Here is a 54,384-nt window from a genome sequence, read left to right as displayed (position 1 = left end):
CATCGACGGCGCCGGCACCTTGTACTTGACGCGGGCCCACCCCGCCATCACGCCGGTCCAGAAGTAGACGCCGAGGATGGCCAGCGTGGCCCAGGCGGTGAGTTGCATGTATTTTCCAATCGATGACGTTCGGGCGCGGATGCGCCAGTGATTCAACCCTGCTCGCGCTTGCGCCGCGCCAGGTCCCAGGTCGCCGCCGCCAGCGCTTCGTACAAGTCCCCGGTCGGCCCGTCCCAGGCGCCGACGGCCGCCTGCTGGCGCGCGACGGTCGCCGCGTCGCCCCGGGCGATCGGACCGGACAGCGCCGTCTCCGGCCCCAGCCGGAACACGTTCGCCAGCGATTCGCCCGCCAGCGGACGCGCCAGTTCCAATGCCACCTCGCGCGGTATGCCGGCCGCCTGGTAGGCGCGCAGCGCGGCATCCAGCACCGTCACCAGGTAGTTCGACGCGAACACGGAGGCCGCATGGTAGACGGTCTTGGCGGCCGCATCGATGCGCACCGGACGCGCGCCGATCGCCTCGAAGGCCGGCAGCAGCAGCGCCAGCGCCGCCGCGTCCCCTTCGACGCCGCAGAAGGTGCCGTCGAAGTGCGCGGCCACGGCGGCCGGGTCGGCGAAGCTGCGCACCGGGTGCACGCTGGCGACATGGGCGCCGGCCGCGCGCAGCGCGTCCAGCTCGCCCGACGCCTTGGCGCCGCTGCAGTGGAACACGACGGCGCCCCGCATCGGCACGCTGGCCGCCAGCAGGGCGGCCACGTCGCCGATGCGGTCGTCCGACACGGCCAGCATCCAGACGGCGGCCGGCCGCAGCGCGCCGACGGCGCCGACCGCCTGGCCGGCGCCGATGAAGGCGGTGGCGGCGCGCGCGCTGTCCATGCTGCGGGTGAGCACGTCCTGCACGGCGAACACGGCGCGCGCCGCGAACAGGCGTCCCAGCGCGCGGCCCACGTGGCCGGCGCCGACGATATTCAGCAGCGCCGCCATCAGAACCGCGACCCCGGCTGGCGCAGGAATGCCTCCTCTTCCGGCGTCGACGGCCGTCCGAGGATGGCATTGCGGTGCGGGAAGCGGCCGAAGCGCGCGATCACGCCGCGGTGGCGGTGCGCGTAGTCGAGCGTCTCGTCGAAGCCCGGATGTTCGGCGGCCAGCACCGAGAACAGCTCGACGGCGCGCTCCTGCATGTAGGGATCTTCGGCATGCTCGAACGGCATGTAGACGAAGGAGCGCTGCCACGGCCCCAATGCCTTGTCGCGGCCGGCATCGACGAGTTGCTGCGCGGCGGCCAGCGCCAGCGCATCGCCCGCGAACGCACGGGGCGTGTTGCGCCAGGCGTTGCGGGTGAACTGGTCGAGCACGAGGATCCTTGCCAGCACGCCCTGCGGTCCCTGTTCGTCCCATGCGCGCAGCCCGCCGGCCAGCGCCTCGTCGATGACGGCGCCGAAGCGTTCGCGCACGGTGGCGTCGAACGCGTCCTTCTTGACGAACCATTCACGGCGCGGCTGGCCGTAGGTGGCGCTGCCGGGTGCGCCGAACCAGAAGTCGAGTACGTCCTGGGCATTCATCGTCGTTCCCTTGTCAGTTACGCGCGTGCGACAGCTCGAAGCCGTCCACGCCCTCCAAGTCCGACAGTTCGCCGGCCAGCGTGGACAACGGCGCGCCGCCCGCCCCCGCCAGCGCGACGAAGCGCCACTCCTGCACGTTGCCGCTGCTGCCGATGGTGAGCGAGGAGCCCGCAATCTCGTAGCCGCGTTCCACCGCGGCGCGGCGCAGCTCGTCCTCGCTGGGCCGCACGCCCGGCTTGAAGCGCAGCGTGACGGCCACTGCATGGCGCGACGGCAGCTTGCTGACGGCGCGGTTCAGGTAGATCATGATCATGGTGGCGAAGAACGCCAGGCCCATCGCCGCCATGTAGAACCCGACGCCGACCATGATGCCGATGACGGACGACGCCCAGATCGAGGCCGCCGTCGTCAAGCCGCTGATGGTGAAGCCGGAGCGCATGATGACGCCGGCGCCGAGGAAGCCGATGCCCGTCACCACGCCCTGGATCACCCGGGTCGGGTCGATCAGCGCCGCCGCCGCCCCATGGCCGCCGTACCAGGAGCCCGGATAGCCCGAGATCACGGTCAGCGCGCACGAGGCCATGCACACGAGGCCATAGGTGCGCATGCCGGCCGCGCGGCCGTGGTAGGAGCGCTCGTAGCCGACCATCAGGCCGAGCAGCAGCGCGCCCACCAGGTGCAGCAGGACCAGGCCGTTGGTGACCAGCTCCGGCTGCGACCAGTAGGTGTCGAACAGTTCCGCCCAGGTCGGCACCACCGCGCGTGGGTTCAAGTCTTTTTCCTGACCAGCTGCTTCTCGAACGCGATGTCGTTCTTGGTCATGCGCTTTTCCGGCTGCGGTCCGAGGCCGTCGACGAAGGTCACGAAGTCGTCCAGTTCGAGCGGCGCGCACAGCGGCGGCGCGCCCGGCTTCTCGGACAGGAAGAAGTGGCCGGCGCCGGTGCGCGCCATTGAATACGTGGCGATGCCGGTACGCCGCTTGAGCCGCTCGACGGCGGCACTGGCCCGGGTGGAACGTGCGCCCGCCATGTCAGATCTCCCTGGTGCGCAGTTCGAGCCAGTCGCGCGCGGCCCCGTCGACCAGCGGCAGCAGGCGCGCGCGCACCTCGCGGTGGTAGGCGTTCAGCCACGCGACCTCGTCGCCGCGCATCAGCGACAGGTCGATGCAGCGGGTGTCGATCGGGCACAGCGTCAGCGTCTCGAAGCCGAGGAATTCGCCGAACTCGGTGGTGTCGACGACCTGCGCCAGGACCAGGTTCTCGATGCGGATACCCCAGTGGCCAGGACGGTAGATGCCCGGCTCGTTCGACGTGATCATGCCCGGCTCGATGGCCGTGTGCGGGTCCGGCGGCGCCACCGGAGAAATCACCTGCGGGCCTTCGTGCACGTTGAGGAAGTAGCCGACGCCGTGGCCCGTGCCGTGGCCGTAGTCGATGCCGGCGGCCCAGATCGGCGCGCGCGCCAGCGCGTCCAGCATCGGTCCCTTGGTACCGCGCGGGAAGCGCGCCACCGACAGGTTGATCATGCCCTTCAATACCAGCGTGAAGTCGCGCTTGTGCGCGGCGGTCGGCTCGCCCACCGGCACCACGCGCGTGATGTCGGTGGTGCCGCCCAGGTACTGGCCGCCGGAGTCGATCAGCAGCAGGCCGTCGCCGTCGATGACGGCGTGGGCTTCCTCGGTGGCGCGATAGTGCATGATGGCGCCGTTGGCGTTGAAGCCGGCGATGGTGCCGAAGCTGGGCGACACGAAATGCGGCCGGCGCGCGCGCGCCGCCGTGATGTGGGTGTCGATGTCGACCTCGGTCAGCGGCGTGCGGCGCGCGTCCTGCAGGCGCGGCTCCAGCCACGAGAAGAATTCGCACAGCGCGGCGCCGTCCTGTTCCATCGTGGCGCGCACGTGGTCCATCTCGGCATCGAGCTTGCGCGACTTGGCGAAGGTGGTCGGATTGATCGCCTCGACCACGCGCACGCCGTCCGGCACGGCGGCGCGCATGCCGGCGGTGACGCGGCGCGGATCGAGCAGCAGCGAACTGCCGGCCGGCAGCGCGGCCAGCGCGGACGCGGCCTGGTCGTAGGCGGCGACGCGCACGCCATCCTGCTCGAGGCGGGTGCGCAGCGCGGCATCGACCTTGCCGTCGGCGACGAACAGCGTGGCACGGCCCGATTCGACCAGCGCGTGCGACACGAACACGGGGTTGTAGCTGACGTCGGCGCCGCGCAGGTTGAACAGGTAGGCGATGTCGTCCAGCGTCGAGATGAAGTGGCGTTCGGCGCCCAGTTTCGCCATCGCGTTGCGGGTGGCGTGCAGCTTGTCGGCGCGGGTGGCGACGGCGAACGGCGCCGCGTGCTCGTACACGGGGTCCGCCGGCAGGCCGGGACGGTCGCTCCAGACCTCGTCGAGCAGGTCGATGTCCGTGCGCAGCGTAATGCCGCGCGCCTGCAGCGCGTCGCCCAGCAGGCGCGCCACGGCCAGGCCCAGCACGCGCGCATCGATGGCGACGGTCTGGCCGGCTTGCAGCGTGTTGGCCAGCCAGTCGATGTGCAGCAGGCTGGCGGCGGCCGGGATCTTCATCAGCTGGATTTCGGTGCCGTCCAGTTCCTGCTCGGCCTGGGTATAGTAGCGGCCATCGGTCCAGACGCCGGCGAAGTCTTTCGTCGCGACGAAGGTGCCGACCGAACCGGTGAAGCCCGACAGCCACTCGCGGCCTTTCCAGCGGCCGGGCAGGTATTCGGACAGGTGCGGATCGGCGGACGGCACGATGAAGGCGTCGACCTGGTGGCGCGCCATCGCGGCGCGCAGACTGGCGAGGCGTTCGGCGCGCAGGCCGGTGGTGTCAAGTGCTGGCATGGTACGGGCTCGGCTCGTTCGTTTCTCAAGCCCCTATCATACTCCGCGCCGATAGCCCGTGCCCCGGGCGCGGCCGCAGCCGTGATACGCCCGGCGGCATTCTGGCGGATAATCGCGCCAGGGACTGTTTCGACCCAGCATTTTTTCGACCAAGTTTTTTACCTAGATCGCCATGCAAGACTTTCACTACACCCGCGCCCGCGAACTGATGAGCCACGCCGAGGAAATCGTCAGCGCCGGGCAGGTCCAGGCCGCCGTCACCGAGGTCGCCGCGGTGCTCAACGCGCGCTTCGACAACGACGAGACCGGCGCATTCCCCCTCGTGCTGGGCGTGATGGGCGGCGCCGTCGTCTTCACCGGCAGCCTGCTGCCGCAACTGACCTTCCCGCTCGAATTCGACTACATCCACGTGACCCGCTACGGCAACCTCGACAAGGGCGGCGAAGTGGTCTGGAAAGTGGTGCCGCGCCAGAGCGTCGAAGGCCGCATCATCATCGTCGTCGACGACATCCTCGACGAAGGCGAGACGCTGGCCCACGTGAAACAGCGCCTGCTCGACATGGGCGCCGCCGAAGTGATCCTGGCCGTGTTCGCGGACAAGGACCTGGGCAAGGAAAAACCGGTCAAGGCGGACATCGTCGGGCTGACGATCCCGAACCAGTTCGTGGTGGGATTCGGCATGGATGCGCATGGGTACTGGCGCAATTTGCCGGGCTTGTGGGTGATCCGGGACGAGGACAAGCAGGTGGAAGCGGAAAAAACCGCGCCTTGAAACGACGTACGCACTAAAACGACGTCATCCCCGCGCAGGCGGGGATCCGATTTTCGCGCTGGCCACGGCGCGTCGAAATCGGGTTCCTGCCTGCGCAGGGACGACGGTTTACAGCGCCAGCCGCTTGCGCGCCGCCTCGTACTGTTCCTTCAGGCGCTCCACCATCTCCGCCACCGTCGGCACGTCGTCCATCAGCCCCACGCCCTGGCCCGCGCCCCAGATGTCGCGCCAGGCCTTGGCGCTGCCGGAACCGAAGCTCATCTTGCTCTTGTCCGACACGGGCAGGTTGTCCGGATCGAGCCCTGCCGCCACGATCGATTTCTTCAGGTAGTTGCCGTGCACGCCCGTGAACAGGTTCGTGTACACGACGTCGGCCGCCGTCGATTCGACGATGGCGTCGCGGTAGGCGTCGCTGACGTTCGCCTCCTTCGTGGCCAGCCAGCGCGAGCCGATGTAGGCGAAGTCGGCGCCCATCGCCTGCGCGGCCAGGATGGCGTCGCCCGTCGCGATCGAGCCGGACAGCGCGATGGGACCGTCGAAGAACTTGCGCACTTCTCCCACCAGCGCGAACGGCGACAGCGCGCCCGCATGGCCGCCGGCGCCGGCCGCCACCAGGATCAGGCCGTCGACACCCGCCTCCAGCGCCTTTTCGGCGTGGCGGATCGAGACCACGTCGTGCAGCACGATGCCGCCGTAGGCGTGCACGGCATCGAGCATTTCCTGCGGCGGCGCGCGCAGCGAGGAGATGATGATGGGCACCTGGTGCTTCACGCACACCTCGACGTCGTGCGCGAGGCGGTCGTTCGACTGGTGCACGATCTGGTTGACGGCGATCGGTCCCACCCGCTTGCCCGGATTGGCCTGCTGGAAGTCCTTCAGCTCGGCCTGCAGGTCGGTCAGCCAGGTGTCGAGCAGCTCGGCCGGACGCGCATTGAGCGCTGGGAACGAGCCGACGATGCCGGCCTTGCACTGCGCGGCCACCAGCGCGGGACCGCTGGCGATGAACATCGGCGAGGCGATGACGGGTAAGGAGAGGTCTTGCAGGACGGTGGGCAGCGCCATGGGTATGCTCGCGGGTTGGTTGGTCGGATGGTAGCCAATCGATTATGGCGCAAAAAAGCACGACCGTGCTAGATACCGTGCTCTAAATTCTTGCCGTTCGGGTAAGCTTGCCGGCTAACCACACGGAGACATGTCATGAGCGACGACCAGCAAGGCAGCGTCAAGCTGCCGCAACGCCTTCTGCCCATTCCGGCATCCATCAGCCCGCAAGCGCAGGCCGCCCTGCGGCGCATGGTGAACGGGGACGGCGTCCCCGTGAACGCCCTGCACGCGATGCCCGCCCCGGATGAGCGCGAAGGCTGGCAGCGTGTAAAAGCCGGCGCCGACGCCTGGTATGCGGCCAACCTGGGCGACGGCCTGGCGGCCGTGCGCGCCGGCGTGGAGACGATCGCGGCCGGCAGCGCCACCATCCACGTCGCCAGGCCGGCACGGCCGATCGCCGCCGATTGCGCGCTGATCGACCTGCACGGCGGCGCCCTCGTGTTCGGCGGCGGCGATGCCTGCCGCGCATCGACGCGGCTGCAGGCCGACCAGTACGGCCTGACGTGCTACGGCGTCGACTACCGCATGCCGCCCGAGCACCCGTATCCGGCCGCGCTGGACGATTGCCTGGCCGCCTACCGCCACGTGCTGGAACGCCATGCGCCCGCGCGCATCGCCATCGCCGGCCGCTCCGCCGGCGGCAACCTGGCCGCGGCCCTGCTGCTGCGCGCCCGCGACGAAGGCTTGCCGCTGCCGGCGGCCGTGGTACTGCTCTCGCCGGAAGCGGACCTGACGGAATCGGGCGACAGCTTCGCGCTGAACCAGCTGGCCGACGTCGTGCTGCCCGGTTCGCTGATGGCGAACAACCTGCTGTACGCGGACGGCGCCGACCTCGCCCACCGGTATCTGTCGCCGCTGTTCGGCGATTTCGCGCCGGGCTTCCCGCCCGCCTTTTTGCAGTCCGGCACGCGCGACCTGTTCCTGTCGAATACCGTGCGCATGCACCGGGCGCTGCGCGGCGCCGGGATCGATGCCGAACTGCACGTGTTCGAAGCGATGCCGCACGGCGGCTTCATGGGCGCGCCCGAAGACGAGGAGCTTGTGCGCGAGGTCGCGCTCTTCCTGCGCGCGCGCCTCGGGATTCAGTCGAACCCGAGCTGATCCTCGCGGCGGCGGATGGCGGCCCAGACGGCGCGCTTGGCGTCGTCGTCGGCCGTGCTCCAGGCGCAGATTTCGTCAATGGTGCGCAGGCAACCTTCGCACAGGCCCGTCTCGGGCGACATCTTGCACAGGCTGATGCAGGGAGAGGGGACCGGGGTTTGCTGTTCCGGGGGCAGGTGTGGGTCACTCATGGCGGGCAGCTTACCCTAGACGGACGGCAAGCGCGCGTTTCGCTTTACATCAAGGTAGACTACGCTCTGGCAATTCGAAACCTTGATCCGTAAGGTTGACGCAAGCTTGGCAACCAAGACTGGGATGCATTCGATGTCCCGGCCTCGCCGAAAAGGAGTCTCGATGAGCATCAGCAGCAAATTCCTCGCGCAGATGCGTGCCGCGACCCGATCGATGATGCGCCGCGGCCCGTCGGTGGCGCGCAGCGTCATCCGCGAATCGGTCAAGAACGCTACCGCCATGCAGGCCGCGACCGCCAGGACGAAGCCACCCGCTCCGGAACCGGAACCGCCGCCCGCACCGCTGCCCGTGCCCACGTCGGCGCCGGCATCGAACCAGCCCGCCTACGATCCCGTCTCCGACATGCTGGCCGCGCTGAGCCGCTTCGGCCAGCCGGGCGGCAATCCGTTCAGCGTGCCGCCGCTGACCAGCGGGGCGGCCGCGATCGGCCTGCCCGGCCAGTTCATCGACGCCAGCTACGGCAACGAGGCGGGCACGCGCGAGTACAAGCTGTACGTGCCCAGCACCTATGCGGGACAGGCAACGGAACACGCCGCGGGCCGGGCCGCGCCCCTGCTCGTGATGCTGCACGGCTGCAAGCAGAATCCCGACGATTTCGCGCTCGGCACCGGCATGAACCTGATCGCCGAGGAGCAGGGCTGCCTGGTCGCCTATCCGGCGCAGTCGCAGCACGCCAATCCCTCGCGCTGCTGGAACTGGTTCAATGCCGTCGACCAGCAGCGCGGCCAGGGAGAGCCGGCGCTGATCGCCGGCATCACGCGCGACATCATGGCCCGCTACGCCGTCGACCCGGCCCAGGTGTACGTGGCGGGCCTGTCGGCCGGCGGCGCGATGGCGGCCATCATGGGCACGCTGTATCCGGACCTGTACGCGGCCGTCGGCGTACATTCCGGCCTGCCGTTCGCCGCCGCCCACGACCTGCCGACGGCGGTGGCGGCGATGAAGGGCGATTTCCGCACGCGCCACACGGAAGGCAAGGCGCTGCCGATCATCGTGTTCCACGGCGACCGCGACACCACCGTGCACCCGGCCAACGGCGACGCGTTGATCGCGGCGCGGCGGCGCGATCCGGCCGACATCGTCGTGGTGGAGCCTGGCACGATGCCGGACGGCCATGCCTTCACGCGCACCGTGCACCGCCTGCCGGACGGCGCCGTCCACGCCGAACACTGGGTCGTGCACGGCTCGGGCCACGCCTGGTCGGGCGGCGATGCGCGCGGCAGCTACACGGACGGCAAGGGACCCGATGCGAGCCGCGAAATGATGCGCTTTTTCCGCACCGCGCGCTGACACCCTATTCCGCCGCGGGCGTCCGAGGCGCCGCCCGGTCCTGAAGCGCGATATGCTGTTCGAGACAGGCCGGGCACCAGCAGCCGGCGCGCTGGCCCTGCGGCCCGTCCGCTGCCGGCACGGGGACGACGGCGGGCAGGCGGGTGCACCAGCACGGCTCGCCCGCCTTGTCCCCGTCGGCCATCGCACAGCCGAACGCTGCGCCACAACGCGCGCAGGTACTCATGCGGACGTTCCCGCAGCACCGCCGGCCGCCCGCCTGCGGGCGAAAAATGGGAAGGTTGTATCCATATGTAATCCACCTTAACGGCGACGGCCGGAAAATACAACATGGAACATCCCATAAAACCCCAGCGGGCGCCGTGTTGCCGTAAAATCTCGCACATTCTTTTTTTGACCCCCAATGAACGCTATGCTGACCAATCTGAAGGGCGACGACCAGAACAACGACCTGACTGCGGTCTCGCCGCAGATCAAGGCGCAGATCCTGGCCGAGGCGCTCCCCTACATCCGTAACTTCCACGGTAAAACCATCGTCATCAAATACGGCGGCAACGCGATGACCGACGAGCGCCTGAAGCACGGCTTCGCGCGCGACGTCATCCTGTTGAAACTGGTCGGCATGAACCCGGTGGTGGTGCACGGCGGCGGTCCGCAGATCGACAACGCGCTCAAGAAGATCGGCAAGCAGGGCACCTTCGTGCAAGGCATGCGCATCACCGACGAAGAGACCATGGAAGTGGTCGAGTGGGTGCTGGGCGGCGAAGTCCAGCAGGACATCGTCATGCTGATCAACCACTACGGCGGCCAGGCCGTGGGCCTGACCGGCAAGGACGGCGGCCTGATCCGCGCGCGCAAGATGGCGATGCCGGACAAGGACAAGCCGGGCGAGTTCCTCGACATCGGCTTCGTCGGCGAAATCGAGGCGATCAATCCGGCGGTGGTGAAAGCCCTGCAGGACGACGCCTTCATCCCGATCATCTCGCCGATCGGCTTCGGCCAGGACGGCCAGGCCTACAACATCAACGCCGACGTCGTCGCCGGCAAGATCGCGGAAATCCTGAAGGCCGAAAAGCTGATCATGATGACCAATATCGCCGGCGTACAGGACAAGCAGGGCAATCTGGTCACCGACCTGTCGGCGCGCGAGATCGACGAGATGTTCGCGGACGGCACGATTTCGGGCGGCATGCTGCCGAAAATCTCGTCGGCGCTGGACGCCGCCAAGTCGGGCGTCAATACGGTCCACATCATCGACGGCCGCATCGAGCACTCTTTGTTGCTGGAAGTCTTGACCGAACAGGCCTTTGGCACTATGATCCGGTCTCACTGAAATTTTGCAGCGGCGTCAGTCACTGTGAAGTTGACTTGATGCCCTTGTAGCTCAGTGGTAGAGCACTCCCTTGGTAAGGGAGAGGCCACGTGTTCAATCCACGTCAAGGGCACCACCTGGAGCGGTAGTTCAGTTGGTTAGAATACCGGCCTGTCACGCCGGGGGTCGCGGGTTCGAGCCCCGTCCGCTCCGCCAGGATTCAAATAAAAAAGGTCCGACTCGTTCGGGCCTTTTTTATTGTTAGGTACAAGAGGATCTCCCCTGCGGGAGATCCGGTTTCGGGCTCGAAGGGAATCGCTTGCAAGCGATTCCGCGGCCCGCGGAACGTGGGCGAGCCCCGTCCGCTCCGCCAGGATTTATTAAAGAATGCTCCCTTCGGGGGGCATTTTTTATTTCTGCCGTCGCAGTCCGCTACAATCGCTGACTCGTCGTCCCTGCGCAGGCAGGGACCCAATTTTTTTGCCACGCAACGTGAACTTGGGCCTCTGCCTGCGCAGGGCGACGGTGCATGTCGCGTTACTCTCACCGTGCCCACACTCCCCTCCCCCGTCTGGCTGTTCGATCTGGACAACACCCTGCACGACGCCTCGCACGCGATCTTCCCCGCGATCAGCGCCAACATGAACACGTATATCGCGCGCGTGCTGGGCGACGGCACCACGCCCGCCAGCCGCGAAGCGGTGGACGCGGCACGCATCGGCTACTGGAAGCGCTACGGCGCCACGCTGCTGGGCATGATCCGCCACCACCAGGTCGATCCTGCGGATTTCCTGCGCGAGACCCACGACATCGGCGCGCTGCAGGACCTGGTGCGCGTCGAGCGCGGCCTGGCGAAGCTGCTGCGCCGCCTGCCCGGCCGGAAAATCCTGCTGACGAATGCGCCCACCGTGTATTCGACGGGCGTCGTGCGCCAGATCGGCCTGCAGCGCCACTTTGCCCACCACATCGCCATCGAGGACATGCGCGTGCACGGCCAGCTGCGCCCCAAGCCTTCGAAACTGATGCTGCGCCGGCTGCTGCGCAAGCATGGCCTGGCGCCGCGGCGCTGCATCCTGGTCGAGGACACGCTGGTCAACCTGCGCCACGCCAAGCAGCTGGGACTGCGTACCGTCTGGGTCACGCAATATCTACGCTATAGCGATCCGATCGGCAAGGCACCGTTGCCTAAAATCATCAAACGTCCCGCCTACGTCGATGTCAAAGTAAAATCGGTACTTCGACTGCCGGCACGCATGAACCGGCTGCGCTGAACGAATCCAGTCCAAACCCAACTGAAAGACACATCACAACATGGCAAGCACCAAGCCGGGCCAGCGCAAGCTGCAGATCCTCCAGGCGCTGGCGGCGATGCTCGAGCACCCGAAGGGAGAGAAGATCACGACGGCGGCGCTGGCTGCGAAGCTGTCGGTCTCCGAGGCCGCGCTGTACCGCCATTTCGCCAGCAAGGCCCAGATGTTCGAGGGCCTGATCGACTTCATCGAATCGAGCGTGTTCGGCGTGATCAACCAGATCGCCGAGCGCGAGGAAGACGGCGTCGCGCAAGCCCACGCGATGCTGCAGATGCTGCTGGTCTTCTCGGCCAACAATCCCGGCATGACGCGCGTGCTGATCGGCGACGCCCTCGTCGGCGAGGACGAACGCCTGCAGCTGCGCATGAACCAGTTCTACGACAAGGTCGAGATGGCGTTCAAGCAGGCCTTGCGCCTGGCCGTCACCCAAGGCCACGGCCGCGAGGAAGACGTGGCCGCGCGCGCCGCCATGCTGGTTTCCTACGTGACGGGACGCTGGCACCGCTTCGCCAAGACCGGCTTCAAGCAGCAGCCGGGCGCGGACAGCCCCGTACAGCTGGCCCTGCTGCTTGCAGCCTGATGGCGGCCTGACTCCGATGGACCTCGCTCCCGGCCAAGCCGTGTTCGCCCTGCTCGACGACGCCAGCCCGGAAGGGCAGCGCCAGGCGCGTTCGCGCCTGTACGACGGCCACGCGGGCACGCTCGCCTGCACGCGCATCGAGGACTGGCCGAAACTCCTGGCCGGCCTGCAGGAAGCGCTGCGGCGCGGCCTGTACGCGGTGCCGGTGCTCACCTACGAACTGGGCGAACAGCTGCTTGGCGTGGCCGCGCACCCCCTCGAGGGCCAGGCGCCGCTGGCCCAGGTGCTGCTGTTCGAGCGCGTGGCCATGCTCGACGCGGAACAGGTGCACGACTGGCTGGCGCGGCGCGCGCGCGACGATGGCCAAGACGACGGCCAGGGCGATGCAGGGCCGGCCGGCATCGCCGCCATTCAGCCCAACGTCGACGAGGCGGCTTTTACGCGCGCGATCGAACGGATCCGCGACTACATCGCCGCCGGCGATACCTACCAGGTCAATTACACCTATCGCCTGCGCTTCGATGCCTTCGGTTCGCCGTTCGCGCTGTATGCGCGCCTGCGCGCGCGCCAGCCGGTGCCCTACGGGGCCCTGGTCGGCCTGCCCGACGGCCGTACCGTCGTGTCGCTGTCGCCGGAACTGTTCATGCGCCACGACGCCGGTCGCCTGCTGGCGCGGCCCATGAAGGGCACGGCGCCGGCGGCCGACGATGCCGCGCTGGACGACGTCCGTGCCCAGCAGCTGGCGGCCGATCCGAAGAACCGCGCCGAAAACCTGATGATCGTCGACCTGCTGCGCAACGACCTGGGCCGCGTCGCCCGCACCGGCAGCGTCGGCGTGCCCGCGCTGTTCGAAGTGAAGCGCTACGGCAGCGTGCTGCAGATGACCTCCACCGTGCAGGCGCAGCTGCGCCAGGATGCGTCCTTGAACGACGTCTTCGAGGCGCTGTATCCGTGCGGCTCGATCACGGGCGCGCCCAAGCGCCGCACGATGGAAATCATCCACGAACTGGAACCGGCCGCGCGCGGCATCTACACGGGCGCCATCGGCTGGATCGATCCGCCGGCCGCGGGTGCCGCCATCGGCGACTTCTGCCTGTCCGTGCCGATCCGCACGCTGGTGCTGCAGCCGGAACAGGCGGGCGTGCGGCGCGGGGAACTGGGCGTGGGCGCCGGCATCGTCCACGACAGCGTGGCCGCCGCCGAATACGCCGAGTGCCGCCTGAAGGCGCGCTTCCTGACGGGCATGGGGAGCGACTTCGAGCTGTTCGAGACCATGTTCGCCACCCGCGAGGAAGGCTGCCGCCACCTGGAACGCCACCTGGCGCGCCTGCGCGCGTCGAGTGACTATTTCGGCTATCCGTTCGGCGACGAGGTCGTGCGCGCCGGCGTGCTCGCCGCCTGCGCCGTGCTGCCGCCCGGGGTGCCGCACCGCCTGCGCCTGGCCCTGCTGGCCAACGGCGAAGTGGTTGTGCAGACGGGCGCGCTGGCGCCGCTGGGCGACCCGGACGAACCGGTACGCCTGCTGCTGGCCGATGCGCCGGTGCGCTCGAACGACCTGTTCCTGCGTCACAAGACCAGCATCCGTGCGCGCTACGACGCCGCCTGGCGCAACGCCGAGGCGCAAGGCGCGTTCGACACGCTGTTCTTCAACGAGCGCGGCGAACTGGTCGAGGGCGGGCGCAGCAACGTGTTCGTGCGCGTGGCCGGGCGCTGGGTCACGCCGCCGCTGTCGTCCGGCCTGCTGCCCGGCGTGATGCGCGCGCTGCTGCTGGAGGATCCGGCCTGGAACGCGGTCGAGGTGCCGATCACGCGCGAGACGCTGGAACGCGCGCAGGAGATCGTCGTGTGCAATGCGCTGCGCGGTCCATTGAAGGCCGTGCTGGCGCGCTGAGCGAAAAAAAACCGGCGCGAGGCCGGTCGGAAAGCCGGCGGGGGCCGGCGCGCTTTTGGAGAAAGCGGCAATCGTTGCGGTATCAGAAGCGGTAGCCGACGCCCACGCCGAACAGCACCGGGTCGACCTTCACGCGGCTGGCCCTGGCGCCGCCGATCGTCACGTCGCTGCGGATCTGGGCCTTCTTGACGTCCAGGTTCAACGACCACTTGTCGTCGATCCTGACGTCGACCCCGGCCTGGACGGCGCCGCCGACGCTATCGTGTTCCAGGCTGGCGGCGCCGTCGAGCAGGCGCACCTTGGACAGCAGCGTGTAGTTGATGCCGGCGCCGACATACGGATCGATGGTGGCGCCCGGCAGGAAGTGGTACTGCAGGGTCAGCGTCGGCGGCAGGTGCTTGAAGGTGCCGATGCCGGCGCCATCCAGCGTGACGGTGTGCTTCTGCGGATAGGTCAGGATCAGTTCGGCCGCCCAGTGCGGCGTGAAGAAGTACGAGATGTCGACTTCGGGGATCCACTTGTCGCTGACGTGGAGGCGGTCGCTGGCGCCGACGCCGCCGACCGGATCGGACTTGTCGGCCGGATCGATGTGCACCGCGCGCGCGCGCACCAGCCACGGCGACTCCTGCGCCATGGCGGGCGCGGCGACGGCCGCCAGGCCCAGTGCGGCCATCATCAGTTTCAGCATCGACTTGTTCATGGTGTTCCCTTTCTTCGCGTTGTGTTGTTCAGCGAAGGGAAGTTTATTGATCAGCATCAACAAAATCGTTGATGTGCATCAAAATCCACCAGAACCATAACGCCGTCGTTCCCGGCATTGCCGGAAACGACTCCCTGCCTCCGCAGGGACGACGTTTTTTGACGTTGTTTGATGTTACTTGACTAGCCCGGATCAGCTACCCAGCGCCTTCTCGATCTTGCCCACCAGCGCCGGATCCTCCGGCGTCACCTTGCTCGGGAAGTAGTCCGTCACCTTGCCGTCGCGCCCGATCAGGTATTTGTTGAAGTTCCACTTGGGCTGGTTGCCCGTCGCCTTGATCAGTTCCGTGTACAGCGGATTGGCCTTGTCGCCGGAGACCACGGTGCTGGCGAACATCGGGAACTTCACGCCATAGGTGTTGTAGCAGAGGTCGGCGATCTTCTTGGCGTCGGCGTCTTCCTGCTTGAAGTCGTTCGACGGGAAGCCCAGCACCACCAGACCGCGCGGCGCGTACTTCGAATACAGTTTTTCCAGGCCGTCGTACTGCTTGGTGTAGCCGCAGTAGCTGGCCGTGTTCACCACCAGCACCACCTTGCCGGCGTACTGGCACAGGTCCTGCGGCGCCTCGTCCTGCAGGCGCTTGAAGGTATGGTGCAGCACGGCCGGGCAGCTGGCCGGGGCGGCCGCTGCCGGCTGGGCCGGAGCCGCCGATTGGGCCTGTGCGGGGGCCGTGGCGACGAAGGCGGTGACGGCGGCGCCGGCGGAAAACAGCAGGGCGAGGGTCTTGGACATGGAAGCGCTCGAACGAGGTTGAAAGAGCTTCATTCTATGCCAAGAGCAGGGGACGTAGGGTGGGCACCACGTGCCCACCGAACATGCGCGTCACGCCAGCGCGCGGTGGGCACATGGTGCCCACCCTACTGGGATAGTCTGCTAGTCGATGCGCACCTTGGCCAGGTCGGCCTTCGGTTCCGGCCACTCCAGCTTCATCCCCTGCATCGTCTCCAGCATCAGGTGGGCGATGATCAGGTTGCGGTGGGTCTTGGAATCGGCCGGCACCACGTACCAGGGCGCGTGGTCGCGGTCCGTCGCGTTGATCGCATCCGCATAGGCCTTCTGGTAGTCGTCCCATTTTTCGCGCGCGACGAGGTCGGCCGGATCGAACTTCCAGTGCTTTTCCGGGTCGTCCAGGCGCTCCTGCAGGCGCTGTTTCTGTTCGTCCTTCGACAGGTGCAGGAATACCTTCACGATCGTCGTGCCGGATTCGGACAGCAGGCGCTCGAAGTCACGGATCTGGGCGTAACGGCGCTCGCACTCGTCGCCATCGATTCCCCCCATCACGCGCGGCACCAGCACGTCTTCGTAGTGGCTGCGGTTGAAGATCGCGATCTCTCCCTTGCCCGGCATGTGCGGGTGGACGCGCCACAGGAAATCGTGGGCCTGCTCGCGTGCCGTCGGCGCCGTGAACGCGGTCGACGACAGGCCCATCGGATTGATCTGCGAGAACAGCGCGCTCACGGTGCCGTCCTTGCCCGAGGTGTCCATGCCCTGCAGCACCAGCAGCAGCTTCTTCTGGCGCGCCGCATACAGTTTTTCCTGGAGCTTGGCGACCTGGCCCGTCAACTCGGCAGTAAGCGCTCGCTCGCGCTCCTTGACCTCGGCCTTGCCGTTGCCTTTACCGTTTCCCTTGCCGTTCTTGCGCAGCGGCGTCTCGCTGGCGGACTTGTCGTCCAGTTTCAGGTCCTTGGGTGCGCGGAAGCGTTCGAGCATCGACTTCATGCGCGGTCCGCCATCTTGCGATGCTCGATCAGCATGCAGTGGTTCATGACGACGTCCAGGCCCGCCGCACGCGCGAGGTCGGCAGCCACCTGGTTCTCGATGCCGAGCTGCATCCACAGGGCGCCGGCGCGCACGTCGATCGCATCCTTGGCGACGGGCGGTACCTCTTCCGATTTGCGGAACACGTCGACGACGTCGATGTGCTGGCCGTCCTGCGCCAGCATGTCGGCCGCTTCCTGCAGCGTGGCGTGGACCTTCTCGCCCAGCAGCTCCTGGCCGGCATAGGCGGGATTGACGGGCAGGATGCGGTAGCCCTGCTGCTGCAGGTAAGTGGCCACTTCGTGGCTGGCGCGCTCCGGCTTGTTGGACAAGCCGACGACGGCGATGTTCTTCGCGGCGTGGAGGATCTGTTCGATGGTTCGCATGGCGGATTCTTGGCGTGGTGTTGTCGTTGTCGCCAGCTTATCAGGTTCGCCAGCCTGTCCGGCGCAACGATGCCAGCGTTGCCTCTCCGGTAAGAATATGGAAAGATGGGGCATGTCCCTGCGCCCTGCCCTCGCCTTCCTGTGCTGCCTGCTGCCGCTGCTTGCCGGCGCCCTGCCCGCGCAGGCGCAAACGCTGGCCGACGTCGGACGCGCCATCGTGCCCGTGCGCGACTGGGGCGGCACGCCGGTGGACGCCGCGCGGGCGCGGAAGCAGGTGGTCACTCACATCACCCTGCACCACCAGGGCGAGCCGTTCGCGCCGGGCACCGATCCGCGCCAGTACCTGCGCAATCTGCAGGCATGGTCGCGCACCACCCAGGGCTGGCTGGACATCCCCTACCACTACATCATCGACCTCGACGGCCGCATCTACGCAGGACGCGACATCGCCTACGCGGGCGACACCAACACGGAATACGACCCCACCGGTCATGCGCTGATCGAAGTGGTCGGCAACTTCGAGGAGGTCGAGCCGAACCAGCGGCAGCTCGATGCGATCGTGGACTTGATGGCGCTGCTGGCCGATCGCTACCACGTGGGCCTGGACGGGATCCGCACGCACCGCGACTATTCCAGCCGCACCGTGTGCCCCGGCGCGAACCTGTACCGCTATGTGCAGGAAGGGTATTTCCGGCACCACGTGGCGCTCAGGCTGGCGCGGGAACATGCCCTGCTGGATGAACAACAGCGCTGACCAACGTCGTCCCTGCGCAGGCAGGGACCCAATGTTGCATGCGTGTCGACAGCTCCCGCAGAACTTGGGTCCCTGCCTGCGCAGGGACGACGTTGGTAGAGGCGCGTCAGACAATAAAAAAGGCAGCCCGCAGGCTGCCTTTCATGACGCTGGACCAGCGTATCAGCGACCGCGCGAACGCAGTTTCTGAATGGCGGCCAGCTGCGCGATCGCCGCAGCCAGTTCGGCTTGCGCCTTGGCGTAGTCGATCTGCGTATCCTTGTTCAGCATCAGCTCTTCGGCCATGCGCTTGGCTTCCTGGGCTTTCGCTTCGTCCAGGTCGGCGCCGCGGATCGCGGTGTCGGCCAGTACGGTCACGCCTTTCGGCTGGACTTCCAGGATACCGCCGGCGACGAACACGAACTCTTCGTCGCTGCGGCCCGCCACCTTGATGCGCACGGCACCCGGACGGATGCGCGTGATCAGGGGAGTGTGCATCGGGTAGATGCCCAGCTCGCCCGCTTCACCCGGCAACGCGACGAATTCGGCTTCGCCCGAGAAGATCTGCTCTTCGGCGGAGACGACGTCAACGTGAATGGTATTTGCCATGTGTGTCCTTTGAAGAGGGCTCGATTAGCCGGCAGCCAGCTTCTTGCCCTTTTCGATGGCTTCCTCGATGGTGCCGACCATGTAGAACGCCTGCTCCGGCAGGTGGTCCAGTTCGCCCGACGCGATCATCTTGAAGCCCTTGATCGTGTCCTTCAGCGAAACGTACTTGCCCGGTGCGCCCGTGAAGACTTCGGCGACGTGGAACGGCTGCGACAGGAAACGCTGCATCTTGCGAGCGCGTGCGACGACCAGCTTGTCTTCCGGTGCCAGTTCGTCCATGCCCAGAATCGCGATGATGTCGCGCAGTTCCTTGTAGCGCTGCAGGGTGCCCTGCACGGCGCGCGCGGTGGCGTAGTGCTCTTCGCCGACGACCAGCGGGTCCAGCTGGCGCGAGGTCGAGTCCAGCGGGTCGACTGCCGGGTAGATACCCAGCGAGGCGATGTCACGCGACAGCACGACGGTCGAGTCCAGGTGGGCGAAGGTGGTTGCCGGCGACGGGTCGGTCAAGTCGTCCGCAGGGACGTACACGGCCTGGATCGAGGTGATCGAGCCGGTCTTGGTCGAGGTGATGCGCTCCTGCAGGCGGCCCATTTCTTCGGCCAGGGTCGGCTGGTAGCCCACTGCCGACGGCATACGGCCCAGCAGTGCCGACACTTCGGTACCGGCCAGGGTGTAGCGGTAGATGTTATCCACGAAGAACAGGACGTCCTTGCCTTCGTCACGGAACGCTTCGGCCATGGTCAGGCCGGTCAGCGCGACGCGCAGACGGTTGCCCGGCGGTTCGTTCATCTGGCCGTAGACCATCGCGACCTTCGAGTTGCCCAGGTCGTCCAGGTCGACGACCTTGGCATCGGCCATTTCGTGGTAGAAGTCGTTACCTTCGCGGGTACGCTCGCCCACGCCGGCGAACACGGACAGACCCGAGTGTGCCTTGGCGATGTTGTTGATCAGTTCCATCATGTTGACGGTCTTGCCGACGCCGGCGCCGCCGAACAGGCCGACTTTACCGCCCTTGGCGAACGGGCACACCAGGTCGATCACCTTGATGCCGGTTTCCAGCAGGTCGGTCGACGGCGACAGTTCGTCGTACTGCGGTGCGCTGCGGTGGATCGAGGCGGTGCGCTCGCTGCTGACCGGGCCGCGCTCGTCGATCGGGTTGCCCAGCACGTCCATGATGCGGCCCAAGGTAGCCGGACCGACCGGCACCATGATCGGGTTGCCGGTGTTCTGGATGGTCATGCCGCGACGCAGGCCTTCCGAGCTGCCCAGCGCGATGGTACGGACGATGCCGTCACCCAGCTGCTGCTGCACTTCCAGAGTCAGTTCGGAGCCTTCCATTTTCAGTGCGTCGTACACCTTCGGCATTGCGTTGCGCGGGAATTCCACGTCAACCACGGCGCCGATACACTGAACGATTTTGCCATCAGCCATGTTCGTTCCTTCAGATATAGTTTTAATTTCGTTGCAAGAGATCGTTTGCTGCTCGATGCCCGATCAGCCGCTGATTGCAGCGGCGCCGGAGACGATCTCGGAGAGTTCTTTCGTAATCGCTGCCTGGCGGGTCTTGTTGTAGACCAGCTTCAGCTCGCCGATGACGCTGCCTGCGTTGTCGCTCGCGGCCTTCATCGCCACCATGCGCGCCGATTGCTCGGACGCCAGGTTCTCGGCCACGCCCTGGTAGATCAGCGCTTCGACGTAGCGCATCAAGAGCTCGTCGATGACGACCTGCGCGTCCGGCTCGTAGATGTAATCCCACGAGTGGCCGCCGGCGTCCGCTTCCAGTGCCTTGGCCGGCAGCGGGAGCAGCTGCTCGACCACCGGTTCCTGGCGCATGGTGTTGATGAACTTGGTGTAGCACAGGTACACCGCGTCCAGCTGGCCGTCCTGGTAGGCGTCGAGCATGACCTTGATCGGGCCGATCAGCTTTTCCAGGTGCGGCGTATCGCCGATTTGCGTCACGCTGGACACGACCTTCACGCCGATGCGGTTCAGGAAGCCCAGACCTTTATTACCGATTGCAACGACTTCAATGCGTTTGCCCGCGGCTTCCGCCTCGCGGGTCTTCTGCGTCACCTGGCGCAGCACGTTGGTGTTCATGCCGCCGCACAGACCCTTGTCGGTCGTGACGACGATGAAGCCGACGGCTTTCGCCTCGACGTCCCTGGCTTGCGCCATGAACGCGTGGGTGTACTCCGGGTTCGCAGTAGCGAGATTGGCCGTGATGTTACGGATCTTCTCGCTGTAGGGACGGGCGGCGCGCATCCGGTCCTGCGCCTTGCGCATCTTGGACGCGGCGACCATTTCCATCGCCTTGGTGATCTTCTTCGTATTTTCTACGCTCTTGATCTTGCCACGTATCTCTTTGCCTGCTGCCATGAGCCCTTACTCCTTGTGCGGACGGGGATTGCTCCCCGTCCTGCGGTCCATTGGAACGCGCGTCTTAGAACGACTTCTTGAAGTCGCCGATGGCAGCAGCCAGTGCCGCTTCGCCATCCTTGTCCAGTGCCTTGGCCTGTTCGATCTTCGACAGCAGGGCACCGTGGCTGGTCTTCAGGAAGCCGTGCAGGCCGGCTTCGAAGTCCAGCACGCGCTTGACGTCGACGTCGTCCAGGTAGCCCTTGTTCACTGCGAACAGCGACGCGGCCATCAGCGAGATCGGCAGCGGTGCGAACTGCTTCTGCTTCAGCAGTTCGGTCACGCGCGCGCCGCGGTCCAGCTGCTTGCGGGTCGATTCGTCCAGGTCCGATGCGAACTGCGCGAACGCGGCCAGTTCACGGTACTGTGCCAGGTCGGTACGGATACCGCCGGACAGGTTCTTGATGACCTTGGTCTGGGCTGCGCCACCGACGCGCGACACCGAGATACCCGCGTTGATCGCCGGACGGATACCGGCGTTGAACAGCGAGGTTTCCAGGAAGATCTGGCCGTCGGTAATCGAGATGACGTTGGTCGGCACGAAGGCCGAGACGTCGCCCGCTTGCGTTTCGATGATCGGCAGTGCGGTCAGCGAGCCGGTCTTGCCGGTCACGGCGCCATTGGTGAACTTCTCGACGTAGTCGGCGTTCACGCGTGCTGCGCGTTCCAGCAGGCGGCTGTGCAGGTAGAACACGTCGCCCGGGTAGGCTTCGCGGCCCGGCGGACGGCGCAGCAGCAGCGAAATCTGGCGGTAAGCCACGGCCTGCTTCGACAGGTCGTCGTACACGATCAGCGCGTCTTCGCCGCGGTCGCGGAAGTATTCGCCCATCGCGCAGCCCGAGTAGGCCGAGATGTACTGCATGGCGGCCGATTCCGACGCCGAGGCAGCCACCACGATGGTGTATTCCATCGCGCCGTGCTCTTCCAGCGAGCGCACGATGTTCTTGATGGTCGATGCCTTCTGGCCGATGGCGACGTACACGCAGGTGACGTCCTGGCCCTTCTGGTTGATGATCGCGTCGACTGCGACAGCCGATTTACCGGTCTGGCGGTCGCCGATGATCAGTTCGCGCTGGCCGCGGCCGATCGGCACCATGGCGTCGATCGACTTGATGCCGGTCTGCATCGGCTGCGACACGGATTCGCGCGCGATGACGCCCGGGGCGATCTTTTCGATCGGAGCGGTCAGCGAGGCGGTGACCGGACCCTTGCCGTCGATCGGCTGGCCCAGCGCGTTGACGACGCGGCCGCGCAGTTCCGGACCGACCGGCACTTCCAGGATGCGGCCGGTGGTCTTGACGGTGTCGCCTTCCGAGATGTGCTCGTAGGCGCCCAGGATCACGGCGCCGACCGAGTCGCGCTCGAGGTTCATCGCCAGGCCGAAGGTGTTGCCCGGGAATTCCAGCATCTCGCCCTGCATCACGTCCGACAGACCATGGATGCGGCAGATACCGTCGGCGACGGAGATCACCGTGCCTTGGTTACGAACATCAGCCGAACCTTCGAGGCCCTGGATGCGGCTCTTGATCAGTTCGCTGATTTCAGACGAATTAAGTTGCATGATGCTAACTCCTAATAGTTTCTTGATGCGTAGGGCAAGAGCCTGGACGCGGTGACGGTGCGATTCGCTCAGGCGACCAGCGCGTTGTGCATCTGCTGCAGCTTCGCGCGGACCGAGGTATCGAGCACTTCATCGCCGACGACCACGCGCACACCACCGATCAGCGACGGGTCTACTGCGACCGTGGGGTTCAGCTTGCGGCCAAATTTCTTTTCCAGCGTGGCGACCACCTGGGTGAGCTGGTCGGCCGAAATATCGAACGCGCTGTAGATCGTCGCGTCGGCGGCGCCAGCCTGTGCGTTCTTGAGCACGTTGAACTGGACGCCGATTTCCGGCAGCAGGGCGATACGGCCGTTTTCGGCCAGCATCGCGATAAAGTTTTTTGCCTCAACGCTCAGCGGCGTCTTGACCAGGGACGCAATCGTGTCGGCCAGCTGGGCGTGCGTGAGGTTCGGATTGCTGGCGTAAGCCTGCAGGTCCGGGTTGGCGCCGATCTGGGCCAGTTCCCCGACGATGGCCGACCAGGCCGCCATGTCGCCGTTCTGGGCGACACGGAACAGCGCTTCGGCATAGGGGCGGGCGACGGTTGCGAGTTCAGCCATGATCAGAGCTCGGTCGACAGACGGTTCAGCAGGTCGGCGTGGGCCGCTGCGTTCACTTCGCGCTTCAGGATCTGCTCGGCGCCGGCGACGGCGAGGGCAGCCACCTGGCCGCGCAGTTCTTCGCGCGCGCGGGTTGCTTGCTGTTCGGCGTCGGCCTTCGCGCCTTCGATGATGCGCGCGGCTTCGATGGCAGCCTGTTGCTTGGCTTCGTCGATGATGGCCTGGGCACGTTTTTCGGCGTCGGCGATGCGCTTGACGCTTTCTTCACGGGTGGCAGCCAGCTCGGCGGCGATGCGCTTTTCAGCGGCGGCGGCTTCGGCCTTGCCACGGTCGGCAGCGGCCAGGCCATTCGCGATCCTCTCGGCGCGCTCGTCGAGCGCTTTCATCACCGGCGGCCACACGAATTTCATCGTGACGAACACCAGGATGAAGAAGACCACGAACTGAACAATCAAGGTTGCGTTCAGATTCACGGTAGATTCCTTCTCACAAAAACGGATGCCGAACCGGGGAGGTTCGGCTCTTTCAAGTCCCTCGTCGTGGGAATCTTTATTAGCTGGTGAACGGCTTGCCGAACACGAACAGCATGGCGATACCAACACCGATCAGGAACGCCGCGTCGATCAGGCCAGCCAGCAGGAACATCTTGGTCTGCAGGGTGTTCATCAGTTCAGGCTGACGTGCCGAGGCTTCCAGGTATTTACCGCCCATGATAGCGATACCGATACATGCGCCGATAGCGCCCAGGCCGATGATCAGACCGCAAGCCAGTGCAACGAAAGAAACGTCAGTCATGAGATTTACTCCAAAAGTTAAATGTAAAAACTATAAAAATTACTACTTCTTTACTACCACTATCTTGTACGTCTTGCGATCGCGTGGGTCAGTGGCTCTCGTGGGCCTGACCGATATACACCAGCGTCAGCATCATGAAGATGAATGCCTGCAGGAGGACGATCAGGATGTGGAAGATTGCCCAGATCGAACCAGCAATCACGTGGCCAACGACGCCGAACGGGGTTGCCATGGCGCCGAGCAGCGCAATCAACAGGAACAGCAGTTCGCCGGCGTACATATTGCCGAACAGTCGCATACCGAGCGACACGGTACGAGCTGCGTATTCGATCAGGTTCAACAGGAAGTTGAACGGTGCCAGCCAGATGCCGAACGGCGCTGCGAACAGTTCATGGATCCAGCCGCCGATACCCTTGATTTTCACGTTGTAGTAGAGGACCACGGCCAGCACGCCCAGCGCCATGCCCAGCGGACCGTTCAGGTCGGCGGTCGGGACGATACGGAAATGCGGCTCGCCCAGGCCCAGTGCGCGGAAGATGCCGGCAAACATGTCGACCGGCAGGAAGTCCAGGCAGTTCATCAGGAACACCCAGATGAACACGGTCAGTGCGAGCGGAGCGATGAAGCTGCGGTCGCCATGGATGATGGACTTCGACTGGTCTTCGACCATTTCGACGACGGCTTCGATGGCGCCCTGGAAGCGGCCCGGCACGCCCGAGGTGGCGCGGCGGGTGCCCAGCCACAGCACGAAGGTGCCGACCACGCCCATCAGGATCGACCAGAATACGGTGTCATAGTTGATGACGCTGAAGTCGACGATGAAACCCTGGTGGATGTTCGTCAGGTGACCCAGGTGGTGGGTGATGTACTCGCCCGCGGTCGGTGCATGCGCCGCCGCGTTTTCTACCGTTGGACTCGTCATTGTCAGTGCCTAAATAATAAGATGATGTAACTTTTCAGCGCCACGATGAACCCGCCCAGCAGGGCCAGCCAGTTCAGATCGTGATACGCCCGCACCGTTGCGAACAACAGCGCCAGCGTCAGAGCAATCTTTACAAATTCCCAGATGAAAAATGTGGCAGGGTTTGCACCGCCCATTTTTTGCGAGCTGGCGAACAGGCGAAACGCCATGATGCCATTGGGCACGACACAACACATCCCGCCAAGTACCGCCGAAAACATCGCAGACCATCCCCCCAGCAGTCCGGCGATCAGGCCGGCCACAAGTGTTGCCAGGATTTGCAGGGAGACCAAGCGCAGCATTGTTATTATTCTTTCGCGCTAGCCGTGATGGAACCGAGTTACGGTATGGTAATTACATGAATCAGCGGGATTATAAAGGGTTATCGAATGCGTAGTCAAACCCTTCACGAGTTATAAGTCCTTGATTGCGATGTAAAAACGACAAAGTAAATTTCGCGGAATTTGTTAAATTTCCTACAAAATCGTGGAACGTCGTGGCCTGGCTTGCGTACTGACGGCGTGTTCGGGCCATTCGCGGGTCGTGCGCTTGTCATGTTGAGGATAAGCTGGCGTGATGACAAGTCCATGTCATCTGCATGAGAAATTGCTTCTGGGAAGGTACATGGATGCGTTGCGGTGGTGCGGCGGTGTGGACAAGCGCGATGTTGTCCACACGGTGCTATCGACACGATGTTGCGCGCGCGAGGTCGGCAGCGCGTAGGGTGGGCATCGCATGCCCACCATGCATACGCCTGCTCAGGCGCGCAGGCGCGCCAGCACGCTGTCGAGGATGTCGAGGTCGGCGAAGTCGATGATCATCTGGCCCCTGCCCTTCGGTCCCATCTTGAAGACTACCGGGGTCGCCAGCTTGTCCGACAGTTCTTCTTCCAGGCGCACGATGTCGCCCGACTTTTCCTTCTGGCGTGCGCCGGCCGCCGGCGCCTGCTGTTCCTCCAGCGCGCGGGCAACGAGCTTCTCCGTCTCGCGCACGGACAGGCGCTTGGCGATGACCTGGTTCGCCAGGCCGATCTGGCTGGCGCCGTCGACGGCGAGCAGCGCGCGCGCATGGCCCATGTCGATATCGCCCGCCATCAGCATCGTCTGTACCGGCTGCGCCAGGTTCACGAGGCGCAACAGGTTCGATACGGCGCTGCGCGAACGGCCGACGGCCTGGGCGGCCTGCTCGTGGGTGAAGTCGAATTCCGCGATCAGGCGCGCGATGCCCTGCGCTTCCTCCAGCGGGTTCAGGTCTTCGCGCTGGATGTTCTCGATCAGCGCCATCGCGGCGGCGTTCTGGTCGTCGACTTCGCGCACGAGCACGGGGATCTCGTCCAGGCCGGCCAGTTGCGCGGCGCGGAAGCGCCGTTCGCCGGCGATGATCTCGTAGCGCACGGTGCCGTTGCCGTCGATCGGGCGCACCAGCACGGGCTGCATGATGCCCTGGCTCTTGATGGAAGACGCCAGTTCGGCCAGCGAGCCGTCGTCCATGCGCGTGCGCGGCTGGTACTTGCCGGCCTGGACCTGGTCGACCTTCAGCGTCGACGGCGTGCCGCTGGGGGCGGCAGCATCCGGCGCGTCGGCGCCGAGCAGTGCGTCGAGGCCGCGCCCGAGTCCTTTCAGTTTTTTGGTTGCCATGGTGTGGAATCGGTGATTTATAAAGTCTTGATGCGCTCGACCATCTCGGCGCCGAAAGCGATGTACGCCTGCGCGCCCTTCGACGAAGGATCGAACACGACGCCGGGGATGCCGTAGGACGGCGCTTCGGCCAGACGCACGTTGCGCGGGATGATGGTCTTGAACACTTTGTCGCCGAAGTGCTGCTCGAGCTGGCCGGACACCTGCTGCGACAGCGTCATGCGCGGATCGAACATCACGCGCAACAGGCCGATGATCTTGAGGTCGTGGTTCAGGTTGGCGTGCACCTTCTTGATCGTGTTGACCAGGTCGGACAGGCCTTCCAGCGCATAGTATTCGCACTGCATCGGGATGATCACGCCGTGCGCGCACACCAGACCGTTCAGGGTCAGCAGCGACAGCGCGGGCGGGCAGTCGATCAGGATGAAGTCGTAGTCGGCGTCGACCTTGGCCAGCGCGTCCTTCAGGCGGCGCTCGCGGTTTTCCAGTTCGACCATCTCGACTTCGGCGCCGGCCAGTTCGCGGTTGGCGGGCAGGACGTCGAACCTCCCCGCTTCGCTGCGCAGGCGCGCCGTGGCGACGTCGGCCTCGCCCAGCAGCACCTGGTAGATCGACGACGCGAGGCCGGCCTTGTTGATGCCGGCGCCCATCGTGGCGTTGCCCTGCGGGTCCAGGTCGACCAGCAGCACGCGCTGGTCAAGCTTGGCCAGGCCGGCCGACAGGTTGACGCTGGTGGTGGTCTTGCCCACCCCGCCCTTCTGGTTTGCTACGCAAAAAATTTTCGCCATGCAGGATCTTCTTGGTTGGCGGTATAACCGGACATACCATTAATATCGTTAAAATGATTTATACGATATAAACGGTATAAACGATTTATACCATTTACATGGTTAATGTGGTCTGGCGATGAATCGTCATGCCGCCGGCTCGATGAATACCAGGTGGCGTTCCGCTCCCAGCCTGGGCACCTGCAGGGGCGCCACGCCGCTCACCTTCCATTCGCCCGGCAGGCGCTGCTGCTCGTCCCTGGGCGCCGTGCCTTTCAAGGCGATGTAGCGTCCGCCCTCGGCCAGCAGGTGCGAGGACCAGTTGACGAAATCGGACAGGTCGGCGAACGCGCGCGAGGTGATCACGTCGAAACGCGCGTCCTCGGCAAGCTGCAGTTGCTCGACCCGCGCCGTGTACACGGTCACGTTGGCCAGGGCAAGCTGGGCTTTCACTTGCGTGAGGAAGGCCGTCTTCTTGTGCACGGTATCGATCATCGACACGTTCATGTCGGGCCGCACGATGGCCAGCACGATGCCGGGCAGGCCACCGCCCGAACCCACGTCCAGCACATTGCGCGCGCTGGCAAAGGCCGGCACGGCCGCCAGCGAATCGAGCAGGTGGTGCGTCACCATCTGCATCGGGTCGCGCAGCGAAGTCAGGTTGTACACGCTGTTCCACTTGAACATCAGGCCCAGGTAGTCCATTAATTGTTCCTGCTGGGGCGGCGTTACCGCCAGCCCCATCTCGGCGATGCCGTCGGCCAGTACCTGCGCCAGTGCGACGCGGTCGAAATTCTTCATGCGGCGGATTCCTCGTTCGGTGCGCTGTTCGCCACGTCGTTCGGCGCATTGGTAAAGCCCTTGGCGCCGCGCTTCTTGAGGTGCACCAGCAGCAGGGAGATAGCCGCCGGCGTCACGCCGGAGATGCGCGAGGCCTGGCCCAGCGTCTCGGGACGCTGCTTGTCCAGCTTCTGGCGCACTTCGATCGACAGGGCGGCGATCTCCAGGTAGTTCAGGTTTTCCGGCAGCTTCAGGTTTTCGTAGTGGTCGTGACGCTCCACCTCGCGCGCCTGGCGGTCGATATAGCCGGAATATTTCAGCTGGATCTCGACCTGTTCCTTCACGGCCGGATCCGTCACGCCGGGACCGGCCAGCGCCTGCCCTTCGACGCCCGTCAGCGTCACCAGCTTGTCGTAGTCGACACCCGGACGGCGCAGCAGGTCGGCCAGGTTGTACTCCCGTTCGATGGCCTGGCCGATCACGCGTTCCGATTCGGCGGCCGCCAGGATGCGCGGGTTGACCCAAGTCGAACGCAGGCGTTCCAGCTCTTGTGCGACGGCTTCGCGCTTGCGCTCGAACGCTTCCCACTGGGCATCGCCGACGACGCCCAGCTTGCGGCCGATCTCCGTCAGGCGCATGTCGGCATTGTCCTCGCGCAGCGACAGGCGATACTCGGCACGGCTCGTGAACATGCGGTAGGGTTCCGCCACGCCCTGCGTCGTCAGGTCGTCGACCAGCACGCCGAGGTAGGCTTCCGAACGGCCCGGCGTCCATGCTTCCTTGCCCTGGGTCTGCAGCGCCGCATTGATACCGGCCAGCATGCCCTGGGCCGCCGCTTCTTCGTAGCCGGTGGTGCCGTTGATCTGGCCGGCGAAGAACAGGCCGCCGATCGCCTTCGTTTCCAGCGAAGCCTTCAGGCCGCGCGGGTCGAAGTAATCGTATTCGATCGCGTAGCCGGGGCGCAGGATGAAGGCGTTTTCCAGGCCGCGCATCGAGCGCACCAGGTCCAGCTGCACGTCGAACGGCAGGCTCGTCGAGATCCCGTTCGGGTAGAACTCGTTGGTCGTGAGGCCTTCCGGTTCCAGGAAGATCTGGTGCGATTCCTTCGACGAGAAGCGGTGGATCTTGTCTTCGATCGATGGGCAGTAGCGCGGGCCGACGCCTTCGATCACGCCCGTGTACATTGGGCTGCGGTCGAGGCCGTTACGGATGATGTCGTGGGTCTGCGCATTCGTGTGCGTGACCCAGCACGGCACCTGCTTCGGGTGCATCGCGGCGTTGCCCATATAGGAAAAAACGGGGACGGGATCCAGGTCACCCGGCTGCTCCGCCATGACGGAAAAATCGATGCTGCGGCCGTCGATGCGCGGCGGCGTACCCGTCTTCAAACGGCCCTGCGGCAGCTTGAGCTCTTTCAGCCGGCTCGACAGCGAGATCGCCGGCGGATCGCCCGCGCGTCCCGCCGCATAGTTCTGCAGGCCGACGTGGATCTTCCCGTCGAGGAAAGTACCTGCCGTCAGCACGACGGCACGGGCGCGGAAGCGCAGGCCGACCTGGGTCACGGCACCGACGACGCGGTCGCCCTCGACCATCAGGTCGTCGACAGCCTGCTGGAACAGCCACAGGTTCGGCTGGTTTTCCAGACGCGAACGGATCGCATGCTTGTACAGCACGCGGTCGGCCTGGGCGCGGGTAGCACGCACGGCCGGGCCCTTGGAGGAATTGAGGATGCGGAACTGGATGCCGGCTTCGTCGGTGGCGATCGCCATCGCGCCGCCCATGGCATCGACTTCCTTGACCAGGTGGCCCTTGCCGATACCGCCGATGGACGGGTTGCAGGACATCGCACCCAGGGTTTCAATGTTGTGCGTAAGCAAGAGCGTCTTCTGGCCCATGCGCGCGGACGCGAGCGCCGCTTCGGTGCCGGCATGGCCGCCGCCAACGACGATCACGTCGAATTCTGTCGGATAAAGCATGATGGAATGTGGAGCGAGGAGGAGTTAAGGGTGGATTATAGATTCTTTTTTCTGCGGGGCTCCGAAGTGGTCCCGAAAACGACAGATTTTGTTTCACGTGAAACCAAATCTGTCAGGAACGGTGGCGTGCGTGCGGCCGTGTAATGACCCTAGTCATGTTAGGCTTACAGCCGAGCCAACAACTCCAATGCCACGACGATGCTGCGCACGCTTCCTTGTTTGCTGCTCTTTGTAACTTCCTTCTCGTACGCCTATCCACGCTCCGATCTGCCTTCCCTGAACTTCCAGCACAAGGACTGGGAACTCGTCTGCGACAACACGCGGACGTGCCGCGCAGCAGGCTACCATCCGGAAACTGTACCGCTGCGCGCGAGCATCCTGCTGACGCGCCGCGCGGGCCCCAACCAGCCTGTCGCGGTCCAGATCCAGTTGGCCGACGACGACCGCCACCCTTCCCCATCCACACTGCAGATGGCAATCGACGGACGTCCGCTCGGCGCCGTACGCATCGACCCGGATGACAACACGGGTACCTTGTCCGACGCACAGGTCAAGGCACTGTTGCCCGCATTGCTCAAGGACGCCAAGCTGGGCTGGACCGGCAACGGCACGACGTGGACCATCTCGACTGCCGGCGCCACCGCCGTGCTCCTGAAAATGGATGATTTCCAGGGACGCATCGACACGTCCGGCGCGCTGGCCAGAAAAGGCAGCAAGCCGGAGTCGTCCGTACTGCCTGCCTTGCCAACGCCGGTAGTCCGAGCGGCGCCCGTTCCATCGGAAGGCAAACCCGTGACGTTCACGGCCCGGCAGGAGCGCGAGCTACTGCCGGCGTTACGCAAGACGGTCCACGACGACAGTTGCCCGAGTCTGTCACAACCGCAAAGGCTGGGAGTCCATCGCCTGTCGAACGATAAACTGCTCGTATCCCATCCATGCTGGCTGGCTGCCTATAACACGGGAGACGGCTACTGGGTCATCGATGCGCGGCCACCCTATTCGCCGGTACTGGTGACGACATCCGGAACCGACTACGACAAGGGCGTCATCGGTTCCGTCCAGCGGGGCCGCGGCATCGGCGATTGCATGGGTTGGTGGACGTGGACATGGGACGGACGCACGTTTTCACAAACTTCGCAGCGCACGGGTGGAATGTGCCGCGACATCGCCATCGGTGGCGCATGGGAGCTGCCGACGATCGTCACCGACGTAAGGGAAGCCAAATAAGGTCACTGTTCCACGTGAAACAATTACCATCCGAGATGGCGGACCGTATCCCAGGCTGTCTTTACGATCAGCAGCGACACGACGACGAGGAACAGTTTGCGCACAAATCCGCTGCCGTGCTTCAGCGCTAACCGGGTGCCGATCAATGAACCCGCGATCTGGCACACGGCCATCGTCAGGCCCAGTTGCCAGATCAGGTGGCCGCTGGCGCCGAACAGGATGAGGCCCGAAATATTACACGCCACATTCACGACCTTGGCCGCCGCCGACGCGCTGAGGAAATCGAAGCCGAAGAAGCGGACGAACAGGAACAACAAAAAGCTGCCCGTGCCGGGACCGAAGAAGCCGTCGTAGAAACCGATGGCGCCGCCGAAACCCAGCGCGAGCCAGCGTTCCTTCGCACCACTGTGCAGGGGGGCGTGGATGGCCCCAAGATCTTTCTTCTTGAACGTGTAGACGGCAACGGCCACCAGCACCACGGGCAGCAGGCTGCGCACGAAGTCGGCCGGGACACGCGTCACGGTCCAGGCGCCGAGGAAGGCGAACGCGAAGGCTGCGACGGCCGCCGGTGCCGCCGTGCTCCACGCCACCTGCACGCGGCGCGCATACTTGACGGCCGCGACCGAGGTACCGAACACGGACGCCAGCTTGTTCGTGCCGATCAGCGTGGCCGGCACTTCCTTTGGATACACCGCGAAGATCGCGGGAATCTGGATCAACCCTCCTCCACCAACGACAGCATCGACGAGACCGGCAGCAAAGGCCGCGATGGCCAGGAGGGTGAGATCGAACATGGAGGCAGGGCAACACGAGGAAAAGCGTTATTGTACGGCACGCAAGACCTCGCCTCACCGCCGTGTCCTCTTCCCTCAGGCCGTTACGCGCGCCTCGCCGATGAACTCGAGCAGCAGTGCGTTCACCTTTTCGTGCGCCGTCAATTGCAGCCAGTGGTCGGCGCCACGGATCCTTTCGAAGCGAAACTCGTCTTCCACGTAGTGGGCGGAATCGCGCATCTGCTTCTCGCCCATCGCCGGATCGCGGTCGCTCCAGATGCCCATCACCGGCACCTTGATGCGAGGATAGGATTGCGGCAGGCCCGTGCCGAGATTGGCGCGATAGTAATTCAGGGCCGCCGTCAGGCGGCCCGGGGGCGATAGCTCGCGCTTCCAATGGTCGGCCTGGCCGGGCTCGTCGGTGAACTGGCGCATCATGAACCAGTCTCCCGCGCGCAGCGTGTGTTCGGCGATGCCGGGCAGGATGAACCCCAGCACATAGGTCATGCGCAAGTGCTGGAGCAGGCCCGAGCGGGCGATGGCCGCCGGATGGCCGACGGACAGGGCCACGAGGCGGTGCACGCGCTGCGGCGCCAGCGTCGCGATCTGCCAGCCGATGAGGCTGCCCCAATCGTGGCCGACGATGAACACCTTGTCGATCTGCAGCACATCGAGCAGGCCCAGCACGTCGCTGCGCAGCTTGTCCAGCGTGTAGTCGAAGATGCCGCCCGGCGCATCGGTGCGGCCATAGCCGCGCAGGTCCGGGGCGAGGACACGGTAGCCGGCGGCGGCCAGCACGCCCACCTGCTTGCGCCAGACCTGGTGCGTATCGGGAAAGCCGTGCAGCAGCAGCACGGTCGGCCCCTGCCCCGTCGTCGTGACATGCATGCGGATGCCGTTCACGTCCAGCATGAGGGATTCGTCGATCACACCGTCTCCTTTGGCCGAGGCCTGCCTGGTCGGCCCATTCTACCTGCGTCGCAGCGCGTGCAACGCACCCGAGCGGCACCGCTCAACCGGCTGCGAAACCCGCATCCTCGATCGCCTGCGCCGTCTTTTCCGCGATCATCAAGGTGGGCGAATTCGTGTTCCCGGACGTAATGAAGGGCATGACCGAGGCATCGACCACGCGCAGGCGGCGCACGCCCCTGACGTTCAGGGCGCCGTCGACGACGGCCAGCGGATCGTCGCTCCTGCCCATGCGGCAAGTGCCGACGGGGTGGAAGATCGTCGTGCCGATCAGGCCTGCCGCTTCCGCCAGCTCGTCCTCCGTCTGGAAATCCGGACCAGGCTTGAACTCCTGCGGCCGGTATCGGGCCAGCGCCGGCGCGGCCACGATGCGCCGCGTCAGCGCCAGCGCGGCGGCGGCCACGCGGCGGTCTTCCGGCGTGCTCAGGTAGTTCGGCACGATCTTCGGCGGCGCATGGCTGTCGGCGGAAGCGATGCGCACGTGGCCGCGCGCCGTCGGCCGCAGGTTGCAGACGCTCGCCGTAAAGGCGGGAAAGCCGTGCAGCGGATCGCCGAACTTGTCGAGCGACAGCGGCTGCACGTGGTATTGCAGGTTGGGCGTGGCCTGGCCGGGATCGGAGCGGGCGAAGGCGCCCAGTTGCGACGGCGCCATCGACATCGGCCCGCTCTGGAACAGCAGGTACTGCAGGCCGATGCGCAGCTTGCCGTGCCAGGACGAGGCCAGCGTATTGAGCGAGCGCGCACCGGCGATGCGGTAGACCATGCGCAGTTGGAGGTGGTCCTGCAGGTTGGCGCCGACCCCGGGGGCATCGACGACGGGCACGATCCCCAGTCCTTGCAGGTGCGGCGCGGGGCCGATGCCGGACAGTTGCAGGATCTGCGGCGAACCGATGGCGCCTGCCGCCAGCAGGGTTTCGCGCCGCGCCGTCGCCGTGAACATGCGGCCGCCGCCACTGAAGCGCACGCCCCGGCAGAGCACGTCTTGCCCCTCCCCGTCGAGCAGCAACTGCTCCACATGGCAGCCCGTCATGATGGTGAGGTTCGGCCGCGCCGATGCGGGCCGCAGGAAGGCCTTGGCCGCGTTCAGCCGGATGCCGCGGCGCTGGTTGACCTCGAAATAGGCGCAACCGTGATTGTCTCCGCTATTGAAATCCGTTACTGCGGGAATGCCGGTCTCGCTCGCCGCCGCGCGGAAGGCATCGAGGATTTCCCAGGAAAGGCACTGGCGCTCGACGCGCCATTCGCCGCCGCTGCCGTGGATGGCGCTGGCGCCCAGCCAGTGGTCTTCGCTCTTCCGGAACAGCGGCAGCACGTGTTCCCAGCGCCAGGACGCATCGCCTGAGACGTCCGCCCAGCGGTCGTAGTCGCCTTGCTGGCCGCGCATATAGATCATGCCGTTGATCGAGGAACTGCCGCCGAGGACTTTGCCGCGCGGGTAGAGCAACGCCCGTCCAGCCAGACCGGGATCCTTTTCGGTACGGAACAGCCAATCGGTACGGGGATTGTCGATGCAGTACAGGTAGCCGACGGGGATGTGGATCCACAGGTAATCGTCCTTGCCGCCCGCCTCGATCAACAGTACCGCGATATCGGGGTGCCGGCTCAGGCGGTTCGCGAGTACGCAACCGGCCGTGCCCGCTCCCACGATGACGTAATCGTATTCACCGGCGGATTCCATGGTCGTCTCCTCCTGCTCGTCCGTACAGCGTAGCAGAGAACCGGGCTCATGGACCGTCTCCGGGTCTGTGGATAAGCATCTGCATATCCACAGGTACGGATTGTGGGGAACGCCCGCTTTTCGCCTTGCCCGGATTTTTATCCATTTTTTCCCTCAGGCAAACACAGCGGTAGCCCACCGGGTTTACGGCGACGTAAACGCTTGATGTTGTGGACAAAATCACGCTTATCCACAGATCAGTAGCACCGTTAACTACTACCACTATTCTGTATACAAGCTTTTGCTTGTAAACCTGAGGTGCCGGCGGCGCGCACAGCCTTGGCCCGAAAAAAAACCCGATTCCGGTAAACCGTCGGGACTGCCAGTACACCGATGTCAACAACGCTGCGAACATCGAAAAATTTTTTTCGACTCCGGCAAGGCTGCCAAACGAGATCACACGACGACGTCGACCTGTTCCTCGCATGGCTAAAAAACCTGCACACCAGTCCATCGACACCAGAAAACAGCCTGCATGTGGATAAACCCATGCATATCCACAGGATCGAATGTGCGAAACCTGGGCAATCTGAAGACCGCGATTTTTTGTCCAGTTTCGATCCCGGCCGGATACAGGTTTTTTCCAGCGCGTTTACACGCACGTAAACCCTTGAGCTTGTGGAAAAAATCCCGTTTATCCACAGTTCAGGCGGCGTTTACTATCACTACCAACTTATCTTTCTATCCAAGTTAACTCATAGAGGGATAACTCGATTTCTGCACACAGCGCCAAACCCCGGTTCGCCTCGCTCACTGACTCGCGGCATAGCCGCTGGCCTGCACACGTTCATCTGTCTGCAGGAAAACGAGACGCTGCCTTCGCTTCCTGAACGACAGCGCGAACATGCAGGTAATGGAGATGCGACACATCGCATCCGACTGACGGAGACGCTTCACCTGGCAAACTTTTTTTGGGTCTACAGGAATGGGGTAGCCGAACGCCACCTCAACGGGACACGCTTCAGCTGGCGAGCGTTTTTTGGTCTACAGGGATGAGGCAGGCGAACGCCACCTCGGCAAGACACGCTGCATCCCGCATGCACTAAAAACACGTCAATCAGGAACAAGCTGGGCAATAAACTGGGGCAGCAGCCCAGGTGACGAGCGTCCGATCGCTGTCTCCGCTGCCAGCAAATGGCCAACAATCGCAGCGACTGTGGAAAAACGCCTGCATATCCACAGGAGCAAGTGTGCAAAAAGCGACTTTTTTCTTGCTGAACAGTTTTTGTCCAACATCGGTCCAGCATCGATACAATGTTTTTCCAGCACTTCCGGCAGTACGTAAACCGTTGACGCTGTAGACAAATTCGTCTTTATCCACAGCCGACTCCGCGTTTACTATCACTACCAGTTTTTATATATACCTTCGTTTACTAATACAAAAAGACCGCGAACAAGGTGCACAAGCCCGAAAAACGGTCTTCAACGCCCGTCCAGGCCAGGGAAAAACATGCGATTAGGGATCATCAGCGCGTTGCACGAAGAACAGCAGGGGCTCGTGGAAGCCATGGAGAGGCCCTACAGGCTCATGCACGGCATGCGCGAGTACTTTGTCGGACAACTGTGGGAAATCGACGCTGTGTGCGTTTTATCGCGTATAGGCAAGGTTGCTGCAGCAATGACTGCCACCACGCTTGTTGAAAAGTTCGGAGTTACGCACATCCTGTTCACGGGTGTGGCCGGCGGCGGAGCACCGTCGATCCGCGTCGGGGACATCGTCGTGGCCGAATCGCTGGTCCAGCACGATATGGATGCCCGTCCCTTGTTTCCCCGTTTCGAGGTACCGCTGACGGGTTTGACACATTTCCCCACGGACCGGCACCTGGGCATGCAGCTGGCCGATGCCGCCGAGCGTTTCCTGGCCCAGGACTTCGCTGCCGCCATCGATCCCCAGGAAAGGACCGTATTCGCGCTCAGCGGGCCGCGGCTGCATCGGGGCCTGGTGGCCAGTGCGGATGAGTTCGTGAGCGCCAGGGAGCGTATCCAGGCCCTGGGAGAGGCCTTCCCGGGGCTGCTGGCCGTGGAAATGGAAGGCGCGGCCGTCGCGCAAGTCTGTTTCGAGCTGGGCATCCCGTTCGGCGTGATCCGCACGATTTCGGACAATGCCAACGAAAACGCGGCCACCGACTTCATGCGCTTCGTGACATCGGTGGCGTCGCGCTATGCCTTCCACGTCGTCCGGCAGTTCTGCCTGGGCATCAACGCCAATCCGACACCGTAAACGACAACGGCGTGCCGCAAGGGCACGCCGTTCCTCTCGCCGACGACGGCGCTCAGACGCTCAGAGGCTTAGACGCTCAGCGTCATCAAGCTCGCATTGCCGCCCGCCGCCGTCGTATTCACGCAGACGGCACGTTCGGCCACCAGGCGCCACAGGGCGACCGGTTCCTGTTCCCGCGTATCGACGATGCCGACGATGGCGCCCGGACGGCCGGCTAGCTTGCGCTGCACGTCACCCTTGACGTTCGCATCGACGAGGGCCATGGCGATGTCGCTGCCGTCGAGTTCCGCGTCACCGATGAAACGCACACGCTCCTTCACCGCCGCCGGCAGGCCGGACAGCACCTGGCTGCGCGCATCGGCCAGGACCAGGGCCCGGTTGCCGGTCGCGAGCACGGCCGCCAGCTGGTTCAGCAGGGCCTTGGTGCCATCGGCCGCGCACAGGACGGTGCCGCGCGGCGTGAAGGCCAACGCGTTGCGCTCGCCGGTCGGGCCCGGCAAGTCGATGCGCACGCCTTCCAGCGACGTTTCCTTGTAGCCTTCCGCCAGCGTCGCCACGTCGCCGTGGCCATTGCCGCGTGCCCAGTCCAGCAGCGCGTCCAGGGCGGCATCGGCACGGCGTTCGCGCGCGTTGCCTGCACTGCGCAGCGGCTGCGCATGCTGCTGCAGGCGCTTCAGGTACAGCGGGCCGCCGGCCTTGGGACCGGTGCCCGACTTCCCTTCCCCGCCAAACGGCTGCACGCCGACGACGGCGCCGACGATATTGCGGTTCACGTAGATATTGCCCACGTGGGCGCGCGAAACGATGAAGTCGATGGTTTCGTCGATGCGCGAATGCACGCCCAGCGTCAGGCCGTAGCCGGTGGCATTGATGGCGTCGATCACTTGCGGCAGGTCCGCACGGCGATAGCGCACGATGTGCAGCACGGGACCGAACACTTCGCGCGTCAGTTCGGACAGGGAACCGATCTCGAGCACGGTCGGCGGCACGAAGGTGCCCTGCGCCTGCAATTCCGCCGGCAGGGCCAGCGAGAAGTGCTGCTTGGCGGTGGCCTTCATGCGTTCGATGTGGCCCAGCAGGTTCTGCTGCGCCTCCGCATCGATGACGGGACCGATGTCGGTCGCCAGCCGGTCCGGCACGCCCACGCGCAATTCCTGCATCGCGCCTTTGAGCATCTTGATGGTCTTGTCGGCGACGTCTTCCTGCAGGAACAGCACGCGCAGCGCCGAGCAGCGCTGGCCGGCGCTGTCGAATGCCGAGCTCAGCACGTCCTGGACGACCTGTTCCGGCAGCGCCGAGGAATCGACGATCAGCGCGTTCTGGCCGCCCGTCTCGGCGATCAGGGGAATGTCGCAGCCTTCGCGCGCGGCGCGTTCGGCCAGCGTGCGGTTGATCAATTGCGCCACTTCCGTCGAGCCCGTGAAGATCACGGCCTTGACGCGCGCATCCTGCGTCAGGGCGGCGCCGACGGTCTCGCCGCGGCCGGGCAGCAGCTGCAGCGCGCCGGCCGGCACGCCCGCCTCGTGGAACAGCTGGACGGCGCGGTGGGCGATCAGCGGCGTCTGTTCGGCCGGCTTGGCCAGCACCGTATTGCCGGCCGCCAGCGCAGCGGCGACCTGGCCCGTGAAGATGGCCAGCGGGAAGTTCCAGGGGCTGATGCAGGTGACGGGGCCCAGCGCCTTCGCCGGCGCCGTGGCGCGGATCTCGGCCGCGTAGTAGCGCAGGAAGTCGACGGCTTCGCGGATCTCGGCGATCGCGTTCGGCAGCGATTTGCCCGCTTCGCGCACGGCCAGGGCCATCAGCTCCATCATGTGCGTTTCGAACAGCTCGCCCGTGCGCTCGAGCAGGGCGGCGCGCTGCGCATTGCCCAGGCCTTCCCAGGCCGGCAGCGCGGCCACCGCCGCCTGCAGCGCCGTGTCGACATCGCTCGTCGTCGCTTCCGTCACCTGGCCCACGATGTCGGCCGATTGCGCCGGGTTGACGACATTCACCGCACCGGCCGCTTCGAGCGGACCTTCGACCAGCGGCGCCGCCAGGTAGTGGCGCGGCTTGGCCAGCTCCGTGCCCAGCAGGGCCAGCATGTGCTCGTTGGCCAGGTCGATGCCGGCGGAATTGCGGCGGCCGTCCGGGAACAACGCCTGGGGCAGCGCGATGCGCGGGTGCGGCAGGCACTTGGCGGCGCGGGCCTGTTCGAACGGATCGGCCAGCAGCGCATCGATGGCGATGCTCTCGTCGACGATCTGGTTCACGAAGGAGCTGTTGGCGCCGTTTTCCAGCAGGCGGCGCACCAGGTAGGCCAGCAGCGTCTCGTGCGAGCCGACGGGCGCGTAGATGCGGCAGGCCTTGTCGAGGTTGTCCTTGCCGACGACCTGGTCGTACAGCGTTTCCCCCATGCCGTGCAGGCACTGGAATTCGTAGTTGGACACGCCGTCCGCCTTGGCCCAGGTATAGATCACGGACAAGGTGTGGGCATTGTGCGTGGCGAACTGGGCGTAGATGACGTCGGTCGCGCCCAGCAGCTTGCGCGCGCAGGTGAGGTAGGAGACGTCCGTGTACACCTTGCGCGTATAGACGGGATAGCCGGGCAGGCCGTCGACCTGGGCACGCTTGATCTCCGCATCCCAGTAGGCGCCCTTGACCAGGCGCACCATGAACTTGCGGCCGCTACGGCGCGCCAGGTCGATCACGTAGTCGATGACGAAGGGGCAGCGTTTTTGATAACCCTGCACGACGAGGCCGATGCCTTCGAAGCCGGACAGGGCCGGGTCGAATGCCAGCGCTTCCAGCATGTCGAGCGAGATCTCGAGGCGATCGGCTTCCTCGGCGTCGATATTGATGCCGATGTTGTACTGCTTGGCCAGCAGGACGAGGCTGCGCACGCGCGGCAGCAGTTCGCCCATCACGCGCTCGTACTGCGCGCGGCTGTAGCGCGGGTGCAGCGCCGACAGCTTGATCGAGATGCCGGGACCGTCCTTGATGCCGCGGCCATTGGACGCCTTGCCGATCGCGTGGATCGCCGCTTCATAGGAGGCATAGTAATTGCTTGCATCCAACTCCGTGAGTGCGGCTTCGCCCAGCATGTCATACGAGTAACGGTAGCCGCGGGTTTCGTTTTCGCGGCTGTTCTTCAATGCTTCGTCGATCGTCTGGCCGGTGACGAACTGGTTGCCGAGCATGCGCATGGCCAGGTCGACGCCCTTGCGGATCAGCGGTTCGCCGCCCTTGGCGATGATGCGCGTCATTGCCGCGCCCAGGCCGGTTTCGCTGCTGGACGACACCAGCTTGCCCGTGATGAGCAGGCCCCAGGTGGCGGCGTTGACGAACAGGGACGGAGATTCTCCCAGGTGTTTCTTCCAGTCGCCCTTGCTGATCTTGTCGGCAATCAGGCGGTCGGCGGTGTCGGTGTCCGGAATGCGCAGCAGCGCTTCGGCGAGACACATCAGTGCGACGCCTTCCTCGGACGATAGCGAGAATTCGTGCATCAGCGCGTCGACGCCCGACGAGCGCGTACGTTTTTGGCGCACGGCTGCCACAAGGCGGTGCGCCAGCGCGTGCGCGTCGGCATGCGGACGTGCGCCCTGCTCCAGCAGCCATTCGACGGCGGCGGTCTCGTCGCGGCGGTAGGCGGCGGTGATGGCGGCACGCAAGGGAGTTTGTTCGCGGCGGGTCTCGGCCTGCAGCGCATCGAAGGGAACGAAGGTGATGGCCGGAGTGGCGGCAATGTTCATGGAGGTATGGTGTAAGCGATAAGGAAATGGACGTCCGCACAGCAAAACGCGCCGGTCCCCAGTGCCAGGGCCGACGCGATGTCAATTGCGGATCAATGATTCGATTGTAGAAGGAAATCTTCTTTATTAATTCTGTTTTTAGAGAAGACTAGAAAAAGATAGTTTTTGGTGAGAGAATTTCACCAAATAATATTTATAGTGGAGAACGCAGTATGCTGGACAAGATCAGCAAGAAAATTCTGGCCGAGCTGCAGGGCGACGGGCGTATCAGCAACGTCGAGCTGGCGGCACGGGTCAACCTGTCCCCGGCGGCCTGCCTGGAACGGGTGCGCAAGCTGCACGAGTCCGGCTACATCATGGGTTACACGGCCCAGTTGAACCCGCAGCTGCTGGACGTGTCCCTGCTCGTTTTCATCGAGGTAGTGCTGGACCGCACGACGCCGGAAGTGTTCGACGCCTTCAAGCAGAGCGTCCAGCTGATTCCGGAGGTGCTGGAATGCCACATGGTGGCCGGCGGCTTCGACTACCTCGTCAAGGCCCGCGTGAAGGACATGGCAGCTTACCGCGAATTCCTCGGCAAGACGCTGCTGCAGAAAGGCGTGCGCGAGACGCACACGTATGCGGTGATGGAAGAGGTCAAGAACACGACCAAGCTGCCCATCAAATAAGGCTTACGCCAATTCAAAACACCGTCGCCCCTGCGCAGGCAGGGGCCCAATTTCCAAGCATGGCGACAAGGCATGCAGGACTTGGGCCCCTGCCTGCGCAGGGGCGACGTGGTTTTACTGCCACGCGCTGCGCTTACGCGATCTTTTCCATCCGCTCCGTCGTTTCCGACTTCGATGGCAACATCTTCTGTGCCGTCGCGGACATGTTTTCCAGATTCTTGCGCAGCCAACGGTGCGCCGGGCTACGACCGTCGCGTTCGTGCCACAACATGTCCAGGTGCACGGCCGGCAGCTGGAACGGCAGTTCGCGCCACACCAGCGCATCGGCCGCGCCTGTTGAGGCGATCAGGTGCTTCGGCAGCACGGTCACGAGGTCGGAATTGGCGACCACGCGGCCCGCGGTGAAGAACTGGTTCACGGTCAACAGGATGCGGCGTTCGCGGCCGATCTGGGCCAGGGCTTCGTCGACGAGACCGTGGGCGCGGCCCGAGAAGCTCACCAGCAGGTGGTTTGCCTTGCAGTATTCGTCCAGGTCCAGCTTGGCCTGGGCCAGCGGGTGGTTCTTGCGCATCACGGCGACATACTCGCCCGAATACAGCCGTTCGTGGCGGATCGGCGAACCGGTTTCGTACGACAGCTGCGCCGCGACGCCCGGGAAGAAGCCGACCGCCAGGTCGATGTCGCCGCGCAGCAGCATCGGGCGCGGTTCGCGTGTCGTCAGCGGCACCATGCGGATGTTCACGCCCGGCGCCTCTTTTTCGATCGAACGCACGAGCGAGGGCAGCCACAGTGCGGCGGTGGCGTCGGCCATGGCCATGCGGAAAGTCGCCTGCGCCTTCGAGACGTCGAAGGTTTCCGGCATCACGGCCGCTTCCAGCGCGGCCAATGCCTGGCGCACGGCCGGCCACAATGCTTCGGCGCGCGGCGTCGGCTTGACGCCATAGGCCGTACGGATCAGCAGCTCGTCGCCCAGGCTCTCGCGCAGGCGTTTGATGGCATTCGACACGGCCGGCTGGGTCATCGCGAGGTGGCCGGCGGCACGTGTCAGGTTTTGCTCGGTCATGACGGCATCGAAGACGCGGAGCAGGTTCAGATCAAGCGTGAGGAAGCTCATGGGACTCCGTTCTTGGATCAAGCAAATGGGAATGGGTGCCAGTGTACCCCATTTCATTCACGATCAATATAATGGCTATCAGAAAGCGTAATTAGAATTATATGTTGCGTTGCACTATAGTTACATCGAATAAATCGATGATCAATTATTGAGTCTGTCTACGTCATGTCTTTCTCTGATGCTTTCTTCCAAACCTCGGTGACGGCGCTGCCCTTCACCCAGGTACTGACGGGCATGGTCCAACTGACCCTGCTCGCCGGCGTACTGATGTTCTTCCGACCGCTGCTGGTCGGTATCGCGCGCGCCCTGATGCTGGCCGTGCGTCCACGTCCTACCAAGGACGAGCTGGCCGCGCGCCGCAAGCTGCGCAATGCCAAGTTGGCCCAGGCGACGCCGGCCGCCAACGACAGCGATGCCGGCAGCGCCGACATCCGCGCCATGGGTTCGCGCTCCTGATCTTAGCAGTTTAAAACGCTTCCTCCCCTGAAAGCGGCGACCGGACTTCCGGCGCCGCTTTTTTTTATGCCTTAAGGCAACAGTCTTCATTACTTTCCGATCCTCATGGCGCAAGGCCATGCATTCCCACGCCTTAGCACCTCCGGTCGCTGGCATTCTCCGACCGTCATCCTCTTCTTCGATACTTTCCTCAGCCAAATCCGACCCCGGCTCATGCGGCCTGGATCACTTTCGGTTACTCGTTTTGACCAGGGGTTTTTCCGGACACAGGATTTAACAATTAGTCTATGCATGATGTATCGTCGAATACGTCGAACACTACAATTTTTGCATGTTCGCATTATTTTACTATGAAGATGATAGATATTGACGAGTTTTAAAGTAGAACGGACGCTGTATCTTGCAGCCAGGTACAGCGATATTCGAGTGTGGTTGCCAGTATCATTAGCGCATGGTTGATACCCGAAGAATGACTTTTAGCGTAAGGATGAGCGAAGTTCATATTTAGTCATCGAATATGGATGAGTAACGGTAATATTCGATCCATTCGAATGCACGTGTCGTAGGAGGCCGCGGAAGTTCCGGACGAGGTCGACCACATCCAAAAAAAAGGAAGCCACGCAGTCAAAAAATCGGACCAAAAAAAACGCGGCCGCCGGTTGCCCGGGGCCGCGTTCGGGAGAGGAACGGGGAAACTTATCTGGCGTCGCCCAGCAGTGCCGGCTTGAGGGAGCGGTCGACCGGTTTGTCGCCCAGCCAGATGCGCAGCAAGGCATTGTAGAAAGCCAGGTCGGGAATGGTGTCGCCCAGCTTCTTGCCGTTCAGTTCGCATACGGTGCCGGTGCCGGGGATCCAGTCGATGTGCAGCACGTCGCCCTTCTTGAGCCCATCGACGGAGGCGAAGATGGCGCCCAGCTTGCTGATCTGGGAGGCGATCTTCGCTTTGTCCGCCTTGTCGACGTTATCGTTGAGGCCATCCGTGAATGCCTTGCCGAAATCCTCGGACGAGACGTCGCGCGCCATCTGCAGCGTCACCCGGCGCGGGCCGTCCTGCTTGAGGATGTCGGGCACGTTGTTCTTCTTTTCGGGTAGATACAGGCCGGCCGCGTAGACCTTGAAGACGAGCTTGGTGCGCATGCCGGCGCCATTGAGCTTCAAGTCCTTGCCGGCGACCTTGGCGCTATCGTCGAATCGATAGCCGTCGATGTCGACCGCGGCAGATGCGGGCCGGCCCAGCGCCAGGGCAATGATGAAGCCGGCAGCAACCGCTTTCAGGCCGGTGCGTCGAGAAACCATGGTGTGTCTCCTTCTGTGTTGTGGGTGTCCACACACTTTATCCACAGAATCATCCACAGGCAACATCTTGCTTTGGCGGCCGTATTCACTCGCTGTCTGGCTGGCGCTTGAGGGCGCTATTGCCTGCTTCGCCATACGGCTCGTCATGTTCCCGCTCGATTGCAGCCAGCACTTCTTCGGGATCGGCCGGCTTCGCCAGTTCCTCCGCTTCGGGGTCTTGCTGCTGGCGCACGCCGGGCAGGTCGCGCCGCAGTGCTTCCAGCATCTCGATGATCTTGCTGGTCTTTTCCTCGGTGAGCAGGTTGACCTGCAGGTCGAGGTGGGCATGGTGGTCGGCCAGCGTCGACATGCGGTTCTGGCGGATGAGCACGGTGGTGGAAATGATGAACGCATTCAGGCTGACGAAGCCCTGCAGCCAGAAGAACGGCGGTTCGTCGACCTGGTCCCAGCCCATGTCCGGGGCCATCAGGTTGCCCACGATCCAGAACACGATGAACAAGATGTTCGCCGCCACGTAGCTGGGACTGCCGAGGAACAGCGCCACTTTCTCGACGATGCGCTGGGTGGCGGACACGTGCTGTTCATGGCGCGCGTAGAACTCGGAAATGGTTCCGATGTTCTCGCCGACCGACGGCGGTAGTGGAGGATGTGAAGCAGGGTCGTCGTCCATGAATCCAGCATAGCACGCCATCTGTGGACAAGTTCGCGCGCACAAATTGCATGCACAATGAATAAACCTATTGTGGATGCAATCAAAACAGTAAAACTTATCCACAGCAGACTGTGAAAAAGAAAACGGCCGCGCGAGGCGGCCGTTGCTGGGTCAGGCGGCCTTCTCGGCCGTCAGGCGTTCGTACTTCGCCTGTAGTTGTTCGCGCGTTTCGCGCCAATCCGGGTTGAACGGAATGCACGCCACAGGACAGACTTGCTGGCACTGCGGCTCGTCAAAGTGGCCGACGCATTCCGTGCATTTGTGCGGGTCGATCTGGTAGAACTCCTCGCCCATCGAAATCGCTTCGTTCGGGCACTCGGGCTCGCACACGTCGCAGTTGATGCAGTCGTCGGTAATCAGCAAAGCCATGGTGAATCTGTCGAACCTTATGCTTTCGGAGCGGCCGCGAGCGTGGCTATCTTCTTTTGCAGCCAGCGGTCGACCGAGGGGAACACGAATTTGGACACGTCGCCGCCCAGCATGGCAATCTCGCGCACGATGGTGCCGGAGATGAACTGGTACTGGTCGGACGGGGTCAGGAACAGGGTTTCGACATCGGGCAGCAGGTAGCGGTTCATGCCCGCCATCTGGAATTCGTACTCGAAGTCGGAGACGGCGCGCAGGCCGCGCACGATCACGCGCGCATCGTGCGAGCGCACGAAATCCTTCAAGAGGCCGGAAAAGCTCTCGACCTTCACGTTCGGATAATGGCCCAGCACCTCGTTGGCGATTTCCAGGCGTTCGTCGAGCGAGAAGAACGGTTTCTTGTTCTTGCTGTCGGCGACACCGACCACCAGGGTGTCGAACAGACCCGATGCGCGACGCACCAAATCTTCATGGCCGCGGGTCAGCGGATCGAAAGTACCTGGATAAACGGCTACAACCATTGCGGCTCCCTGGAAAATGCACCTGAATAGACGCGCATTATGCCTGAAATTTCGGCAGCCGCCCCGGGATGGGGCGTAGTTTGCTTAAACTTTAAGCAGATTATCTCCACCAAGCGGTGTTTTAGTGCAACGGAATCACACTGGCTTCAGCAGATGGAAGTACACCATGCCGGCCTTGTCCCCGCGCACGAGCTCCCATCCCTGCAGCCATTCCGGCAGCTCGTCCAGCATCTCGTCACCTTGCTGCTCCGGGAATGGCAGGCGTTCGCCGGACTCAGCATACACCAGGCCGCCTTCCTTCAGCAGGGCCGCGCACAGTGGCAGGGCCTGACTGAGGAAATCCTGCTGGTAAGGCGGATCGAGGAAGATGAGGTCGAAACGCTGGCCGCGCTGGGCCAGGTCGCGCGCGACGGCAAGCGCGTCGGCACGCAGCACCTTGACCTTGTCGGCCTTCAGCTTGTCCCTGATCTGTTCGAGCTGGCGCACGACGGGGCCGACGGTATCGACCATGGTCACGGCGCGGGCGCCGCGGCTGGCCGCCTCGAAACCGAGGGCGCCGCTGCCGGCGAACAGGTCGAGGACGTCGGCCTGGTTCCAGTCGACATCCATCTGGTGATTGATCCAGTTGAAGACGGTTTCGCGCACGCGGTCCGGGGTCGGGCGCAGGCCGAAGGCGTCGAGGACGGGGAGCGGGGTGCGTTTCCAGTCGCCGCCGATGATGCGGACCTGTTGCGGCGGGCCGGGACGGCGCGGGTAGGAATGGGAAGGCTTCTTTTGCATGGCGGGACTATAGCATGCAGCGAAGCGGGTATTTCGGGAGGGGATGGTGGGCACGTGGTGCCCACCATGTGTAGAAGCAGACCTTATTTACCGGCCGCGAGGGCATTCAGATCGTCGATCCAGCCCTGCATGCGTTTCTGCGCATGCGCCTTCTGTTCCGGCGTCGTCAGCTTGACCGCCGCGACGATGAATTTCGACGTGCTGTCGACGTAGCTGTCATAGAAGGCCTTGCGCTCCGGCGCTTCCATGCGGTCGAAGAAGTCGCGCAGCAGGCCGTGCACGGCCGACATCGTCTGTTCCTTGTTCAGCTTTTCCTGCTGGATGCGGCGCAAGGTGGCGACGATCTTTTTCTGGCGCAGGATGCGTTCCTGCAGGAAGACTTCGTCGTCGAGCGGACGCGCATCGGACAGCTTGCGCAGCTGCGCTTCCTGCTCGCGGCTGAAGCTGCCGAACCACAGGTTGAACTGTTCCATCGTCTTCTTGAAGTGTTCCTTCTGCCGGTCTTCGACGCTGCCGCTGATGAATTTCTTGCGGTAGTCGTTATTGTTCTTGGCGAATTTCTTCTCCATTTGCTCGATCTGGTCCGGCTTGATCGACATGGCGAGGTCGGCCAGGTCCGGCAAGGCCTTGAAGGCGAGCAATTCGGTGCGCGCCTTGATGTCGCGGTAGTCGCCCAGCAACTCGTCCTGGGTCACGTTGCCGTCGGCCAGCTGGCGCTGCATCTTGCCCAGCAGGCCGGCGTAGTCGCGCAACTGGGTCGAGCGGTGCCACTGGAACAGTTTGTCGATGTCTTTCTTGACCCAGTCGGACTGGTCGCTGTCGAGGTCGAGATAGGCGTTCAGCCACCAGTACAGCAGCGTGTCGCCGTGGTTGTAGCTGAAGCGGATCGTGCTGCAGCCGGCCGCGAGCACCATCAGGCCGATGAGGAACAGCGTGCGCACGCGCTGGATGAGGGACGATTGCTGATAAGGGGGCGTGTTAAACTTTTTCATCTTTATTAACTCGATTGAGAACGGCTTATGAACGTAGTCATCCTCGCCGCCGGCATGGGCAAACGCATGCAGTCCGCCTTGCCGAAAGTCTTGCATCCACTGGCCGGGAAGCCGCTGTTGCAGCATGTCATCGACACCGCACTCAGCCTGAACCCGAGCAAATTATGCGTGATTTACGGACACGGCGGCGCAGCGGTGCCGACCGCCGTCCAGGGTTGGGGAGGCGAAGCCAGCATCGCCATCGATACGGCGCTGCAGCAGCCGCAGCTGGGAACGGGTCATGCCGTGATGCAGGCCCTGCCGCAGATCGACGAGGACGCGCCGACGCTGGTGCTGTACGGCGACGTTCCGCTGACCACGGCCGATTCGCTGCGCCGCCTGGTCGAGGCCGCGGGCGACGACAAGCTGGCAATTCTCACAGTCGAGCAGGCCAATCCCTTCGGCCTGGGCCGCATCGTGCGGGAAGAGGGCCGCATCGTGCGCATCGTCGAGGAAAAGGATGCGAGCGAAGCCGAACGTGCGATCAAGGAAATCAATAGCGGCATCATGGTGATCCCGACGCGCCACCTGACCGGCTGGCTGAATGCACTGAAGAACGACAATGCCCAGGGCGAGTACTACCTGACGGACATCGTGGCCCAGGCAGTGGCGAACGGCGTACCCGTCGTCTCGGCACAGCCCGGCGCCGAGTGGGAAGTCGCGGGCGTGAACAGCAAGGTGCAGCTGGCCGAACTGGAGCGCCGCCACCAGCTGAATATCGCCACGCGCCTGCTCGAGCAGGGCGTGACGCTGATGGATCCGGCGCGCATCGACGTGCGCGGCGAACTCGTGTGCGGGCGCGACGTGATCATCGACGTCGGCTGCGTGTTCGAGGGCCGCGTGGAACTGGGCGATGGCGTCACCGTCGGCGCCAATTGCGTGCTGGTGGACACGACCGTCGCCGCCGGCGCCCAAATCAAACCGTTCTGCCACTTCGAAGAAGCGATCGTCGGAGAACAATCGATCATCGGACCGTATGCGCGCCTGCGTCCCGGTACCGAGCTGGGCCAGGATGTCCACATCGGCAATTTCGTCGAGGTCAAGAACAGCAAGGTCGCCGCGCACAGCAAGGCAAACCACCTGGCCTATGTGGGCGACGCCGACGTCGGCTCGCGCGTCAACATCGGCGCCGGCACCATCACCTGCAACTACGATGGCGCAAATAAACATCGCACGGTGATCGAGGACGATGTCTTCATCGGCAGCGACAGCCAGCTGGTGGCGCCGGTCACCGTCGGCAAGGGCGCCACGCTGGGCGCCGGCACCACGCTGACCAAGGACGCGCCGGCCGGCAAGCTCACCATCTCGCGTCCCAAGCAGCTGACCGTCGAAGGCTGGCAGCGCCCCGTCAAGGTCAAGAAGTAAGCTTCTCCTCCCCCTGTGCTGTGCCTGTCCACCGGATGGGCACAGCGTATCCACACCTCTTCCCCAGCAAAATCACAGCTTGGGCACAGCCATGTGCACAGGAAAGCCACAGCCTGGTCCACTGTCTGTGCACATGGTGTTCCACCGGCTATGCACAGGGATGTCAACCGCTCGTCCACAGTGGTATCCACAAAGTCATCCACAAGCCTGGCACATCGCGATACCAGGGGTGGTTTCCGCAAAGCCTCGCATGGTGCGGGCTACGGCATCCTTGCCGTATGCGACCGGCATGCACGCGCGGCGGGATCGGATAAGTTATCCACAGGAGGGTGTGGAAGAATGCTCCCCGTTTGTCCACTGCCCTCAGACGGCGATACGCGTTTCGAACTTGCTGCGGAAGGTCGAAAAATAGGCTTTCACGTTGCGCACATTGCTGTGGGTGGTAAACAGGCGGTGCGCCAGCGCATGGTAAGCGGGCATGTCCGCCACCTGCACCATCAGCACGAAGTCCGGGCCGGGAGACACGCGGTAGCACTGCAGCACGGCCCCCTCGTCGGCGACGACACTTTCGAACTCTTCCATGCGGTCCGCAGCCTGGACGTCGAGCGTGATCTCGACGATGGCCGTCAGCCTGGCGCCGACCTTGTCCGGTGCCACGATGGCCACTTGCCTCTCGATAACACCACGCTCCGTCAGCTGCTTGACCCGGCGCAGGCATGTCGGCTGCGACACGTGGACAAGTTCAGCGAGCTCGGCATTGGTGTGCGAGGCATCAATCTGAAGGGTATTCAGGATGCGACGATCGATATCGTCCAGCTGTTCGGAGGAATCTGACATATTTATAAAATATTTGGATGTATTTGAAAGAAAATTTCACGATGAGATTGTAATGAAATATTATTTCAAAAGCAGCCGCGCACTGAAAGCTTATTTCATCCCGAATGTTCTACAGTTGTTGCGTTAGTTAAATTCTTGGAGAATCCCCATGTGCGGTATCGTCGGCGCCGTTGCCCAGCGCAACATCACTCCCATCCTGATCGAAGGCTTGAAGCGTCTCGAGTATCGTGGCTACGATTCCTGCGGCGTCGCGCTGCACGTGGATGGCAACCTGGCGCGTTCGCGCAGCACCTCGCGCGTGGCCGACCTCGAGACGCAGGTCCGCGAAACGGGCCTGGAGGGCTTCACGGGCATCGCCCACACCCGCTGGGCCACGCACGGCGCGCCGGCCACCAAGAATGCCCACCCCCACTTTTCGCCGAGCGAAGAGAATGCGCGCATCGCCCTGGTCCATAACGGCATCATCGAGAACCACGACGAGCTGCGCGCCGAGCTGACCGCCCTGGGCTATGTGTTCCAGAGCCAGACCGACACCGAAGTCATCGCCCACCTGGTCGACCACATGTACGACGGCGACTTGTTCGACACCGTCCAGCAGGCCGTCAAGCGCCTGCACGGCGCCTATGCGATCGCCGTGTTCTGCCGCGAAGAGCCGCACCGCGTCGTGGCCGCGCGCCAGGGTTCGCCGCTGATCGTCGGCCTGGGCAACGGCGAGAACTTCGTCGCTTCCGACGCGATGGCGCTGGCCGGCACCACCGACCAGATCATCTACTTGGAAGAAGGCGACGTGGTCGACCTGCAACTGGCCCGCTACTGGATCGTGGACGCCAACGGCCGCCCGGCCGAGCGCGAAGTCAAGACGGTGCATGCGCACACGGGCGCGGCCGAGCTGGGCCCCTACCGCCACTACATGCAGAAGGAAATCTTCGAGCAGCCGCGCGTCGTCGGCGACACGCTCGAAGGCGTCACCGGCATCATGCCGGAACTGTTCGGCGACCAGGCCTACCGCGTGTTCAAGGAAATCGACCGCGTGCTGATCCTGGCCTGCGGCACCAGCTACTACGCGGGCCTGACGGCGAAATACTGGATCGAATCTGTGGCCCAGCTGCCGGTGAACGTCGAGATCGCCAGCGAATACCGCTACCGCGACAGCGTCCCGCACCCGAACACCCTGGTCGTGACGATCTCGCAGTCCGGAGAAACGGCCGACACCCTGGCCGCGCTGAAGCATGCGCGCAGCCTGGGCATGGTCAACACGCTGACCATCTGCAACGTCGCTACCAGTGCGATGGTGCGTGAGTGCAAGCTGGCCTACATCACCCGCGCCGGCGTCGAAGTGGGCGTAGCCTCCACCAAGGCCTTCACCACCCAGCTGGCCGCGCTGTTCCTGCTGACGCTGACGCTGGCGCAAGTGAACGGCCGCCTGACGGACGAGCAGGAGAGCGGCTACCTGAAGCAGATGCGCCACCTGCCGGTCGCGTTGAGCGCCGTGCTGGCGCTGGAGCCGCAAGTCATCGCCTGGGCCGAGGAATTCGCGCGCAAGGAAAACGCCCTGTTCCTGGGCCGCGGCATGCACTACCCGATCGCCCTGGAAGGCGCGCTGAAGCTGAAGGAAATCTCGTACATCCACGCGGAAGCCTATCCGGCCGGCGAACTGAAGCACGGCCCGCTGGCGCTGGTGACGGAAGAGATGCCGGTGGTGACGATCGCCCCGAACGATGCCCTGCTGGAAAAGCTGAAGTCGAACATGCAGGAAGTGCGCGCCCGCGGCGGCCAGCTGTACGTGTTCGCCGACGTCGATTCGCGCATCACCTCGGGCGACGGCCTGCACGTGATCCGCCTGCCCGAGAACTACGGCCTGCTGTCGCCGATCCTGCACGTGGCGGCGCTGCAGCTGCTGGCCTACCACACGGCGCTGGCGCGCGGGACCGACGTCGACAAGCCGAGGAACCTGGCGAAATCGGTGACGGTCGAGTAAGGGGATCGAATACGCGACCTGACCTTGCGGGCACGCAGTGCCCGACTTCGCATCGGACGCCGGACATGGTGCAGGCCCGGCAGGAGACGTCACGTCATCGCGCGGTCCATGACTGACGAAGAATACGAGCGCCTGACAAAACCTTCAGGGCAAGGCGCAGCGTCGAAGACAGTACGCCAGTACGGCGCGACGATGCAACGCAGCCATGGAGATTTGTTAGGCGCTCCAAGGCGGAAATGCGGATTCAACGCCTGCGCCGTGCTGCTGCTGCTCCCAGCAGCCCCAGCCCGGCCAGCGCCAAGGCCATCATCGACGGCTCGGGCACCGCGCCGACGACGTAGGTATAGCCGCTGTAGCCGTTGTTCGACGATACGGTGCCGCCCGTGTCGTACGTTTCAAGCGTGTAATAGAAACGCCCGTCCCCACTATTGGCGAGCAGCCCCAACGGCACGTCGAAACTGAACACGTTGTCGGCATCCAGGATATAGCCCGCACGCGCTTCCACCGACCCCCAGCCGTTCGCCGACCACGGCCCGGGCCAGCTGGCCGAGCGTACTTTGATGTATTCGAGTTCGCCGGTGCTTGGCACTGCCGCCACGGACAGGACGGCCGAACCGCCTTCGGGCAGCCCGCCCCAGCCTACGCGCGCGGCGTCGAAGAAGGGCAGCGTGCCGTTGTCGTCGGTCCAGATCTGGAAACTGTCCACCTGGCGCCCAGCGGCGTCGAGGGTGCTCAGGTCTGGCGCGCGGTTGAAGCCGATCGCGAAATGCACGTTGTCGCGGTCGGCATCGACCGTCGTGCGGTACCACAGCGGTTCGAGGGGAGCGGCAAGGGCCTGACCGCCAGCGAGGATGCCGAAGCAAGTGACGGAAAGGGTGACAGCGTGACGCACATGTGTCGAAGTCATGGCAACTCCTGCCGGGTGGAGGATGGTGGGGAAGCGAGCCCAAGGGATTATGCGCCGCCATGTGGCGGCGCAGCGCGCCGTTGCCCGGCCTTGGAAAAAGCGCCCGACAAAGCGCAGTGGCGGCTTTTCCTAGTCGACGAAGCGGAAACGCAGGCGGTAATTGTCCAGCGTACCCGGCAAGCGCGCGGGGTCCAGCTCCCTTCCTGGCGCCAGCCGGAACGACGTGTCCTCGACCAGCGCGGCCAGCATCATGCTCGTCAGCATCAGCACCAGGTTGCGCGCCGGGCAGGTTGCGGGACCGCCGCTGAACGGGATCAGCGGCCAATCGCGGTGTTCGAACTCTACCTTTCCCTCATCGAGCCATAATTCGGGCGTAAAACGGTCGGCATACGGCAGGCGTTCGTCGTCGCGGTGGAAGAACGGCGCGAACAGCAGGATGCCGGTGCCGGCGGGCATACGGCCCCGTTCCCAGTCGGTGGCGGCGGTCGTCTGGCGCAGGATGGCGGGCGTCGTGGGCCACAAGCGCAGCGCTTCCAGCACGGTCGCGCGCAGCAAGGGCAAGTCGTGGCGCCGTTCTCCCCCATGCGTGCGCAACCCGGCGCGCACACGCTCGGCATACTGGGGGTGGCTGGCCAGCAGGGCCAGCGCGCGGAACGTCGCCATGCCGGCCGCGTCGAAGGCGAACAGCCATTGCGGGACCTGCTGGTGCGGCTGGGTCTTGCCGGTCGCCGGCATGCGTGCGGCAACGGCAGCCAGGCTGCCCGCTTCGGCGCGGTCGAGGTAGTCCCGGATGCGTGCGAAGAAGCGTGTTTGCACGCTGCGCTTCTTCGGATGCAGGAAGGCCCAGTTCGCGGCCCGGCGCAACTGCACCGTCATGTCGTTGAGTTCCTGGTCGTCGCGGGCGCCGTCGCCGAACACCACGCGCCGCACGAGCGGATACCAGCCGGACGCGAAGGCGTCCCAGTCCAGTTCCCCGCGTTCGCGCGCGCGGTCCATGATGTGCGCCGTTTCCTCGTCGATCTTGGCGGCGAAGCTGTCCGCCAGGTGGTGCACGGCGCGCTCGTGCTCGAGCACGCCCTCGTTGAAGCGGCGCCGGTCGGCCCGCTCGGCGCCCTGCGACACCAGCACACCCTGCGGTTCGAAATGCGCGAGCGCGGCCCGCTTTTCGCTGCTGGCAGCGGCAAACGGCTCCGGCGTCTCGTCGAGCACGCGGCGTACGTGCTCGGGCGCCAGCACGACGGCCTGCCGGCGGATCGGCAGGCGCAGCATCAGCGGGCCGGGACCGTATCTGGCGCGCAGCGCCTGCATGCGCCGTACTGCGCGCCGGTCCAGTTCCAGGCGTTCGGCGAGCGCCACGACGGGTGGGCGGCGGATGATCACGCCTTTGGCCAGGGTCGGCGCGACGACGTCGAGGGACAGGGCGAGCGTATCGAGCAGGCTGGCGCGGGGAAGCGTCGTGTCAGCAGGCTGCGGCCGCACGAGCATCCGTCCCGCCGCAACCCCGGCACCGAACACACCCAGTACGCCGGCGGCAAACAGCAGGTCCTGCTTGGTTCGTTTCATGTGCGATGTCTCCGAATGGCCGGGCCAGCATGCCCACAGGAAGGCTTTGTCTGACCAGTCTGCCCTGCCGACTCTACGTGAACTGCGGACGCGGCGACGCAAGCTTGAACGCCTGCATGCACGCGCAACACTGCGCCGACGGCCCCGATCCGTATCCGTTGTTGCCAATTGCACGCGTATCCCTACTGACGACAGGGATTCAGGCGGACGGTGCGAGGCCGTGACTGCCCTGCACGAAAAGCACAAGCGATCGGGAGACCGCGACGGAGGATTTGTGCGTATGCCCAGGTTTTATTACCAACGAACACCATATTGGTGCATCTTCGGCATGGATGAGTCAACTCCTCTATAAGATATAAAACGTAAGTTATACCTGTTATTCGGAAATATAATT

55 protein-coding genes and 2 tRNA genes (1 of these 57 cut by a window edge) are annotated in these 54,384 nt (G+C 64.4%); 16 read left to right on the top strand and 41 right to left on the bottom strand.

Features of this window, described 5'->3' with window-relative positions:
- The 6 genes in view from ACI1V7_RS16490 to ACI1V7_RS16465 are tightly spaced (at most 44 nt apart) and all read right to left on the bottom strand, a layout consistent with a single transcriptional unit that may run on beyond the window.
- A protein-coding gene (locus ACI1V7_RS16490) for an MAPEG family protein (protein ID WP_404532879.1) crosses the window boundary here: on the bottom strand, window positions 1-108 show its beginning. 276 nt of this gene lie to the left of the window's left edge; only the first 108 of its 384 coding nucleotides appear in the window; its start codon is at window positions 106-108; its stop codon lies off the left edge, out of view.
- Between the two features lie 44 nt (window positions 109-152).
- Window positions 153-983, bottom strand: a complete 831-nt coding sequence (locus ACI1V7_RS16485) for a Rossmann-like and DUF2520 domain-containing protein (protein WP_404532878.1) — start codon at window positions 981-983, stop codon at window positions 153-155.
- Window positions 983-1,561, bottom strand: a complete 579-nt coding sequence (locus ACI1V7_RS16480) for a DUF924 family protein (RefSeq protein WP_404532877.1) — start codon at window positions 1,559-1,561, stop codon at window positions 983-985. The genes ACI1V7_RS16485 and ACI1V7_RS16480 overlap by 1 nt, the downstream gene beginning before the upstream one ends.
- A 13-nt stretch (window positions 1,562-1,574) precedes the next feature.
- Window positions 1,575-2,333 (bottom strand): MgtC/SapB family protein, encoded by a 759-nt coding sequence (locus ACI1V7_RS16475; RefSeq protein WP_404532876.1) that lies wholly within the window; start codon window positions 2,331-2,333, stop codon window positions 1,575-1,577.
- Window positions 2,330-2,590 (bottom strand): hypothetical protein, encoded by a 261-nt coding sequence (locus tag ACI1V7_RS16470; RefSeq protein WP_404532875.1) that lies wholly within the window; start codon window positions 2,588-2,590, stop codon window positions 2,330-2,332. The genes ACI1V7_RS16475 and ACI1V7_RS16470 overlap by 4 nt, the downstream gene beginning before the upstream one ends.
- A gap of 1 nt (window position 2,591) precedes the next feature.
- Window positions 2,592-4,409 (bottom strand): aminopeptidase P family protein, encoded by a 1,818-nt coding sequence (locus tag ACI1V7_RS16465; RefSeq protein WP_404532874.1) that lies wholly within the window; start codon window positions 4,407-4,409, stop codon window positions 2,592-2,594.
- A gap of 172 nt (window positions 4,410-4,581) precedes the next feature.
- Between ACI1V7_RS16465 and ACI1V7_RS16460 the strand changes: the two genes are divergently transcribed.
- Entirely contained in the window at window positions 4,582-5,181 is a 600-nt protein-coding gene (locus ACI1V7_RS16460) for a hypoxanthine-guanine phosphoribosyltransferase (protein ID WP_404532873.1), read from the top strand.
- A gap of 108 nt (window positions 5,182-5,289) precedes the next feature.
- Here the strand turns inward: ACI1V7_RS16460 and ACI1V7_RS16455 are convergent, their stop codons facing one another.
- Window positions 5,290-6,243 (bottom strand): NAD(P)H-dependent flavin oxidoreductase, encoded by a 954-nt coding sequence (locus ACI1V7_RS16455; RefSeq protein WP_290413059.1) that lies wholly within the window; start codon window positions 6,241-6,243, stop codon window positions 5,290-5,292.
- Between the two features lie 135 nt (window positions 6,244-6,378).
- Between ACI1V7_RS16455 and ACI1V7_RS16450 the strand changes: the two genes are divergently transcribed.
- A complete protein-coding gene (locus tag ACI1V7_RS16450; protein WP_404532872.1) occupies window positions 6,379-7,386 on the top strand; it encodes an alpha/beta hydrolase in 1,008 nt (335 codons plus the stop codon).
- On the opposite strand, the gene ACI1V7_RS16445 is transcribed toward ACI1V7_RS16450, so the two are convergent.
- Window positions 7,368-7,577 (bottom strand): DUF1289 domain-containing protein, encoded by a 210-nt coding sequence (locus tag ACI1V7_RS16445; protein ID WP_404532871.1) that lies wholly within the window; start codon window positions 7,575-7,577, stop codon window positions 7,368-7,370. The genes ACI1V7_RS16450 and ACI1V7_RS16445 overlap by 19 nt on opposite strands.
- A gap of 163 nt (window positions 7,578-7,740) precedes the next feature.
- Between ACI1V7_RS16445 and ACI1V7_RS16440 the strand changes: the two genes are divergently transcribed.
- Window positions 7,741-8,928 carry an extracellular catalytic domain type 1 short-chain-length polyhydroxyalkanoate depolymerase gene (locus ACI1V7_RS16440; RefSeq protein ID WP_404532870.1) on the top strand — a complete coding sequence of 396 codons (1,188 nt, stop codon included), beginning with the start codon at window positions 7,741-7,743 and terminating at the stop codon, window positions 8,926-8,928.
- Between the two features lie 4 nt (window positions 8,929-8,932).
- Here the strand turns inward: ACI1V7_RS16440 and ACI1V7_RS16435 are convergent, their stop codons facing one another.
- On the bottom strand, window positions 8,933-9,154 hold the full coding sequence (locus tag ACI1V7_RS16435; protein ID WP_404532869.1) for a cysteine-rich CWC family protein: 222 nt from the start codon (window positions 9,152-9,154) through the stop codon (window positions 8,933-8,935).
- Window positions 9,155-9,331: 177 nt separating this feature from the next.
- On the opposite strand from ACI1V7_RS16435, the gene argB reads away from it, so the two are divergent.
- The 6 genes from argB (at window position 9,332) to pabB (ending at window position 14,021) form a co-directional block, all read left to right on the top strand.
- The gene (gene argB / locus ACI1V7_RS16430) at window positions 9,332-10,261 is read left to right on the top strand and encodes an acetylglutamate kinase (protein WP_290413064.1); all 930 of its coding nucleotides are present in this window, start codon (window positions 9,332-9,334) and stop codon (window positions 10,259-10,261) included.
- 40 nt (window positions 10,262-10,301) lie between these two features.
- A tRNA-Thr gene (locus tag ACI1V7_RS16425) sits at window positions 10,302-10,376 on the top strand.
- Between the two features lie 3 nt (window positions 10,377-10,379).
- Window positions 10,380-10,456, top strand: a tRNA-Asp gene (locus ACI1V7_RS16420).
- A 332-nt stretch (window positions 10,457-10,788) separates the two neighbouring features.
- Window positions 10,789-11,511, top strand: coding sequence for a pyrimidine 5'-nucleotidase (locus ACI1V7_RS16415; RefSeq protein ID WP_404532868.1), 723 nt, complete (start codon window positions 10,789-10,791; stop codon window positions 11,509-11,511).
- A 40-nt stretch (window positions 11,512-11,551) separates the two neighbouring features.
- Window positions 11,552-12,130 carry a nucleoid occlusion factor SlmA gene (gene slmA, locus ACI1V7_RS16410; RefSeq protein ID WP_404532866.1) on the top strand — a complete coding sequence of 193 codons (579 nt, stop codon included), beginning with the start codon at window positions 11,552-11,554 and terminating at the stop codon, window positions 12,128-12,130.
- A 16-nt stretch (window positions 12,131-12,146) separates the two neighbouring features.
- Window positions 12,147-14,021 (top strand): aminodeoxychorismate synthase component I, encoded by a 1,875-nt coding sequence (gene pabB, locus ACI1V7_RS16405; RefSeq protein WP_404532864.1) that lies wholly within the window; start codon window positions 12,147-12,149, stop codon window positions 14,019-14,021.
- An 82-nt stretch (window positions 14,022-14,103) separates the two neighbouring features.
- Here pabB and ACI1V7_RS16400 read toward each other — a convergent pair whose 3' ends face one another.
- The 4 genes from ACI1V7_RS16400 to ACI1V7_RS16385 all read right to left on the bottom strand — a co-directional run bounded on the left by ACI1V7_RS16400 (window position 14,104) and on the right by ACI1V7_RS16385 (window position 16,925).
- On the bottom strand, window positions 14,104-14,721 hold the full coding sequence (locus ACI1V7_RS16400) for an OmpW/AlkL family protein (protein ID WP_404532863.1): 618 nt from the start codon (window positions 14,719-14,721) through the stop codon (window positions 14,104-14,106).
- Between the two features lie 192 nt (window positions 14,722-14,913).
- Window positions 14,914-15,513: a glutathione peroxidase gene (locus tag ACI1V7_RS16395; protein ID WP_404532862.1), complete on the bottom strand. Its 600-nt coding sequence runs from the start codon at window positions 15,511-15,513 to the stop codon at window positions 14,914-14,916.
- 141 nt (window positions 15,514-15,654) lie between these two features.
- The gene (locus ACI1V7_RS16390) at window positions 15,655-16,500 is read right to left on the bottom strand and encodes a PPK2 family polyphosphate kinase (RefSeq protein ID WP_404532861.1); all 846 of its coding nucleotides are present in this window, start codon (window positions 16,498-16,500) and stop codon (window positions 15,655-15,657) included.
- Window positions 16,497-16,925: a CoA-binding protein gene (locus tag ACI1V7_RS16385; protein WP_404532860.1), complete on the bottom strand. Its 429-nt coding sequence runs from the start codon at window positions 16,923-16,925 to the stop codon at window positions 16,497-16,499. Before ACI1V7_RS16385 ends, ACI1V7_RS16390 begins: the two co-directional genes overlap by 4 nt.
- Window positions 16,926-17,037: 112 nt before the next feature.
- Here ACI1V7_RS16385 and ACI1V7_RS16380 point away from each other — a divergent pair, with 112 nt between their 5' ends.
- Window positions 17,038-17,679 carry a peptidoglycan recognition protein family protein gene (locus tag ACI1V7_RS16380; protein WP_404532858.1) on the top strand — a complete coding sequence of 214 codons (642 nt, stop codon included), beginning with the start codon at window positions 17,038-17,040 and terminating at the stop codon, window positions 17,677-17,679.
- Between the two features lie 162 nt (window positions 17,680-17,841).
- Here ACI1V7_RS16380 and ACI1V7_RS16375 read toward each other — a convergent pair whose 3' ends face one another.
- From ACI1V7_RS16375 to mnmG, 13 genes are all read right to left on the bottom strand, one after another.
- The gene (locus ACI1V7_RS16375) at window positions 17,842-18,267 is read right to left on the bottom strand and encodes a F0F1 ATP synthase subunit epsilon (protein WP_314546447.1); all 426 of its coding nucleotides are present in this window, start codon (window positions 18,265-18,267) and stop codon (window positions 17,842-17,844) included.
- Between the two features lie 24 nt (window positions 18,268-18,291).
- Window positions 18,292-19,698, bottom strand: coding sequence for a F0F1 ATP synthase subunit beta (atpD, locus tag ACI1V7_RS16370; RefSeq protein WP_290413074.1), 1,407 nt, complete (start codon window positions 19,696-19,698; stop codon window positions 18,292-18,294).
- 63 nt (window positions 19,699-19,761) lie between these two features.
- On the bottom strand, window positions 19,762-20,643 hold the full coding sequence (gene atpG, locus ACI1V7_RS16365; protein ID WP_404532857.1) for a F0F1 ATP synthase subunit gamma: 882 nt from the start codon (window positions 20,641-20,643) through the stop codon (window positions 19,762-19,764).
- Between the two features lie 64 nt (window positions 20,644-20,707).
- Entirely contained in the window at window positions 20,708-22,243 is a 1,536-nt protein-coding gene (gene atpA, locus ACI1V7_RS16360) for a F0F1 ATP synthase subunit alpha (protein WP_404532856.1), read from the bottom strand.
- Between the two features lie 68 nt (window positions 22,244-22,311).
- Window positions 22,312-22,845, bottom strand: a complete 534-nt coding sequence (locus ACI1V7_RS16355; RefSeq protein WP_404532855.1) for a F0F1 ATP synthase subunit delta — start codon at window positions 22,843-22,845, stop codon at window positions 22,312-22,314.
- 2 nt (window positions 22,846-22,847) lie between these two features.
- On the bottom strand, window positions 22,848-23,318 hold the full coding sequence (locus ACI1V7_RS16350) for a F0F1 ATP synthase subunit B (protein ID WP_404532854.1): 471 nt from the start codon (window positions 23,316-23,318) through the stop codon (window positions 22,848-22,850).
- A 79-nt stretch (window positions 23,319-23,397) separates the two neighbouring features.
- Window positions 23,398-23,640, bottom strand: coding sequence for a F0F1 ATP synthase subunit C (gene atpE / locus ACI1V7_RS16345; RefSeq protein WP_141836424.1), 243 nt, complete (start codon window positions 23,638-23,640; stop codon window positions 23,398-23,400).
- 88 nt (window positions 23,641-23,728) lie between these two features.
- A complete protein-coding gene (gene atpB, locus ACI1V7_RS16340) occupies window positions 23,729-24,562 on the bottom strand; it encodes a F0F1 ATP synthase subunit A (protein ID WP_290413078.1) in 834 nt (277 codons plus the stop codon).
- A gap of 2 nt (window positions 24,563-24,564) precedes the next feature.
- The gene (locus ACI1V7_RS16335; RefSeq protein WP_290413079.1) at window positions 24,565-24,903 is read right to left on the bottom strand and encodes an ATP synthase subunit I; all 339 of its coding nucleotides are present in this window, start codon (window positions 24,901-24,903) and stop codon (window positions 24,565-24,567) included.
- A gap of 456 nt (window positions 24,904-25,359) precedes the next feature.
- Window positions 25,360-26,238, bottom strand: coding sequence for a ParB/RepB/Spo0J family partition protein (locus tag ACI1V7_RS16330; protein WP_404532853.1), 879 nt, complete (start codon window positions 26,236-26,238; stop codon window positions 25,360-25,362).
- A gap of 17 nt (window positions 26,239-26,255) precedes the next feature.
- On the bottom strand, window positions 26,256-27,026 hold the full coding sequence (locus tag ACI1V7_RS16325) for a ParA family protein (RefSeq protein ID WP_290413081.1): 771 nt from the start codon (window positions 27,024-27,026) through the stop codon (window positions 26,256-26,258).
- A gap of 126 nt (window positions 27,027-27,152) precedes the next feature.
- Window positions 27,153-27,806 carry a 16S rRNA (guanine(527)-N(7))-methyltransferase RsmG gene (rsmG, locus tag ACI1V7_RS16320; RefSeq protein ID WP_404532851.1) on the bottom strand — a complete coding sequence of 218 codons (654 nt, stop codon included), beginning with the start codon at window positions 27,804-27,806 and terminating at the stop codon, window positions 27,153-27,155.
- On the bottom strand, window positions 27,803-29,761 hold the full coding sequence (gene mnmG / locus ACI1V7_RS16315; protein ID WP_404532850.1) for a tRNA uridine-5-carboxymethylaminomethyl(34) synthesis enzyme MnmG: 1,959 nt from the start codon (window positions 29,759-29,761) through the stop codon (window positions 27,803-27,805). The genes rsmG and mnmG overlap by 4 nt, the downstream gene beginning before the upstream one ends.
- Before the next feature lie 198 nt (window positions 29,762-29,959).
- Between mnmG and ACI1V7_RS16310 the strand changes: the two genes are divergently transcribed.
- Entirely contained in the window at window positions 29,960-30,988 is a 1,029-nt protein-coding gene (locus tag ACI1V7_RS16310) for a DUF1176 domain-containing protein (RefSeq protein WP_404532849.1), read from the top strand.
- A gap of 23 nt (window positions 30,989-31,011) precedes the next feature.
- On the opposite strand, the gene ACI1V7_RS16305 is transcribed toward ACI1V7_RS16310, so the two are convergent.
- The 4 genes from ACI1V7_RS16305 to ACI1V7_RS16290 all read right to left on the bottom strand — a co-directional run bounded on the left by ACI1V7_RS16305 (window position 31,012) and on the right by ACI1V7_RS16290 (window position 35,768).
- Window positions 31,012-31,782, bottom strand: coding sequence for a sulfite exporter TauE/SafE family protein (locus ACI1V7_RS16305; RefSeq protein WP_404532848.1), 771 nt, complete (start codon window positions 31,780-31,782; stop codon window positions 31,012-31,014).
- A gap of 75 nt (window positions 31,783-31,857) precedes the next feature.
- Entirely contained in the window at window positions 31,858-32,691 is an 834-nt protein-coding gene (locus ACI1V7_RS16300; RefSeq protein ID WP_404532847.1) for an alpha/beta fold hydrolase, read from the bottom strand.
- 82 nt (window positions 32,692-32,773) lie between these two features.
- The gene (locus ACI1V7_RS16295; RefSeq protein ID WP_404532845.1) at window positions 32,774-34,408 is read right to left on the bottom strand and encodes a GMC family oxidoreductase; all 1,635 of its coding nucleotides are present in this window, start codon (window positions 34,406-34,408) and stop codon (window positions 32,774-32,776) included.
- A 1,096-nt stretch (window positions 34,409-35,504) separates the two neighbouring features.
- Entirely contained in the window at window positions 35,505-35,768 is a 264-nt protein-coding gene (locus ACI1V7_RS16290; RefSeq protein ID WP_404532844.1) for a hypothetical protein, read from the bottom strand.
- A 129-nt stretch (window positions 35,769-35,897) separates the two neighbouring features.
- Here ACI1V7_RS16290 and ACI1V7_RS16285 point away from each other — a divergent pair, with 129 nt between their 5' ends.
- Window positions 35,898-36,668, top strand: a complete 771-nt coding sequence (locus ACI1V7_RS16285; RefSeq protein WP_404532843.1) for a 5'-methylthioadenosine/adenosylhomocysteine nucleosidase — start codon at window positions 35,898-35,900, stop codon at window positions 36,666-36,668.
- 68 nt (window positions 36,669-36,736) lie between these two features.
- Here ACI1V7_RS16285 and putA read toward each other — a convergent pair whose 3' ends face one another.
- The gene (gene putA / locus ACI1V7_RS16280; RefSeq protein WP_404532842.1) at window positions 36,737-40,396 is read right to left on the bottom strand and encodes a trifunctional transcriptional regulator/proline dehydrogenase/L-glutamate gamma-semialdehyde dehydrogenase; all 3,660 of its coding nucleotides are present in this window, start codon (window positions 40,394-40,396) and stop codon (window positions 36,737-36,739) included.
- 212 nt (window positions 40,397-40,608) lie between these two features.
- Here putA and ACI1V7_RS16275 point away from each other — a divergent pair, with 212 nt between their 5' ends.
- Window positions 40,609-41,064, top strand: a complete 456-nt coding sequence (locus ACI1V7_RS16275) for an Lrp/AsnC ligand binding domain-containing protein (RefSeq protein WP_404532841.1) — start codon at window positions 40,609-40,611, stop codon at window positions 41,062-41,064.
- Between the two features lie 133 nt (window positions 41,065-41,197).
- On the opposite strand, the gene ACI1V7_RS16270 is transcribed toward ACI1V7_RS16275, so the two are convergent.
- On the bottom strand, window positions 41,198-42,178 hold the full coding sequence (locus tag ACI1V7_RS16270; RefSeq protein ID WP_404532840.1) for a LysR family transcriptional regulator: 981 nt from the start codon (window positions 42,176-42,178) through the stop codon (window positions 41,198-41,200).
- Window positions 42,179-42,343: 165 nt separating this feature from the next.
- Here ACI1V7_RS16270 and ACI1V7_RS16265 point away from each other — a divergent pair, with 165 nt between their 5' ends.
- Window positions 42,344-42,634 carry a hypothetical protein gene (locus tag ACI1V7_RS16265; protein ID WP_404532839.1) on the top strand — a complete coding sequence of 97 codons (291 nt, stop codon included), beginning with the start codon at window positions 42,344-42,346 and terminating at the stop codon, window positions 42,632-42,634.
- A gap of 696 nt (window positions 42,635-43,330) precedes the next feature.
- Here ACI1V7_RS16265 and ACI1V7_RS16260 read toward each other — a convergent pair.
- The 6 genes from ACI1V7_RS16260 to ACI1V7_RS16235 all read right to left on the bottom strand — a co-directional run bounded on the left by ACI1V7_RS16260 (window position 43,331) and on the right by ACI1V7_RS16235 (window position 47,301).
- Window positions 43,331-43,930 (bottom strand): chalcone isomerase family protein, encoded by a 600-nt coding sequence (locus tag ACI1V7_RS16260; protein ID WP_404532838.1) that lies wholly within the window; start codon window positions 43,928-43,930, stop codon window positions 43,331-43,333.
- 85 nt (window positions 43,931-44,015) lie between these two features.
- Window positions 44,016-44,600, bottom strand: a complete 585-nt coding sequence (locus ACI1V7_RS16255) for a DUF1003 domain-containing protein (protein ID WP_404532837.1) — start codon at window positions 44,598-44,600, stop codon at window positions 44,016-44,018.
- Window positions 44,601-44,753: 153 nt separating this feature from the next.
- Window positions 44,754-45,011 carry a YfhL family 4Fe-4S dicluster ferredoxin gene (locus tag ACI1V7_RS16250; RefSeq protein WP_290414654.1) on the bottom strand — a complete coding sequence of 86 codons (258 nt, stop codon included), beginning with the start codon at window positions 45,009-45,011 and terminating at the stop codon, window positions 44,754-44,756.
- A gap of 17 nt (window positions 45,012-45,028) precedes the next feature.
- A complete protein-coding gene (gene coaD / locus ACI1V7_RS16245; protein WP_404532836.1) occupies window positions 45,029-45,529 on the bottom strand; it encodes a pantetheine-phosphate adenylyltransferase in 501 nt (166 codons plus the stop codon).
- Between the two features lie 135 nt (window positions 45,530-45,664).
- Entirely contained in the window at window positions 45,665-46,309 is a 645-nt protein-coding gene (gene rsmD / locus ACI1V7_RS16240) for a 16S rRNA (guanine(966)-N(2))-methyltransferase RsmD (RefSeq protein ID WP_404532835.1), read from the bottom strand.
- A gap of 83 nt (window positions 46,310-46,392) precedes the next feature.
- Window positions 46,393-47,301, bottom strand: a complete 909-nt coding sequence (locus ACI1V7_RS16235) for a DUF6279 family lipoprotein (protein WP_404532834.1) — start codon at window positions 47,299-47,301, stop codon at window positions 46,393-46,395.
- Between the two features lie 27 nt (window positions 47,302-47,328).
- Here ACI1V7_RS16235 and glmU point away from each other — a divergent pair, with 27 nt between their 5' ends.
- Window positions 47,329-48,705 (top strand): bifunctional UDP-N-acetylglucosamine diphosphorylase/glucosamine-1-phosphate N-acetyltransferase GlmU, encoded by a 1,377-nt coding sequence (glmU, locus tag ACI1V7_RS16230; RefSeq protein ID WP_404532833.1) that lies wholly within the window; start codon window positions 47,329-47,331, stop codon window positions 48,703-48,705.
- Window positions 48,706-49,068: 363 nt separating this feature from the next.
- On the opposite strand, the gene ACI1V7_RS16225 is transcribed toward glmU, so the two are convergent.
- Window positions 49,069-49,542: an Lrp/AsnC family transcriptional regulator gene (locus tag ACI1V7_RS16225; RefSeq protein ID WP_404532832.1), complete on the bottom strand. Its 474-nt coding sequence runs from the start codon at window positions 49,540-49,542 to the stop codon at window positions 49,069-49,071.
- A gap of 148 nt (window positions 49,543-49,690) precedes the next feature.
- Here ACI1V7_RS16225 and glmS point away from each other — a divergent pair, with 148 nt between their 5' ends.
- Window positions 49,691-51,520: a glutamine--fructose-6-phosphate transaminase (isomerizing) gene (glmS, locus tag ACI1V7_RS16220; RefSeq protein WP_404532831.1), complete on the top strand. Its 1,830-nt coding sequence runs from the start codon at window positions 49,691-49,693 to the stop codon at window positions 51,518-51,520.
- 244 nt (window positions 51,521-51,764) lie between these two features.
- Here the strand turns inward: glmS and ACI1V7_RS16215 are convergent, their stop codons facing one another.
- Together ACI1V7_RS16215 and ACI1V7_RS16210 are read right to left on the bottom strand one after the other, a co-directional pair.
- Complete coding sequence (locus ACI1V7_RS16215) at window positions 51,765-52,427, bottom strand: PEP-CTERM sorting domain-containing protein (RefSeq protein WP_404532830.1); 663 nt, start codon at window positions 52,425-52,427, stop codon at window positions 51,765-51,767.
- Between the two features lie 129 nt (window positions 52,428-52,556).
- Window positions 52,557-53,990 (bottom strand): cytochrome P450, encoded by a 1,434-nt coding sequence (locus ACI1V7_RS16210; protein ID WP_404532828.1) that lies wholly within the window; start codon window positions 53,988-53,990, stop codon window positions 52,557-52,559.
- Window positions 53,991-54,384: the final 394 nt, after the last annotated feature.

This window comes from Massilia paldalensis, from assembly GCF_044901715.1.
In the GTDB taxonomy this organism is placed as follows: Bacteria; Pseudomonadota; Gammaproteobacteria; order Burkholderiales; family Burkholderiaceae_D; genus Telluria; species Telluria paldalensis.
Note: the sequence above shows the minus strand (reverse complement) of the source record. Positions and strands in the feature narration are given on the sequence as shown.

What these genes read in the sequence shown, in the direction of transcription:
- ACI1V7_RS16485 (WP_404532878.1), bottom strand. Translation starts at nt 983, where the DNA reads ATGGCGGCGCTGCTGAATATCGTCGGCGCCGGCCACGTGGGCCGCGCG.
- ACI1V7_RS16480 (WP_404532877.1), bottom strand. Translation starts at nt 1,561, where the DNA reads ATGAATGCCCAGGACGTACTCGACTTCTGGTTCGGCGCACCCGGCAGC.
- ACI1V7_RS16470 (WP_404532875.1), bottom strand. Translation starts at nt 2,590, where the DNA reads ATGGCGGGCGCACGTTCCACCCGGGCCAGTGCCGCCGTCGAGCGGCTC.
- ACI1V7_RS16465 (WP_404532874.1), bottom strand. Translation starts at nt 4,409, where the DNA reads ATGCCAGCACTTGACACCACCGGCCTGCGCGCCGAACGCCTCGCCAGT.
- ACI1V7_RS16460 (WP_404532873.1), top strand. Translation starts at nt 4,582, where the DNA reads ATGCAAGACTTTCACTACACCCGCGCCCGCGAACTGATGAGCCACGCC.
- ACI1V7_RS16455 (WP_290413059.1), bottom strand. Translation starts at nt 6,243, where the DNA reads ATGGCGCTGCCCACCGTCCTGCAAGACCTCTCCTTACCCGTCATCGCC.
- ACI1V7_RS16450 (WP_404532872.1), top strand. Translation starts at nt 6,379, where the DNA reads ATGAGCGACGACCAGCAAGGCAGCGTCAAGCTGCCGCAACGCCTTCTG.
- ACI1V7_RS16445 (WP_404532871.1), bottom strand. Translation starts at nt 7,577, where the DNA reads ATGAGTGACCCACACCTGCCCCCGGAACAGCAAACCCCGGTCCCCTCT.
- ACI1V7_RS16440 (WP_404532870.1), top strand. Translation starts at nt 7,741, where the DNA reads ATGAGCATCAGCAGCAAATTCCTCGCGCAGATGCGTGCCGCGACCCGA.
- ACI1V7_RS16435 (WP_404532869.1), bottom strand. Translation starts at nt 9,154, where the DNA reads ATGAGTACCTGCGCGCGTTGTGGCGCAGCGTTCGGCTGTGCGATGGCC.
- argB (WP_290413064.1), top strand. Translation starts at nt 9,332, where the DNA reads ATGAACGCTATGCTGACCAATCTGAAGGGCGACGACCAGAACAACGAC.
- slmA (WP_404532866.1), top strand. Translation starts at nt 11,552, where the DNA reads ATGGCAAGCACCAAGCCGGGCCAGCGCAAGCTGCAGATCCTCCAGGCG.
- pabB (WP_404532864.1), top strand. Translation starts at nt 12,147, where the DNA reads ATGGACCTCGCTCCCGGCCAAGCCGTGTTCGCCCTGCTCGACGACGCC.
- ACI1V7_RS16400 (WP_404532863.1), bottom strand. Translation starts at nt 14,721, where the DNA reads ATGAACAAGTCGATGCTGAAACTGATGATGGCCGCACTGGGCCTGGCG.
- ACI1V7_RS16395 (WP_404532862.1), bottom strand. Translation starts at nt 15,513, where the DNA reads ATGTCCAAGACCCTCGCCCTGCTGTTTTCCGCCGGCGCCGCCGTCACC.
- ACI1V7_RS16390 (WP_404532861.1), bottom strand. Translation starts at nt 16,500, where the DNA reads ATGAAGTCGATGCTCGAACGCTTCCGCGCACCCAAGGACCTGAAACTG.
- ACI1V7_RS16385 (WP_404532860.1), bottom strand. Translation starts at nt 16,925, where the DNA reads ATGCGAACCATCGAACAGATCCTCCACGCCGCGAAGAACATCGCCGTC.
- ACI1V7_RS16380 (WP_404532858.1), top strand. Translation starts at nt 17,038, where the DNA reads ATGTCCCTGCGCCCTGCCCTCGCCTTCCTGTGCTGCCTGCTGCCGCTG.
- ACI1V7_RS16375 (WP_314546447.1), bottom strand. Translation starts at nt 18,267, where the DNA reads ATGGCAAATACCATTCACGTTGACGTCGTCTCCGCCGAAGAGCAGATC.
- atpD (WP_290413074.1), bottom strand. Translation starts at nt 19,698, where the DNA reads ATGGCTGATGGCAAAATCGTTCAGTGTATCGGCGCCGTGGTTGACGTG.
- atpG (WP_404532857.1), bottom strand. Translation starts at nt 20,643, where the DNA reads ATGGCAGCAGGCAAAGAGATACGTGGCAAGATCAAGAGCGTAGAAAAT.
- atpA (WP_404532856.1), bottom strand. Translation starts at nt 22,243, where the DNA reads ATGCAACTTAATTCGTCTGAAATCAGCGAACTGATCAAGAGCCGCATC.
- ACI1V7_RS16355 (WP_404532855.1), bottom strand. Translation starts at nt 22,845, where the DNA reads ATGGCTGAACTCGCAACCGTCGCCCGCCCCTATGCCGAAGCGCTGTTC.
- atpE (WP_141836424.1), bottom strand. Translation starts at nt 23,640, where the DNA reads ATGACTGACGTTTCTTTCGTTGCACTGGCTTGCGGTCTGATCATCGGC.
- atpB (WP_290413078.1), bottom strand. Translation starts at nt 24,562, where the DNA reads ATGACGAGTCCAACGGTAGAAAACGCGGCGGCGCATGCACCGACCGCG.
- ACI1V7_RS16335 (WP_290413079.1), bottom strand. Translation starts at nt 24,903, where the DNA reads ATGCTGCGCTTGGTCTCCCTGCAAATCCTGGCAACACTTGTGGCCGGC.
- ACI1V7_RS16330 (WP_404532853.1), bottom strand. Translation starts at nt 26,238, where the DNA reads ATGGCAACCAAAAAACTGAAAGGACTCGGGCGCGGCCTCGACGCACTG.
- ACI1V7_RS16325 (WP_290413081.1), bottom strand. Translation starts at nt 27,026, where the DNA reads ATGGCGAAAATTTTTTGCGTAGCAAACCAGAAGGGCGGGGTGGGCAAG.
- rsmG (WP_404532851.1), bottom strand. Translation starts at nt 27,806, where the DNA reads ATGAAGAATTTCGACCGCGTCGCACTGGCGCAGGTACTGGCCGACGGC.
- mnmG (WP_404532850.1), bottom strand. Translation starts at nt 29,761, where the DNA reads ATGCTTTATCCGACAGAATTCGACGTGATCGTCGTTGGCGGCGGCCAT.
- ACI1V7_RS16310 (WP_404532849.1), top strand. Translation starts at nt 29,960, where the DNA reads ATGCTGCGCACGCTTCCTTGTTTGCTGCTCTTTGTAACTTCCTTCTCG.
- ACI1V7_RS16305 (WP_404532848.1), bottom strand. Translation starts at nt 31,782, where the DNA reads ATGTTCGATCTCACCCTCCTGGCCATCGCGGCCTTTGCTGCCGGTCTC.
- ACI1V7_RS16295 (WP_404532845.1), bottom strand. Translation starts at nt 34,408, where the DNA reads ATGGAATCCGCCGGTGAATACGATTACGTCATCGTGGGAGCGGGCACG.
- ACI1V7_RS16285 (WP_404532843.1), top strand. Translation starts at nt 35,898, where the DNA reads ATGCGATTAGGGATCATCAGCGCGTTGCACGAAGAACAGCAGGGGCTC.
- putA (WP_404532842.1), bottom strand. Translation starts at nt 40,396, where the DNA reads ATGAACATTGCCGCCACTCCGGCCATCACCTTCGTTCCCTTCGATGCG.
- ACI1V7_RS16275 (WP_404532841.1), top strand. Translation starts at nt 40,609, where the DNA reads ATGCTGGACAAGATCAGCAAGAAAATTCTGGCCGAGCTGCAGGGCGAC.
- ACI1V7_RS16270 (WP_404532840.1), bottom strand. Translation starts at nt 42,178, where the DNA reads ATGAGCTTCCTCACGCTTGATCTGAACCTGCTCCGCGTCTTCGATGCC.
- ACI1V7_RS16265 (WP_404532839.1), top strand. Translation starts at nt 42,344, where the DNA reads ATGTCTTTCTCTGATGCTTTCTTCCAAACCTCGGTGACGGCGCTGCCC.
- ACI1V7_RS16260 (WP_404532838.1), bottom strand. Translation starts at nt 43,930, where the DNA reads ATGGTTTCTCGACGCACCGGCCTGAAAGCGGTTGCTGCCGGCTTCATC.
- ACI1V7_RS16255 (WP_404532837.1), bottom strand. Translation starts at nt 44,600, where the DNA reads ATGGACGACGACCCTGCTTCACATCCTCCACTACCGCCGTCGGTCGGC.
- ACI1V7_RS16250 (WP_290414654.1), bottom strand. Translation starts at nt 45,011, where the DNA reads ATGGCTTTGCTGATTACCGACGACTGCATCAACTGCGACGTGTGCGAG.
- coaD (WP_404532836.1), bottom strand. Translation starts at nt 45,529, where the DNA reads ATGGTTGTAGCCGTTTATCCAGGTACTTTCGATCCGCTGACCCGCGGC.
- rsmD (WP_404532835.1), bottom strand. Translation starts at nt 46,309, where the DNA reads ATGCAAAAGAAGCCTTCCCATTCCTACCCGCGCCGTCCCGGCCCGCCG.
- ACI1V7_RS16235 (WP_404532834.1), bottom strand. Translation starts at nt 47,301, where the DNA reads ATGAAAAAGTTTAACACGCCCCCTTATCAGCAATCGTCCCTCATCCAG.
- glmU (WP_404532833.1), top strand. Translation starts at nt 47,329, where the DNA reads ATGAACGTAGTCATCCTCGCCGCCGGCATGGGCAAACGCATGCAGTCC.
- ACI1V7_RS16225 (WP_404532832.1), bottom strand. Translation starts at nt 49,542, where the DNA reads ATGTCAGATTCCTCCGAACAGCTGGACGATATCGATCGTCGCATCCTG.
- glmS (WP_404532831.1), top strand. Translation starts at nt 49,691, where the DNA reads ATGTGCGGTATCGTCGGCGCCGTTGCCCAGCGCAACATCACTCCCATC.
- ACI1V7_RS16215 (WP_404532830.1), bottom strand. Translation starts at nt 52,427, where the DNA reads ATGACTTCGACACATGTGCGTCACGCTGTCACCCTTTCCGTCACTTGC.
- ACI1V7_RS16210 (WP_404532828.1), bottom strand. Translation starts at nt 53,990, where the DNA reads ATGAAACGAACCAAGCAGGACCTGCTGTTTGCCGCCGGCGTACTGGGT.